General features: G+C 38.9%; 38 protein-coding genes, 1 pseudogene and 1 CRISPR repeat array (2 of these 40 cut by a window edge). Of the genes and pseudogenes, 22 read left to right on the top strand and 17 right to left on the bottom strand.

Annotated elements, in window-relative coordinates:
* Both H6G59_RS06205 and H6G59_RS06200 read right to left on the bottom strand, forming a co-directional pair.
* Positions 1-995: the 5' portion of a cytochrome P450 gene (locus H6G59_RS06205; RefSeq protein WP_190712494.1), read on the bottom strand. The gene continues 388 nt to the left of window position 1, outside the view; only the first 995 of its 1,383 coding nucleotides appear in the window; it begins with the start codon at positions 993-995; the stop codon falls past the left edge of the window.
* A gap of 300 nt (positions 996-1,295) precedes the next feature.
* Positions 1,296-2,087, bottom strand: a complete 792-nt coding sequence (locus tag H6G59_RS06200) for a TIGR01548 family HAD-type hydrolase (RefSeq protein ID WP_190712492.1) — start codon at positions 2,085-2,087, stop codon at positions 1,296-1,298.
* A 51-nt stretch (positions 2,088-2,138) separates the two neighbouring features.
* Positions 2,139-3,505: a CRISPR direct-repeat array (repeat unit 37 nt; unit sequence GTTTCAATCCCTAATAGGGAGTATGTGAAATTGCAAT).
* Between the two features lie 392 nt (positions 3,506-3,897).
* On the opposite strand from H6G59_RS06200, the gene H6G59_RS06195 reads away from it, so the two are divergent.
* Positions 3,898-4,197 (top strand): 30S ribosomal protein PSRP-3, encoded by a 300-nt coding sequence (locus tag H6G59_RS06195; RefSeq protein ID WP_013190996.1) that lies wholly within the window; start codon positions 3,898-3,900, stop codon positions 4,195-4,197.
* A 237-nt stretch (positions 4,198-4,434) separates the two neighbouring features.
* Here the strand turns inward: H6G59_RS06195 and H6G59_RS06190 are convergent, their stop codons facing one another.
* On the bottom strand, positions 4,435-4,716 hold the full coding sequence (locus H6G59_RS06190; RefSeq protein ID WP_127052119.1) for a DUF2795 domain-containing protein: 282 nt from the start codon (positions 4,714-4,716) through the stop codon (positions 4,435-4,437).
* Between the two features lie 265 nt (positions 4,717-4,981).
* Positions 4,982-5,620: a GIY-YIG nuclease family protein gene (locus H6G59_RS06185; RefSeq protein WP_190712489.1), complete on the bottom strand. Its 639-nt coding sequence runs from the start codon at positions 5,618-5,620 to the stop codon at positions 4,982-4,984.
* 39 nt (positions 5,621-5,659) lie between these two features.
* Between H6G59_RS06185 and H6G59_RS06180 the strand changes: the two genes are divergently transcribed.
* From H6G59_RS06180 to H6G59_RS06170, 3 genes are read left to right on the top strand one after another with little or no spacing between them, the layout of a single operon-like run.
* Entirely contained in the window at positions 5,660-6,589 is a 930-nt protein-coding gene (locus H6G59_RS06180; RefSeq protein WP_190712487.1) for a carbohydrate ABC transporter permease, read from the top strand.
* Positions 6,590-6,609: 20 nt separating this feature from the next.
* Positions 6,610-8,112, top strand: coding sequence for a cryptochrome/photolyase family protein (locus tag H6G59_RS06175; protein ID WP_190712485.1), 1,503 nt, complete (start codon positions 6,610-6,612; stop codon positions 8,110-8,112).
* 43 nt (positions 8,113-8,155) lie between these two features.
* Positions 8,156-8,545, top strand: coding sequence for a COG3650 family protein (locus tag H6G59_RS06170; RefSeq protein WP_190712483.1), 390 nt, complete (start codon positions 8,156-8,158; stop codon positions 8,543-8,545).
* A 211-nt stretch (positions 8,546-8,756) separates the two neighbouring features.
* On the opposite strand, the gene H6G59_RS06165 is transcribed toward H6G59_RS06170, so the two are convergent.
* Entirely contained in the window at positions 8,757-14,207 is a 5,451-nt protein-coding gene (locus tag H6G59_RS06165) for a translocation/assembly module TamB domain-containing protein (RefSeq protein WP_190712481.1), read from the bottom strand.
* A 191-nt stretch (positions 14,208-14,398) separates the two neighbouring features.
* Between H6G59_RS06165 and H6G59_RS06160 the strand changes: the two genes are divergently transcribed.
* From H6G59_RS06160 to H6G59_RS06130, 7 genes are all read left to right on the top strand, one after another.
* A complete protein-coding gene (locus H6G59_RS06160; protein ID WP_422601994.1) occupies positions 14,399-14,827 on the top strand; it encodes a DUF3110 domain-containing protein in 429 nt (142 codons plus the stop codon).
* Between the two features lie 63 nt (positions 14,828-14,890).
* Positions 14,891-15,820 (top strand): N-acetylmuramic acid 6-phosphate etherase, encoded by a 930-nt coding sequence (murQ, locus tag H6G59_RS06155; protein ID WP_190712477.1) that lies wholly within the window; start codon positions 14,891-14,893, stop codon positions 15,818-15,820.
* An 835-nt stretch (positions 15,821-16,655) separates the two neighbouring features.
* Complete coding sequence (locus tag H6G59_RS06150) at positions 16,656-17,855, top strand: response regulator (protein ID WP_190712475.1); 1,200 nt, start codon at positions 16,656-16,658, stop codon at positions 17,853-17,855.
* 503 nt (positions 17,856-18,358) lie between these two features.
* Entirely contained in the window at positions 18,359-18,724 is a 366-nt protein-coding gene (locus H6G59_RS06145) for a response regulator transcription factor (RefSeq protein WP_190712474.1), read from the top strand.
* A 103-nt stretch (positions 18,725-18,827) separates the two neighbouring features.
* Positions 18,828-19,301, top strand: a complete 474-nt coding sequence (locus H6G59_RS06140; protein WP_190712472.1) for a chemotaxis protein CheW — start codon at positions 18,828-18,830, stop codon at positions 19,299-19,301.
* A 107-nt stretch (positions 19,302-19,408) separates the two neighbouring features.
* Positions 19,409-23,821 carry a GAF domain-containing protein gene (locus H6G59_RS06135; protein WP_190712469.1) on the top strand — a complete coding sequence of 1,471 codons (4,413 nt, stop codon included), beginning with the start codon at positions 19,409-19,411 and terminating at the stop codon, positions 23,819-23,821.
* A 179-nt stretch (positions 23,822-24,000) separates the two neighbouring features.
* Entirely contained in the window at positions 24,001-27,696 is a 3,696-nt protein-coding gene (locus H6G59_RS06130; protein WP_190712467.1) for a hybrid sensor histidine kinase/response regulator, read from the top strand.
* A 212-nt stretch (positions 27,697-27,908) separates the two neighbouring features.
* On the opposite strand, the pseudogene H6G59_RS06125 reads toward H6G59_RS06130, so the two are convergent.
* From H6G59_RS06125 to H6G59_RS06115, 3 genes and pseudogenes are all read right to left on the bottom strand, one after another.
* Positions 27,909-28,854, bottom strand: a pseudogene (locus H6G59_RS06125) (ABC transporter permease).
* Between the two features lie 56 nt (positions 28,855-28,910).
* Positions 28,911-29,993 carry a polyamine ABC transporter substrate-binding protein gene (locus H6G59_RS06120; protein ID WP_190712465.1) on the bottom strand — a complete coding sequence of 361 codons (1,083 nt, stop codon included), beginning with the start codon at positions 29,991-29,993 and terminating at the stop codon, positions 28,911-28,913.
* An 11-nt stretch (positions 29,994-30,004) separates the two neighbouring features.
* Positions 30,005-31,153 (bottom strand): ABC transporter ATP-binding protein, encoded by a 1,149-nt coding sequence (locus tag H6G59_RS06115; RefSeq protein WP_190712463.1) that lies wholly within the window; start codon positions 31,151-31,153, stop codon positions 30,005-30,007.
* Positions 31,154-31,852: 699 nt separating this feature from the next.
* Between H6G59_RS06115 and mrdA the strand changes: the two genes are divergently transcribed.
* A complete protein-coding gene (gene mrdA / locus H6G59_RS06110; protein ID WP_190712460.1) occupies positions 31,853-33,670 on the top strand; it encodes a penicillin-binding protein 2 in 1,818 nt (605 codons plus the stop codon).
* 375 nt (positions 33,671-34,045) lie between these two features.
* Here the strand turns inward: mrdA and ligA are convergent, their stop codons facing one another.
* Together ligA and H6G59_RS06100 are read right to left on the bottom strand one after the other, a co-directional pair.
* Positions 34,046-36,094 (bottom strand): NAD-dependent DNA ligase LigA, encoded by a 2,049-nt coding sequence (gene ligA, locus H6G59_RS06105; protein WP_190712458.1) that lies wholly within the window; start codon positions 36,092-36,094, stop codon positions 34,046-34,048.
* A 280-nt stretch (positions 36,095-36,374) separates the two neighbouring features.
* Complete coding sequence (locus H6G59_RS06100) at positions 36,375-37,448, bottom strand: vWA domain-containing protein (protein WP_190712456.1); 1,074 nt, start codon at positions 37,446-37,448, stop codon at positions 36,375-36,377.
* A 155-nt stretch (positions 37,449-37,603) separates the two neighbouring features.
* Between H6G59_RS06100 and H6G59_RS06095 the strand changes: the two genes are divergently transcribed.
* Positions 37,604-38,587: a glycerophosphodiester phosphodiesterase gene (locus H6G59_RS06095; RefSeq protein WP_190712454.1), complete on the top strand. Its 984-nt coding sequence runs from the start codon at positions 37,604-37,606 to the stop codon at positions 38,585-38,587.
* Positions 38,588-38,727: 140 nt separating this feature from the next.
* Here H6G59_RS06095 and H6G59_RS06090 read toward each other — a convergent pair whose 3' ends face one another.
* Entirely contained in the window at positions 38,728-38,928 is a 201-nt protein-coding gene (locus H6G59_RS06090; RefSeq protein ID WP_190712452.1) for an RRXRR domain-containing protein, read from the bottom strand.
* A gap of 603 nt (positions 38,929-39,531) precedes the next feature.
* Between H6G59_RS06090 and chrA the strand changes: the two genes are divergently transcribed.
* A complete protein-coding gene (gene chrA / locus H6G59_RS06085) occupies positions 39,532-40,725 on the top strand; it encodes a chromate efflux transporter (RefSeq protein ID WP_190712450.1) in 1,194 nt (397 codons plus the stop codon).
* A gap of 51 nt (positions 40,726-40,776) precedes the next feature.
* Here chrA and H6G59_RS06080 read toward each other — a convergent pair whose 3' ends face one another.
* Positions 40,777-41,073 (bottom strand): hypothetical protein, encoded by a 297-nt coding sequence (locus H6G59_RS06080; RefSeq protein WP_190712448.1) that lies wholly within the window; start codon positions 41,071-41,073, stop codon positions 40,777-40,779.
* 418 nt (positions 41,074-41,491) lie between these two features.
* Here H6G59_RS06080 and H6G59_RS06075 point away from each other — a divergent pair, with 418 nt between their 5' ends.
* Positions 41,492-41,944, top strand: coding sequence for a HipA family kinase (locus H6G59_RS06075; RefSeq protein ID WP_190712446.1), 453 nt, complete (start codon positions 41,492-41,494; stop codon positions 41,942-41,944).
* Positions 41,945-41,969: 25 nt separating this feature from the next.
* Positions 41,970-42,821: a DUF3037 domain-containing protein gene (locus H6G59_RS27250; protein ID WP_190712444.1), complete on the top strand. Its 852-nt coding sequence runs from the start codon at positions 41,970-41,972 to the stop codon at positions 42,819-42,821.
* A 59-nt stretch (positions 42,822-42,880) separates the two neighbouring features.
* Here the strand turns inward: H6G59_RS27250 and H6G59_RS06065 are convergent, their stop codons facing one another.
* Positions 42,881-44,332, bottom strand: coding sequence for an MFS transporter (locus H6G59_RS06065; RefSeq protein ID WP_190712442.1), 1,452 nt, complete (start codon positions 44,330-44,332; stop codon positions 42,881-42,883).
* Positions 44,333-44,406: 74 nt separating this feature from the next.
* On the opposite strand from H6G59_RS06065, the gene H6G59_RS06060 reads away from it, so the two are divergent.
* The gene (locus H6G59_RS06060) at positions 44,407-44,928 is read left to right on the top strand and encodes a phosphoribosyltransferase (protein ID WP_190712440.1); all 522 of its coding nucleotides are present in this window, start codon (positions 44,407-44,409) and stop codon (positions 44,926-44,928) included.
* Positions 44,929-45,010: 82 nt separating this feature from the next.
* Here the strand turns inward: H6G59_RS06060 and H6G59_RS06055 are convergent, their stop codons facing one another.
* Both H6G59_RS06055 and H6G59_RS06050 read right to left on the bottom strand, forming a co-directional pair.
* A complete protein-coding gene (locus tag H6G59_RS06055; RefSeq protein ID WP_190712438.1) occupies positions 45,011-45,454 on the bottom strand; it encodes a DUF29 domain-containing protein in 444 nt (147 codons plus the stop codon).
* 349 nt (positions 45,455-45,803) lie between these two features.
* A complete protein-coding gene (locus H6G59_RS06050; RefSeq protein WP_190712436.1) occupies positions 45,804-46,730 on the bottom strand; it encodes an AEC family transporter in 927 nt (308 codons plus the stop codon).
* Between the two features lie 185 nt (positions 46,731-46,915).
* Here H6G59_RS06050 and H6G59_RS06045 point away from each other — a divergent pair, with 185 nt between their 5' ends.
* From H6G59_RS06045 to truB, 4 genes are all read left to right on the top strand, one after another.
* Positions 46,916-47,716, top strand: coding sequence for a M15 family metallopeptidase (locus tag H6G59_RS06045; protein ID WP_190712434.1), 801 nt, complete (start codon positions 46,916-46,918; stop codon positions 47,714-47,716).
* Between the two features lie 49 nt (positions 47,717-47,765).
* A complete protein-coding gene (locus H6G59_RS06040) occupies positions 47,766-48,683 on the top strand; it encodes a DMT family transporter (protein WP_190712432.1) in 918 nt (305 codons plus the stop codon).
* Positions 48,684-49,200: 517 nt separating this feature from the next.
* Positions 49,201-50,970, top strand: coding sequence for an alpha/beta hydrolase (locus H6G59_RS06035; protein ID WP_190712429.1), 1,770 nt, complete (start codon positions 49,201-49,203; stop codon positions 50,968-50,970).
* Positions 50,971-51,063: 93 nt separating this feature from the next.
* On the top strand, positions 51,064-51,942 hold the full coding sequence (truB, locus tag H6G59_RS06030; RefSeq protein WP_190712427.1) for a tRNA pseudouridine(55) synthase TruB: 879 nt from the start codon (positions 51,064-51,066) through the stop codon (positions 51,940-51,942).
* Between the two features lie 986 nt (positions 51,943-52,928).
* On the opposite strand, the gene H6G59_RS06025 is transcribed toward truB, so the two are convergent.
* On the bottom strand, positions 52,929-53,225 hold the full coding sequence (locus H6G59_RS06025; protein ID WP_190712425.1) for a hypothetical protein: 297 nt from the start codon (positions 53,223-53,225) through the stop codon (positions 52,929-52,931).
* Positions 53,226-53,355: 130 nt separating this feature from the next.
* Entirely contained in the window at positions 53,356-54,714 is a 1,359-nt protein-coding gene (trxB, locus tag H6G59_RS06020; RefSeq protein WP_190712423.1) for a thioredoxin-disulfide reductase, read from the bottom strand.
* Between the two features lie 331 nt (positions 54,715-55,045).
* Here trxB and H6G59_RS06015 point away from each other — a divergent pair, with 331 nt between their 5' ends.
* Positions 55,046-57,671, top strand: the 5' portion of a protein-coding gene (locus tag H6G59_RS06015) for a phycobilisome rod-core linker polypeptide (protein ID WP_190712421.1). Its footprint extends 770 nt past the window's final position; the window shows 2,626 of its 3,396 coding nt (coding positions 1-2,626); the start codon lies at positions 55,046-55,048; its stop codon lies off the right edge, out of view.

Below are 57,671 nucleotides of genomic sequence, written 5' to 3'. Positions count from 1 at the left end.
AGAAATCTATTTAAAACCAACATTACCACTGGGTACAAACGCAATGTTTCCGAACAAACAGCATTTAAATAGGGTAATTTGAAAATCTCATTAGCATCTGGCTGTTCACCCAAATTATCCAATTCTTGCAATAATTTTTCTCGCACCTGTGGCGTATGATGAATCCAGTAAAACGCCCATGTTAAAGAATTTGCGGTAGTTTCATGACCAGCTACTAACAAAGTAATCAACTCATCCCGTAACTCAACATCACTCATAGGTTGACCTTGTTCATCCCTGGTAGCCATCATTAAAGATAAAATATCAGTGCGAGATGGATCTGGTTTCTCTTGACGTTCCTTTATTTCCGCATAAATGAGTTCGTCAACTTGCTCTTTTAAGCGTAAGAATTTACTCCAAGGACTCCACGCGCCTAAATCTCTTTGCAATAATGGGAATAATAAAATAATTCCTCTGATAAAAGGTTGCTCAGGATTGAGGATTTTTAACAGTAATTCCTTAAGTTGGTCATAACGTGAGCCTTCCTGTAAACCAAATACAGCTTTTAAAATCACCTCAAAAGATATTGCTTGCATAGAAGACAAGACTGAAAATGTTTGTCCAACCTGCCATTGAGCAGTAACTTTATCAGTGATTTCCCGGATTAAATGCCCGTAAGCCAGTATTTTTTCCCCATGTAAAGGGGGAGTCAATAACTTGCGTTGGCGTTGGTGTGGCTTGCCTTCTAGTCCCAGTAGGGATTGTTTTCCTACCAATGCAATACCTATTGGCGCACCAGAGCCTAAATGTTTTGGGTCAGTGGTAAAAATTTGTTGAATTGCTTGAGGATTGCTAATGAATACTTGCGGCTTAAAAACTGGGCCAATTCTTAAAGTGAAAATATCACCATAACTCTTAGCACATTCTTCCATATATCCCAAAGGGTTTTTCAACCATTGGAAAGTCTGTATCCAAGGGTGAGTTTCAGGGCCTTGAGGCAATTTAAATGCAGACATTTTATTTTTCTTCCAATAATTCGGAGCAAATGATTTACAGCAGGTTGCAAGAAGTAGACAATTTAAACCAAAAAATCAGATATTAAGGGGGTTTTACTCCTGACTCCGCTTTGGTGCTAAGTGGTGTAAAGCCCTACGTCTATGGCTGTGATTAGAGCGGTAGCAAGGCTTTTAACCCGTGGTGAGTTTTCTCTCTTTCCCCGCGTCTCAGTGTCTCTGTGTCCTCTCTTTCTCCTAACTCCTGAATTCTACTGTATGCACCTGTTACCTGATTAATCTTAGAAATTAATCTTAAAGCATTTATTCTCTTTGCAAATCTCGAATTTGTTCGGGTGTTAATTCCTGCACATTACTCAATACTATATTTGCCCCGGCTTTAATTAATGCATCCGTATAAGCATCACGGCGCGTTGCTGTTTCTTGTACATGGGGTGGTAACACTCCCACAGCAATCCAATTGTGAGAATTATCCACAACTCTGGCTTTTTCGACAGTGTACATATCCGCTACCGTATCACCCACATAAATGACAGTTTGTTTTTCATCCTGTCCATTTGCTAATAGACGAATGGTTGCAAAAAGTCCTGTAGGATCAGGTTTTCCAGGTGCGTCTTCCATTGCTATCAAGACGGGAGACTGTAAACCCAAGCGTTTTTCTAAGACATAGGTAGCAGAACCGCGAGTAGCACCACTGAAAAATCCCCAACAAATACCACATTGGGTTAGTTCTTGAAAATAACCAGGCTGTGCTAATAAAGGTTCGTTACAAATATATCCATTCCAATTTTCTGAATCTGTACCCCGGTAACGAGTTTGAAAATAGCTAACTATACTTTCATAATCTAATTGCAGTTGTGCGCGGGTTGTTCCTTGACTGACAAAATGGCGGTAAATGAATTCTTGGGAAGCTTCCCAATCGTTGTTCCAAATCCCTTCTGATTTCAGATTGTCGATGTCTACAGGTGTGGGACGATAAGCCTGGTGGGTAAAATGCTCTACTGTATCTGCTAAAGCGCGGCGATATGAGCCACCAACATCACGGATTACTCCATCTATATCAAAAACGACTATTGCATTTGTTTGTTTGGTCATGGAAGCAAATGATAACTGTAATCCTCATCATATTCCAGAATTTGGACTGGTGTTTCAATCCCTAATAGGGAGTATGTGAAATTGCAATAAATAGTTTGAGTAAGGTTCAGAAAGTTATTCAGAGTTTCAATCCCTAATAGGGAGTATGTGAAATTGCAATATAATTTTATGTCCATTCTAGAAATTCAATTTTTGTTTCAATCCCTAATAGGGAGTATGTGAAATTGCAATCAATCTAATTATTTTGCTATCTGGAATCCCGAAAAGTTTCAATCCCTAATAGGGAGTATGTGAAATTGCAATTATCCCAGATGGCAACTGGAATTAATGGTGCAATTCGTACTATGGTTTCAATCCCTAATAGGGAGTATGTGAAATTGCAATTTACCCAAGCATTCCAGCCGAGGGGACGACCTCGATAATCTTCTCGTTTCAATCCCTAATAGGGAGTATGTGAAATTGCAATGTATCTAACGATCTTGGAAATGAGGTAGCAAAAGGTTTCAATCCCTAATAGGGAGTATGTGAAATTGCAATCTACACGGTAGAAGCCAAGCAAACCATTGTGGAGAACCCGTTTCAATCCCTAATAGGGAGTATGTGAAATTGCAATTTGGCGGCTCATCAGAAAACGCTAGTTATTCGGCGTTTCAATCCCTAATAGGGAGTATGTGAAATTGCAATTTGCCCAACACTAAACCCAAAACGTGGCAGGAATGACTGAGTTTCAATCCCTAATAGGGAGTATGTGAAATTGCAATTTGCGAAAATGTAGATTTTAAATCCGAGTCTGATGGTTTCAATCCCTAATAGGGAGTATGTGAAATTGCAATGCAATACCGTGACCCAAGTTATGAATATTATTCCCGTTTCAATCCCTAATAGGGAGTATGTGAAATTGCAATTAATGCCACCTGAGTACCGTGTACCAGGTTTGAAAAAATGGTTTCAATCCCTAATAGGGAGTATGTGAAATTGCAATTGGCAAAACTTTAACTGCGAATCTGACAATTCATTGTTTCAATCCCTAATAGGGAGTATGTGAAATTGCAATTTGGCAAATAATCCACCAATTATTTTAAAAGAATGTTTCAATCCCTAATAGGGAGTATGTGAAATTGCAATCTAATTTAGCTCAGACTGGTATGTCGCCCAAAAGTTTCAATCCCTAATAGGGAGTATGTGAAATTGCAATCGGAACCGTAGCTGGAGAAAGTAAAACTTCACCTTTTAGCGTTTCAATCCCTAATAGGGAGTATGTGAAATTGCAATAACCGAGCGCTGAAATTTAGTGATGACTTAATTGGTAGTTTCAATCCCTAATAGGGAGTATGTGAAATTGCAATAAAAGGTTTAAATATTGGTGAAATGATAATTAAAAGTTTCAATCCCTAATAGGGAGTATGTGAAATTGCAATAGCAGGAGCCGGAAAGGCTGACTGTATTTGGTTTTCAAGGTTCGATTGCGCGAGTGGTCTAATCATAGTCGATTTCCAGGATCGTGTCAAGATTGAAAATGGCTGAAACCCAGTCTGGATAAGGTGCGCGGGCTATTCAAACTCAAAAAAGCTTGAAAGTCTTGCTACAAAATGATTTCAGGCTTTTTTGGAGTCACAGGTTTTTTAACACCCACCCCCTCGCGCAATGCGGGAAAAAAATTATAGGCAGAAAACACCCATAAACCATCATCCATCACCAACTATCATTGGTCAATTGGTCAGAGTTTGCGTTAAAATAAGCGTCGGCGTAGCCCGCCGCAAGCATCGCTAACTTTAGTAATGTCATAGCCGGATTTTTCCGGGAGGTGTAATTGACCAAGTTCATTTTAAAAATTCTCTGGTTAGATGAGAACGTCGCTCTAGCAGTCGATCAAGTTGTTGGCAAAGGAACCAGTCCTTTGACCAAGTACTTTTTCTGGCCCAGAAATGATGCCTGGGAAGAGCTAAAAAAAGAGTTAGAATCCAAACACTGGATTACAGATGTTGATCGCGTTGAGTTGCTCAACAAAGCAACAGAAGTGATTAACTACTGGCAAGAAGAAGGCAGAAACCGCCCAATGGCCGAAGCGCAGTTGAAATTTCCAGAAGTTGCCTTCACTGGTAGCGCCTGATTATTTTAGGTTGGTAATGGGTAATTGGTGATTGGGAATGGGTAATTTAAGTAAAATTATCACCAATCACCAATCCCCAGTTCCTGTAGTTAACTGTTGCGGCTCGCAAACATCAACGCTCCAGTACTTCTTCAACTTTTGTGGTAATTCTCCAGAATCGCACTCCTGCACTATCATTTGCGACTGAAGAGCATCTCTCTGTAAGATTCAAACCGCTATATTTGCGAACTCAAACACCTATGCAGGCTCTTGTTCTCTCGTAGCTTGACTGATGACTTCGACTAACTCCGGCATACTTTCAAACCGATCTTGACCTGTTTGATCAAGTAATGAGCTTAAATCTATGGTCTTGTCTTTTGTCCAGTGAATTTCTTCGTGACCTTTTGCTTGTTGGAGTATTTCTTCTCTAGTTGCAGGAAAGTCTATACCTGAAAGTGCTTGAGTGACTGCTGCTACTCCGTAAGCTTCACCTTTGTCTGGCCCGCGATGTTCATGTCCTGCTTCGGATTTAGTAGGCATAAAATTCTCCTTACATAATCGTAAGTACTTATATACTTTCTAAGCTAAAACTGTTATTTACTACAGCCTTCTATCTTGAGAATTACTTTTTATTTAAGTGGGAATATTTACTAGCTTTATTGGGCTACAGTCAGGATAGATGCAAGTGCAATTAGTTGTAAAATTCTGTCAATAAAAACTCTACAACCCTTACCAGAAATACACCTCGCCAGAATAAATCTAACTCCTCCCCGGCTAGGGAGGGAAATATTTGGCTATGAATTCCTCACAACTTAGTTTCCTTTGTCTGTGCATTAATAACTGCACTCCAATCATCATTCTGCACCGCAGTTTCTCCTATATCCACCCTTTCTGCTTCTTTCAAAAGGGTTGTATCTGCCATTGCTTTTCGCAACTTTAGCTTTTTCTCCTCATAAGCTTGACGTTCAGTGTCTGACATTACCGCTTTAGCAACTTCACCCACTGTACTCGCCCACATTCCCCCCTCACCCGCATTACCAGGTGGAATACTCCCCAATTCTGCTATCCAAGCGTCGCGTAAATTTTCCATTTCTTGACGCTTGGGAAAATTAAAGGGTTGCACACGCACAAAAGCACACTTCTGTTCACCGTTTTGGGTAACATGGCCATTCAGGGAAAGCAACACATTGCGAGAATAGCCAATGTACTGTGTGCTACGTTCAACGTCCAAAACCGCGTAAACTCCCGCTATCTTCCCATTAGTAGCAACTTCCCTCCAAGCCTCCAGAGGAATAATTTCCGTGCCATTATTGGCCATCTGTGGAGTTATACTCACCTCAGGGGCAATGTGTTCATCTTCCGAACTATACAAAAAGTTATGCAGTCCTTGATGAGCAACAGGTACATTTTGATGTTCAATTGACAGATTGTTTTCAGTTTCCATGACAGTTATTGTTTGAACTATTCATTGAGAATAATATATATGAATCAATTAACTCCCAAAAATTGGTTTTTTTTAAAACAACGATTAACGCCTTATTTATTTTTGCTACCCGCCTTAATTATCTTAGGTTTAACGGTCTTTTTGCCAGCAATGCAAGCATTTTACCTCAGTTTTACCACCTACCAAGATATTGGTGAAGCTCCTAAATGGATAGGTTTTGCTAATTTCTTGCGTTTATGGAAAGATGTTGTTTTTTGGAAAACCTTAGAAAACACTTTTCTTTATCTTGTGGGAGTTGTCCCAATTTTAGTAATAGCTCCTTTAATTTTAGCGATTTTGGTAAATCAAAAATTGCGGGGAATGAATTGGTTTAGAACTGCATATTACACTCCGGTTGTAATTTCTATGGTAGTTGCAGGGATAGCTTGGAAATGGTTATATGCAGAAAATGGTTTATTGAATCAATTTCTCAAAACTTTAGGGTTATTTACAGACGGAATTCCTTGGTTAACTAGCCCAGCCAAAATATTAGGAGTTGTACCAATTTCTCTAGCCAGTGTTATGGCTGTAACTATTTGGAAAGGTTTAGGCTATTACATGGTAATTTATTTAGCTGGACTGCAATCAATTCCTGCTGATGTTTACGAAGCTGCTGCAATAGATGGTTCGGATGGTATTCGTAAACATTGGGATATTACTATACCTTTAATGCAGCCTTATTTAGCTTTGGTTGCTGTAATTTCTGCTATTTCTGCCACTAAGGTTTTTGAAGAAGTTTATATTATGACAGGAGGTGGTCCACTCAATAGTTCTAAGACCATTGTTTACTATTTATATGAACAAGCATTTAGTAATTTAGAAATTAGCTATGCCTGTACAATTGGATTAGTATTATTTTTAATGATTTTGAGTTTATCTGTCTTACGATTAGTTATTAATCAGCAAGATGGTAATAATATAAGTATGTAATCTGAGGTCAGAAAATAAAAATGTCTATAGGAGTTTGGATATTAGGAGACCAACTTTGGGAACAACAAGCCGCATTACAAACTTGTTCAGCAACCCAAAAAATACCTGTAATTTTTATCGAGTCACTCAACCATATTCAAGATAGAGCATACCATAAACAAAAGCTAGTTTTAGTTTGGTCTGCTATGCGTCATTTCGCTGAACAATTGCAGCAAAAAGGATATTTAGTAACTTATCAAATTGCTGATGATTTTACCACATCATTACAAGCATGGGTGAGAGATCATCATATTACTGAACTGCGGGTAATGACACCCAATAATCACCCTTTCATGCAGATAATTGAAAATTTGCAACTTCCTTGTCAAATTAACCTCATTCCTAACAATCAATTTTTGTGGAGTCGAGAAGATTTTCATGGTTGGGCTAAAAATCGTAAACGCCTATTAATGGAAGATTTCTATCGACAAGGAAGGCGAAAATTTCAAATTTTAATGGATAAAAATCAACCAGTTGGAGGAAAGTGGAATTTAGATCAAGAAAACCGTCAACCACCAAAAGGAAAGTTAAATACACCACCTGCAAAATGGTTTCAACCTGATGAGATTACACTTGATGTAATTGCTAAAGTTAAATCTTTACCCTTTGCAACCTATGGAGAAGTAGAACCTTTTTTGTGGGGTGTTACTCGTCAACAAGCACTGGAGATATTAAACTGGTTTATTCAATATCGTTTACCTGATTTTGGTCCCTACCAAGATGCAATGGTAACAGGAGAAGAAACCATGTGGCACGCTTTACTTTCTCCTTATTTGAATTTGGGTTTATTACAACCTTTGGAAGTGATTACAGCAGCAGAACAAGCATATCAACAATATCAATTACCTTTAAATAGTGTAGAAGGTTTTATCCGTCAGGTGTTAGGTTGGCGAGAATATATGCATGGTATTTACCATTTTGTAGATACAGAATATACAGAAAAAAATTGGTTTAACCATACCCGATCTTTACCTGAATTTTTCTGGACTGGTAAAACGCAAATGAATTGTTTGCACCAAATTCTTACTCAAGTGCAACGTACTGGTTATGCTCATCATATCCAAAGATTAATGGTATTAAGTAATTTTGCCCTAATAGCAGGACTTTCGCCTCAAGAAGTAGAAAATTGGTTTCATGCAGCTTTTATTGATGCTTATGACTGGGTCATGCAAACAAATGTAATTGGTATGGGTTTATTTGCAGATGGAGGAATATTAGCTTCTAAACCCTATGCTGCATCTGCTAATTATATCAATAAGATGAGTGACTATTGCAAAACTTGTGTTTATAATCATAAAGAACGGATAGGAAAAAATGCTTGTCCTTTCAATTTGTTTTACTGGAATTTTCTGGATCAAAACCGCTCGAAGTTACAAACTCAAGGACGAATGAGTTTTATTTTAAAGAATTTAGATAAAATGTCATCAAATGAGTTACAGTCTATTCGTCAACAAGCCGAAGATTGGCATATAAATCAGGAATAATGTATAATTGAAAATGCCCAAATATCAATATTAACTGCTAACCATGAGAAACTTAATTTTCTTTTTATCTATCTTGGGAATTGCTTCTAACTTATTAGTATCTGATCAGAGTATAGCCCAATCATCTAAAACGGAAGAATTCATTGCTAGGGGTACGGAACCCTTTTGGAGTGTGACTGTTGGTAGACGAGGAATTGTTTACAGTTCACCAGAAATTAAACAGCAAACTTTCCCTTATGCAGCACCATTAACAGCCCAAGGAAGACCGATGGATTTAGTTAGAGTTTACCGATTTAGAGGTAGGGAAAACAATATGTTAATTCTGAAAAAAGTTAGCAATTGTGGTGATGGTATGTCAGATACAAAATACCCCTATTCGGCTATTTTGATGCTAGGGAATAGGGTTTTAGAAGGTTGCGCTGAGAAAAAATAATCCAGCCGCAATTGAGCGATTCCTACTCGGCTGAGGTACAAATTTATCTGCGTTTATCTGCGTCCATTCTCTTCTATCTGCGGTTAATTCTTTCTTCGGTGTACCTCACTTGGATGAGAATCGCTATGTATGCGTTCATCCTTCCTATTCTACTTCCTTCCGAATTACGAATTACGAATTACGAATTACGAATTACGAATTACGAATTATTTTAAAACCTCCTTTCAAACTCAATTACTGCGCGACTGTCATCAGTTAAATTTGTGGAACCACGCAACCGAATTTCATCATTTATTCTATAATTAACACCCCATTGAAAGGGATCACTAGCTGTCAAAATCTTAATGCTAGAGAAAGAAAATCTACTAGAGATATCTACTCCTGCTTCTAATGCTAATTCTAAACTAGAACTGCTTTTACCAGCTTCGGGTCGATCAGAAATAATAGTAGGAAATAAACGTAGTTCACTTAAACCAAAGGCATCACCAATCTGGTTAAATGTACCCTGAAAGTTATTGAAAACAGCAGAACCTGCTATATTAATTAGACCTAATGTGCTGTCACCACGTCCTTGGGTATCTACAAACCCACCCCCTAATAAAGTGACAATTTCTGTTTCTGAGCGTGTGGGACTGCTTTTCAGTTCCAAATTATCATTAAGCTGACTTGCAGGGCCTTTGACAGTTGCTTCGACACGAACTGTTTCTAATGCTGCTAATCCTGTAGAACTCTGTCTACTGATATCACTGTTCTGAATTACATCTAATATCTTAGCAAAGAGCTTAACATCTAAGTCAGGGTCACGGGGTTTAGAACTTGAACTTCTAAAAGTGGCTGTATGTTGATAGTTACGAGCCAAATTAAATTGGGTAGTAAACAAATTTACCCCGCCTTTAGTTAATTCAATAGTTCCTTCAGGTATAGGATCACTTAAGAAACCGTTTACAATTAGATCACCAGAGGCTAGGAAATTAAAAACAGGTGGACGAGCAATTTGAATATTCTTATCAAGCTTAATTGCTAAATCATTTAACTTGGTAATTCCACTGCCTACAGTTGTTATATTTTGTTGGTTAACTGTAGGATTTGATGAGTTAGAATTAGTGTTAGATGTATCAGAACTACTAGCTTCTGTTAATAATACTTGACCATTAGACAATCGTATGTTACCGCCTATTCCTGGTTGGAGGACGGAACCAGTAATTTGTAAATTACCACTCGCACCACCTTGATATAATCCTTTGAGATTCAAGGTTAATTGTTCAAGGTTAACGGTGAGGGGATTGTTTATTTGAATGTCTCGACTGTTAAAAATGGGGATTTCCCCTGCGGCTGCTACTTTACCACTGCTAAACTGACCTTGGAGATTTTCTACTAATACTTTGTCGAAATCAAATTCTGCCTTTCCAGAAACATTTGTTAGTTTTTCTGGTAATGCTTGAGCAGTAAAGGTAGCATTGTTAAGAGAGGCTATTCCTTTAACTAAGGGTTGTTGTATTGTTCCCCGAACAGCCAAGTCTATTTCCCCTTCACCATTTTCAAAGGCTATCTGGTTATTTAATAGATTTAACAGTGCCAAGCCTTCATTTTTCACTTTTACATCTAGACTGATTTGATTTCCGTCTGGTTCTACGGATGCAAAAGGTAATTTATAAGGAATATTGCCAGTAATATTTACAGGTTCGGGACTAGCTGCTAAGACTTTACTACCAAAGTTCAAGCGGCCATTAGCATAACTAAAACTGGCGGTTGCTGATTCGACTTTGTTCTGATTGAGTGTTCCCTCTGTGATTTCTAATTCTCCTCTGGCTTGAGGATTGGCTATACTTCCGGCTAAAGCAGCGGTACCGTTGAGATTACCTGTAATTCCTACTGGCAACTTCACAAAGTTATTTAATATCTGGATAGGAAAATTATTGACTCGCAATTGACCAGATTGTTCTTCACCACCGATATTACCAGTAAAGGCAATGAGTCTTTGTTCAGATTGAATGCGTAAAGGTTGTAAACGTAAAACTCCTTTTTCAAAACCGCCTTGAGCAATTACTCTTTCTGCACTATAGAAACGGCTGGGTTCTGTTTCTCTCCCCCAAATAAAGTTTTGTCCTTGTAAGTTAAACTCTACTGCCAGTCCATTAGCTGTGGCGGTATTGATAGCAATGTCGCCATTAAAAGTCCCCTTTAAATCTGTTAAATCTGGTATTAGTTTGGAATCTAGCCGCGTTTGTTCTTGTGCTGCTAGGAGGGCATCAACTTCAGATAAACGCTGGATTTGGTTGAATAAAGATTGATTGGATAAGCCTTGGGGATTTGTAGTTAAATCTGCCGATGTACCGTAGGTTGGTGTTGCTAAACCTCGTTGTAGGTCTTGGATTTCAAATATCTGTGCTACTGACAGTACATCTTGAATATTGCCTTGGTTGATGTTAATTTTAGCTTGCAGTTGGGGAACGTTGTTGGTTGGTTTGACGGACGCATCAAAGTTGTATCTGCTTTGAGCTTTGATAAATTCACTATTTATGAGACTGGCTGTACCTTGGTTGTAGCTAAACTGAGTCGTGAAGCGATCGCCTTTAATTCTACCAATTCGCGGTTGTGCGATCGCTATATTTCCCTTAGCCGCCAATGTTTTTTGATTAACCGCCAAATCCCCAGTTAACAAACCAGCTAATCTTGCATTACCTAAGGCAGTTGTCCCAGGTAAACGCACATTTAAGGCTCGTAAAGGAAAATTTCCGACTTTAATCGCCCAATTATCTCCTGTCGCTTGACCTGTGGCTAATGCTTCTCTCCATTTTATGGCGAAGTTATTAGGGCTATTATTGCTGTTAAGATTAAAAGCCAAGCGATCTCTGATTCCCGCTACATCCAAATTTAACCCACGCCCTTGGAATAAATTGACTTTACCAGATAACAGCGGCTCAAAGGCAAATTTCTGTACTGCAAAATTTCTTAAACCCAGCACACCAACAACATTAGGTGCAGTCAATTTCCCAGTCACCTGTCCCCTAAAATCTGCTTTCCCGGCAACATTTATAGAATTAGGCAACTTTAATGGTAGTTGTTGCAGATCAAAATTTTGCGCTTGGACGTTGAGATTTAATTGCGTAATTTCTGGTATGCCAGGTTTTTGAGCATTGGCTAAAATATAACCACTAGCATTCAAATTCGGAGTTCTAGCCTGGGGAATCGTGAGTTGCTGGCCATTCCAACCGATAGCTGCGTTGAGAGGTGAATTAATCCCACCAATACCTTGACTAAACTGTACCTGACCAGCAGCACGCACATCAGCTAATTTAGCAGATCCTAAAATACCAGCCAGTTGCAACTGACCGGCAAATTGACCTTGCAACTGTTTATTCAAGCGATTTAACTGCACACCCAAACCAGTAAGTACAGCTTGGTAACGATTATCCCCAACTTGGATATTAGATGCTGTAACTGTTCCCCCTGCCAGATTTAGCCTTGCTTGACCAGTCGCTTGGATAGTTTGCGGTTGAAAAGATTCAACGGAACCAGCAACATTAAACTGACCGCCTAATATACCTTGGAATTGAGGTGGAACGGCTGGTAATGACTGTAAAGGAACATTTTTAACTTCAAGTTGTGTCTGATAGCGACCATTGCTAATTTGAATATTTTTAGCTGTAATTGCCCCATTCCCCACAGCTAGACTACCTTCACCAACTGCACCCAAAGTCTTGAGGCTAAAATTTTCGGTATTACCTGCAATCGTGAACTTACCTGCTATGGGGTTATTTAAAATTGGCAGAGACTGTTTTAATATTTGCCCTAAACGTACACCTCGACTTGTTAATTCAGCTATAAAGTTTTGGTCTTGCAATTGCAAACGAGAAATAGCAATTCTGCCTCCAGCAATGTCAACACCTGCGCCCTCTGGGCGAATATTAGTAAGTTTAAATGGGGCTGAAGTTCCCGATAGTACTAAACGACCGTTAAATTCTGCCTGTTCCAAAGAGATATTTTGCTGTTGCTCTTCTTTGATAAATGGTGTTAATTTCACACCAGAAGCTTGAGTTAAAGCTTGCCAACCTTGAGAATCGTAATTACCATCACCCCGAACTACACCACCACCAACATTAACAGCTACATCACGGAAAGAAACAGTGCGGTCTGGATTGATAATAGTTTCACCCGTAGCGGCATATTTAGCTTGTGGTGCTTGCCATTTAACTAGAGTCTGGACATTATTAGTTGCACCAGTGAGTGCGGCTGTAGCTGAGACATTGCCGATGGGGAATCCTGAAGTGATATTGTAGAGTTTAGCGATCGCATCCCCTGGAACATTCTTGGCAGTAAAATTAACATTCAGTTGTGGCGCTTTACCAAGTTGGATAGTTCCCCCACCCGTCACCTCACCTCCCAATGTAGGTTGACCTTGAATATCCTTGAGAGTAATGAGAGAGTCAAAAGTAGAAAGCTCAAACTTACTACTAATTTTCCGAAAATCAACTTTGTCAATTTGGGCAGTTTTCAGATTAGAAACAGTACCTAAAAGAACCGGTTTGGATATATCTCCAACTATCTGCAAATCTGCTTTAACTACCCCACTCACAGGTAAAGGTGACTTAACCTTGAGAGTTTCTAGGGCTTTGGATACACTTACCGCATTCACACGCCCTTGTAACTGAAAGCCCTTTTCTCGGTCAATCACACCTGTAGCCATCAAGGGAATTTGTCCGTAGTTGCTAACTACATTATTATCTAGCTGTATTGCCAATCCTTTAAAGCTGATATTTCCTTGAGTATTTTTCAACAGTTGCGGTACTTTTGGTATTCGCAAGGTCACGTTTTGCAATGTCGCACTACCATCTAATAAAGTTGGCTTTTCTGGTATCAATTCGATCTGCAAATCACCATTAACCCGACCAGCTTGTAAAATCAGTGGTAACGGAATCAAACGAGTAATATCTGCGGCGAGTAATTCTTGCGTTTGTAGCTTTAACTTACCTTCTAAAGTTGCTTGCGCGCGGATATTTCCCTGAAGGAAAATGCTACCACCATTATCTGGTTTCCCCGCTAAGTCAAATTTAATCAGGCGGTTATTGTCCACAAGTTGGGAAGTTCCATTTAGTCCTGAAAATACTACAGGAGTTGAAGACTTGGCTCTTCTCCTCTTCTGTGCCAACAACACAATCCTGGCATTCCGAAAGCGAAGTTTATGCAAATCAGTTTTAATTATTCCACCTTTGCCAGCTGGGGCTATCTTAGTGGTAATCCAGCGACCTTGCTGATCTTGTTCAATATAAACATCTGGGTTGATTAATGTAACATCTAATTTGAGACTGCGGTTAACAATTAATTGCCAAGGGTCAAAACCCGCTTCGACTGCTTCTATAGTAGCCCGATCTAAATCCGTGGGTGTAGGGGGAATCTCTGAAGCGGCAAATTTTACCCCCATGAGAGAAAATTCTGTGAGTTGTCCAAGTTTAACTGGACGGTTGAGGGTAGAGGTAAGATTTTTCTCTGCCAATGGTGCTAACTCTTTTTGAACAAAATCCCGCAACCGCCAAAGACCGCCGATAATTCCCAGCAGCAACAATGCTCCTAAAGCAACGCCACCACGACTCAATATCATTAACCATATATGCTTACGCTTATGGATCGGGCTATGAGAATCTTGATTGGAAGAGTTAGACATAGGTTTTAAATCTTAAATTGCCGGATGTCGCTAACAACCGACTATTAATAACTACACTATATTGAACAACTATGCAACGTCCAAGATACAGATTTTCAGTTCTCTGTTGCTTGTTAAAGAAAGTTCCGCAGCTTTAGACCGGGGATTGTCAATGATTTAATGGAAATAATGTTGAGATCAAAGGCTGAATGATGCGTGTTTTTGTACTAATTTTCAATGCTGGGACGGATAATGAGGGGATTCACACGGTTTTGACTGGTGATCCGTCAGGGGCAAGACGCAATAAAATCTTGATGTTTGAGTCAGAAGATGACGCTACACGCTATGCTCTGATGTTGGAAGCGCAGGATTTCGCCTCACCAACAGTTGAGGTGATGAATGCCCAGGAGATTCAGGAATTTTGTGAAAGTGCTGGCTATGACTGGGAACTTATTCCCGAAAATAGTAATTTGGTAGTCACTCCTCCAGAAGTGAACGTGGAACAAACCGACTGGCAACCGGAAGCCGAAACCATAGATACTGATGAAGATTCCTTATACTTTAATCCATCTACCACACCTGCACAGGAACCTGATTCAGACTTAGACAGCATTCGTCGCCGGCTAGAAGGGTTATTGTAATTAGTCATTAGTCATTGGTAAATGACAACTGACCACTGACCACTGACACAGGAAAAGGAAAAAATGACAAACTTGCAGGAACGCGGGCATCTCCTGACGGAACAGGTAAATCCCAATAGTCTAAATTTAGACCAACTTAGCTCTCTGGAATTGGTGGAGTTATTTAATAACGAAGACCAAAAGGCAGTAGCCGCGATCGCAGCAGCTAAAATTCAATTAGCAGCAGCAATTGAACGCACGGCAGATCGGCTCTATGAAGGCGGACGTTTATTTTACATTGGTGCGGGAACAAGTGGAAGATTAGGGGTGTTAGATGCGGCTGAGTGTCCACCTACTTTCTGCACACCTCCAGAGTTGGTACAGGGTATTATCGCCGGTGGTGCTGGCGCACTGCTACGCAGTTCTGAGGATTTGGAAGATCGAGCAGAAGATGGAGAAAGTGCGATCGCCCAACGACAAATCACCCAATTGGATGTAATAGTCGGTATTACCGCTGGCGGCACAACTCCTTATGTTCACGGTGCATTAAACGCTGCCCGTCAACGGGGCGCTTTGACGATTTTTATTGCCTGTGTTCCTGCTGAACAAGTAGATTTTGATGCTGATATTGACATTCGTCTGTTAACAGGCCCAGAAATTATCGCTGGTTCTACCCGCCTCAAAGCTGGTACTGTCACCAAACTAGCTTTAAATATCCTTTCTACAGGGGTTATGGTCAAGCTAGGCAAAGTTTATGGTAATCGCATGGTAGATGTGGCCGTCACAAATCAAAAATTACGCGATCGCGCTTTACGAATTTTACAAGACCTCACTGGCTTAAGTCGAGAAGCCGCCGGTTTCCTACTCGAACGCAGTGGTAAATGGGTCAAGTTAGCACTGTTCATGCACTGGACTGATTTAGAAAAAGAAGCAGGTGAACAAATCCTAGCCGCACACCAGGGTAATCTTCGGGCTGCTGTTGATAGTTACAAAAAACACAAGCCAGGTACTTGAAGAAGAGACGTTGAGATCCGGGGAAAATCTGAAGGGAAGTACATCAAAGCCTCGGATTCCTTTGTTATAAGGTACATCATAGCCCCCTCATCGCTTGCTCTTAGGGGGTTGGGGGTGGGGTTCTTGTACCTCATGACACTGGGAAGTGCTGTAAAACCTAGACACCAAAAGACTTTTCAGACTGTCATCTGTCCCCTGCTATAACTTATTACAATTCATAGAAACAAAACTTGGAAATTCTAGACAAGTAAATCTTGATAAATCTTATAATTAAGCAAACATTCTCTCATCAATTTCACGCTAAATTAATTAACAAAATTGAGTTTTTCTCATGTAAAATAAATCTATGAGAGTACTTAAAGCTTAGATCAAGATTTAATGATTCTCTTTAAGGAAACTATGAAGGTAATGTAAAAATTGGTAAATTTTGTTAACGATTGCTCAACAATAAATCAATTCTTTTGGTCATTTTGATATGCATGGCGATTTACAGAAAATAAAAGCAGTATTAATACTGATATAAAATCACCAAATTAGGAAGTAAAATAGACTCTCAGTGGTAAAGGCTCATTCGTAGGTGAACATAAAAAATTTAACTAAGCGCAAAAATGTTGTCAGGATATGGAGTATTAGATGAAGCATCTGCTGATTTATATTTGCTAATACTCTCAATCGCAACTGACAAATACTACCTACCAAATATATAAAAAATCAATGGGTGTTATTCACATCAGTTTACAGATTTTACTATCACTAATCTAAGATTCTTGCTGAGTATATATATGGGTAGTATAGGCTTTCTAGAGACTGACTTATTGATTACAAGGAACTAAGTATGACCAACTCAGAACTCATAGAATCTCATAACTTACTAAATGAGTTTAAAAGCTGTACTCAACTGCAATACAACGGAAAATTAAGTATTAAGAGTTCCAAGGGAAAGCAATGGGCTTTCTATTATCGTCTTGGAAGGTTAGTGTGGGCTTCAGGGGGAACTCATCCCTTCAGACGTTGGCGCAGACAAATGGCTCAACACTGTCCCCATATTGACTTAGATAAAATCCGTTGTCGGCCTGAAGATATTGCCCTAGATTACTGGGACTACAACCTCTTGGATATCTTATACAAAAGACAAAAAATCCAACGGGAACAAATTCAAGCTATTGTCGAAAACACAATTGCAGAACTTTTTTTTGACTTAGCTCAGGAGGTAGATTTTGCATCTGTAACGTCTCATCTTAGCCAGGACGTTGTTTTAGATATGCCAATGAGCTTCACAAGTGCAGATATGTCAATCAAACAAATGCAAGATTCGTGGGCTATTTGGTCAAAGGTCGGTTTGGCTAATGTTTCCCCTAACTCGTCACCAGTTTTGCGGAGACCAGAACAACTTCAGGAGATGGTAAGTCCATCTGTATATAAAAACTTTGTCAGTTTAATTAATGGCAAATACACTCTGCGAGAGCTAGGCATAAAAATGAGACAGGATGTTATGCCCATTGCTCGTTCTTTACTTCCCTATATTCTCAAAGGAATTATTGAGTTAGTAGAAGTTCCAGATACGCCCTTACAAGTGAGTGAAGTTGAGAACTCCACACCCAGACAAACCAGAAATAAAATTCCTCCCTTAGTAGCTTGTGTAGACGATAGTCCTCTAGTCTGTAAAATGCTGGAAGACATTATCACATCTCATGGTCTGAGATTTATCAAAATTGAAGATGCTGTACAAGCTTTGCCTATTCTGATTCAGCATAAGCCAGACTTGATTTTTTTGGATTTAGTGATGCCCATAGCCAGTGGCTATGAAATCTGCACTCAATTACGACGCATTCCTACCTTTAGTAATACACCAGTAATTATCTTAACTGGCAATGATGGTCTTTTAGATAGAGTTCGCGCCAAGGTAGTGGGTTCTACGGATTTTATGTCTAAACCGATCATCGCAGAACGAGTCATGAGCGTAATCCGTAAATATGTGGCAATACCTACTAGCTCAACAGTTAAAAGCACAACTAATTTAGAAGTTGCCAGTTAAAATGATTTGATAGTTTTCGCTTCGCTTATACCAATTTAATATGAGGTTGCACAAAATCGTGAAATCTATCAACTCATCTGTATTTATCCACGTTTATTTGCGTGCATCTGCGTTATTCGTCTTTAAAAACTATTGAGTAAAGTCAAGCTATGTCCCTGCAAAAACTTCAGACAATTGGGTTTTTTAACTCAGGGTAAACTTATTTAATTAGTTATTAACAGCACCTAAATTCAGAAATTAGATATGTTAACTTATATTGAACACGTAGGTTTTATTAGGAAAATATATATACAATGAATCAAGTAAAATAAAATTAAGGCAAGGGTAATCAGAATTCAGTAGTAATACTTAAATAGTTAAAAGGGGAGGGAAAATATGTTATATAAACATTGTTGCCTTCCAGTTATTAATTCCAGTCTTTCTGCACTAGCATTGACGTGATAGGTTTGATTGCATATTTCAGTTTTTGTTTCTATACTAAGCATAATTTAATAGGTGTTACCATGAGTACTGTTTTAGTTGTTGAAGATGGCTTGACTGATATGGAAATTATCAGCCGGTACTTACAACAGGCAGGCTATTCTGTAGTTTGTGCCACAAGTAGTGAAGAGGCACAAGAAAAAATTGACATAAATAAGCCAGATGTCATATTACTTGATGTAATTTTACCGGGTAAAAGCGGGTATGAAATTTGTCGAGAACTACAAAATAACCCCATTACTAGCCAAATACCCATAGTTTTCTGCTCTACAAAAAATAGTGAAGTAGATAAGATTTGGGGGAATATGTTAGGGGCTAAAGCTTATCTATCAAAACCAGTAGATAGAGAAGAATTAGAAATTACTTTGAGAAAATTGATCAATAAGTAAAAAATATCTTATTGATGAGGGAAAAACTGTCACTATTTATAATTTGGTTTTAATCACTCAATAGTGGTTAAACCCAATCATTAAAGACAAAGGAAGATTAACTTTGGAGACAAAAGAGAAATTTTTAAGTTTTAATTTGGGAGTCAGAGATACAGCAGTAATTTCCCTACAGCACATCACAGAAGTATTACGAATATCAATGACCGAAATATGTGGAGTTCCACAAATGCCTAATTGTGTCTTAGGTATTTATAGTTGGCGTGGCGAAATGCTTTGGCTGGTTGATTTAGAAGAAATGTTAGGTTATCCACCCCTGTTACAAGGCTCAAATTTACTCTCAAAAATGATGGCAATTGTGTTAGAAAATGAGGGTAAATATTTGGGAATTTTGGTACGCCAATTGACAGATATTGAATGGTTGGATACTGAGCAAATGAAACCCCCATCTGCTGATCTATTTTATTCGGCAATGTCACCTTTCTTGCGGGGATATTTTACTAAGGGTTCAGAGGAGATGATTTTCAATTTGGATGCTTTAGCCATTATTCAATCTCCAATGTGGGGACACAATAGCTGAAAAATCGGTTTTGGAAAAGTATTAAACAGGGAATTATCATCTGTAAATTTAAGGTTTGCTGGCTCAAAAGTATCAAGTTATTACTAATAGTATTCAAGGAGATTCAAATGACAACTTTATATCAAAATAGTGAAGATAGAGGCAATATGTTTGCGGAAGTAGAAAACTCGGAAAAACAAAACGGTAACACCATAGTAAATGTTGGTAATAAGGATTTAACAGTATCCAATGCCATTACTCAGGAATTTAAAGTCTGGCGGCAACGATTTCAATACATAACGTCCCAAATGCGGCAAGTTCCAGATATGGAAACTTTACTGCAAGTAACATCTGCACAAATCAGAGATAAAATTGGTGGTGATCGCGCCTTGATTTATCAATTTACTAACTCTGATGCTGGAACTGTGTTAGCAGAATCAAGAACCACAGGTTGGACACCGTCTCTGGGCGAAAATTTACCAGCAATTCTGTTTGGCTTGTATACTAATCAAGATTATATTGAACCAATAGCCATTGATGACATTAATCAAATCCAAGCTACTCCCTATCAAAAGCAACTACTGGAGAAATTTCAAGTTAAAGCCAGTTTAAGTTTGCCAATTTTTATTGGTAGTAAAGTATGGGGGTTACTGGTAGTTCATAGTTGTGCTTCATCTCGTCAGTGGCAAGAGGCGGAAATCACCCTAATATCTCAAATCGCGACAGAAATTACCTACAGATTGCAGAGCTTTAAATTACAAAAAGAATTACAGCAGTCTACCTTAGCCAAGCAATCAGTAGCTAAAGTTATTAGTAAGATTTTGCAGCAGCCAGATGTTGATAAAATCTTTCAAACCACTACTCAAGAAGTCCGTCAATTACTGAAATGCGATCGCGTCGGTGTTTATCGCTTTAACCCAGATTGGAGTGGCCAATTTGTCTCAGAGGCAGTAGGTAATAATTGGACAAAAATTGTCACTGCTGATTATAAAATGGTTTGGGAAGATACCCACTTGCAAGAAACCAAAGGTGGTCGATATGCCAAAGGTGAAACCTTTGTTGTCAATGATATTTATAAAATAGGTCATGCTCAATGTCACATTGAGATTTTAGAGCAGTTTGACACCAAAGCTTATATCATTGCGCCCATTTTCTCTGGGGAAAAATTGTGGGGTTTATTGGCAGCTTATCAAAATACTGGGGCGCGGGAATGGCAAGACTGGGAAGTTAGCTTTTTAACTCAGATTGGCTTGCAATTTGGTGTGGCTATCTCCCAAGGAGAATATCTGGAACAAGTGCGAAAACAATCTGATCAACTAGCGCAGATTGCAAAACAGGAGAAAGCCTTAACTAAGATTGTGAACCGGATTCGGCAATCTTCAGATTTAGAAGAAATCTTCAAAACCACCACTCAAGAAGCCCGTCAAGCCCTAAAATGCGATCGCATCGCCATATATCAGTTCAACCCCGACTGGAGTGGCAATTTCGTCGCTGAATCAGTAGGATCTGGATGGGTAAAACTGGTAGGTTCTAGTATTAATACCCTGGTGGAAGATACCTTCTTACAAGAAACCAAAGGAGCGCGGTTTACTAAAGGTGAAAGCTTGTGGGTAAATGACATCTATCAAGAAAATATTGCCCCATGCTACTTGGAATTATTAGAACAATTTGAAACAAAAGCTTATATCAATGTCCCCATCTTTTTTGGAGATAAATTATGGGGATTGTTGGCAGCTTATCAAAATACAGGGGCGCGGGAGTGGCAAACCTCAGAAGTTAACTTTTTGACTCAAATTGCTTTGCAGTTTAACCTAGCAAAATCCCAGCTAGATTATCTAGAAACAGTACGTCTGAAAACTGAAGAACTAGCGCAGATTGCCGAACAAGAAAAAACTATTAACAAAATAGTCAGCCGTATCCGCCAATCTTTAGATGTCGAAGAAATCTTCAAAACTACCACTCAAGAAATCCGCCAAGCCCTAAAATGCGATCGCGTCGCCGTCTATAAATTTAACCCTGATTGGGGTGGTGAATTTGTATATGAATCAGTAGGTAGTGGTTGGACAAAAGTAGTAGGGCCAGATATCAAAACCGTTGTGGATGATACTTACTTACAAGACACAAAAGGCGGTAGATATGCTAAAGGCGAAACCTTTGTTGTCAACGACACCTATAAAATTGGTCTTGCACCTTGCCACATTGCCATCCTAGAACAGTTTGAAGCTAAATCTTATGTGATTGTGCCGATCTTCTTTGGTGAAATACTGTGGGGCTTATTGGCAGCTTACCAAAACACTGGCCCCCGTGAATGGAAAGAATCAGAAATCAGCTTTTTACAACAAATCGGACTGCAATTTAGCCTAGCCAAATCACAGTTAGATTATATAGAACAAGTACAATTACAATCTCAGGAAATCAGTCAACTGGCTGAACAAGAAAAAACAGTCAACAAAATAGTCAACCGCATCCGTCAATCTTTAGATTTAGAAGACATCTTCAAAACAGCTACTCAAGAAGTCCGTCAATCACTAAGATGCGATCGCGTTGCCATCTATCGCTTTAACCCAGATTGGGGCGGACAATTTGTCGCCGAGTCTGTGGCTAATGGATGGATGAGAGTTGCCACCTCAGACTTCAAAATGGTCTGGGAAGATAGCCACTTGCAAGAAACCCAAGGAGGTAGATATGCCAAAGGTGAAAGTTTTGTGGTTAATGATATCTATCAAGCCGGTCATGCTCAATGTCACCTGGAGATTTTAGAGCAGGTTGAAACCAAAGCTTATATCATAGTTCCTATCTTCTATGGAGAAAAACTATGGGGATTACTAGCTGCTTATCAAAATACTGGAACTCGTCAATGGCAACCCAGAGAAGTGAGCTTTTTAGAGCAGATTGGCTTACAAATTAGTCTAGCAAAATCCCAGATAGATTATCTAGAACAAGTACAGTCCAAATCTGAAAAACTAGCTCAGATTGCTGAACAAGAAAAAGCCTTCACCAAGATAGTCACCCGCATCCGTCAAGCTTCAGATATAGAGGAGACTTTCAAAAATACTACCCAAGATATTCGCCAACTACTAAAATGCGATCGCGCAGTCGTCTATCAATTCACATCTGATTGGGGTGGTGAATTTATAGCTGAATCAGTAGTTAGCGGTTGGGTGAAACTAGTCGGACCTGGTATGAAAACCGTATTAAATGACCCTTGCTTACAAAAAACCGAAGGCGGTCGATATACCAAAGGTACTACCTTAGTAGTGAATGACATTTATAAAGCCACCCTTGATGCTTGCTACATAGAGATACTTGAAAAATATGAAGCTAAAGCCTACGTTATTACTCCCATTTTATCTGGCGAAAAGCTCTGGGGCTTACTCGCAGCTTATCAAAACTCTGGAACCCGTGAATGGGAAGAATCAGAAGTTAACTTATTGGTGCGTATTGGCGACCAGTTAGGACTGGCTTTACAACAAACTGAATACTTACAACAATTACAAAATCAATCATCCAAACTATCAGAAGCAGCCCAGAGGGAAAAAGCCGCTAAAGAATTGCTACAACAACGTTCCATTCAACTGCTTAGAGCGATCGCACCTGCACTTAGTGGTGATTTAACAGTCCGCGCCCCAATTACAGAAGATGAATTAGGCACAATAGCTGACGCTTACAATGGGACTCTGCAAGCATTACAACAAATCGTTATTCAGGTACAAGCAGCTTCTCAACAAGTTGCCCAAACCTCTATCCATAGCAATTCTTCACTAGTCGGATTGACTGATTTAGCAAAAGAACAGTCTGACGAAATCACCCAAGCCTTAAGCGATATTCAACAAATGGTAGAATCTACCCAAGCAGTAGTAGCTAATGCCCAATTGGTGCAAGTAGCGGTACAACAAGCCAACAAAACTGTAGATTCTGGTGATACCGCCATGAACCAAACAGTCAACGCCATTCAAGCGATTCGTGAAACCGTCGCCCAAACCAGTAAAAAGATTAAACGCCTAAGTGAATCATCACAAAAAATCTCCAAAGTGGTGAACTTAATCAGCAACTTTGCTACACAGACAAACGTACTGGCTTTGAATGCTGCTATTGAAGCTACTCGCGCCGGTGAATATGGCAAAGGCTTTGCAGTGGTAGCAGATGAAGTGCGTTCTTTATCTCGTCAGTCAGCAGCAGCAACCATCGAAATTGAAAAATTAGTCCAAGAAATTCAAACTGAAACTGGGGAAGTAGCAGTGGCAATGGAAACAGGTATTCAGCAAGTAGTAGAAGGAACAAACCTGGTTAGTGCAACCCGCCAAAACTTAAACGCCATCGTTTCCGCAACTGCTGAAATTAGTCAACTCATTGAGCGTATTACTGAAGCAACCCAAAAACAAATGAGCCAATCTGTAACAGTAACGGCATCAATGAATGATGTCGCCTCAATTGCTAATAAGACCTTTGGTGAATCTCAAGAAATTGCTACTGTCTTCCAAAATTTATCAGGAATGGCACAAGATTTATTAACAACGGCTAGTAAGTTTAAAGTCAAATAATCCCGACTTTTCTAAGTGTGAGGTAGAACAGGCAATATTTACCTGTTATTGGCAGGCTGATCGCCTGCTCTACCCATTTTATCTATGGCTGGTAATTAAAAATTGAACATTGAAAATATACAATCCAACATTGGGATGAATTAACATCAACCAAAATCAAAAAAATAAACCAAAAGATTATGATTACAGACAATGAGATTCGGGAACAGGGCTATGCTTATTTTCTCGCTGAAACCCCAGAACTATTACAAGCAATTGAACAGGATTTATTTACTTTAGCCGAAAGTTATAGTATTGCTAAAGTTCATAATTTAATGCGAGCAACTCACACGATTAAGGGTGGAGCAGCTACTGTTGGGTTAGATACTATCAAAATGATAGCCCATTCGTTAGAAGATATATTTAAGGCTCTTTATAGTCCAGATGTAGTCATAAATAATGAATTACAAACACTTCTATTAGAAGCTTACGAATGTCTTCAGTTAGCTGTCACCGCCGAACTAACAGCAAGTAATATTAATAGCGAGGAACTTCTTCAGCGAGCAACTTCAGTATTTGCCCAATTACAAACAAAATTAGGTGATGCTTTTGGGTCTGAATCTCATATTCCAACTTCTGAAGAATTAGGATTTGATATTGTCCAGTCTATCTTTGAAGTAGGAGTAAAACAACGCTTAGAAACTATTTCTGAATCCCTGCTTAAGCCACTCAATAATGAAGAATTAATAGAGGTTTTACACTCCCAACTTGATGTATTTCTAGGTTTAGCAGAATCGTTAAATCTACCAGGTTTGAAAGAACTTGCTTGCACAATCATGTCCGCTTTGGAAGCCAATCCCCAAGAAGCGCGCCAAATTGCTGAAATCGCCTTAGCTGATTTACAAAAGTCACAGAAAGAAGTTTTAGCAGGCGATCGTATTTCTGGTGGTTCACCTTCTTTAGCTTTGCAAACACTGGCGAAAGTCACAAAACAGGAATCACCTATTACATCTCCTAATAGTTCATTAGTTAGAGTACCAAAAAACGAGTCATTCATTGTACCCACAACTAAATCTTTTGCTACCCAATTTTTCAGCCTGACAACCGAATTTTACCAATTTTTAATTACATCTGACGGCAAAAATAATGAGCATCTAAAACCAGCAAATGCCAAGTTTACTTTAAAAGTAATTCGCTACATTTTGGGCTGGTTTAATCACCAGCAAGACATACCAGAAACTGAACTGAGTTTAAATTTGCTGATTCCTAAAATCAGTCTCAATAATAATCCACTCAATTATATTAAAAGTTGGTTAGATCAATTTCTAGCTTTTGTCGAAGATGAAAAAGATAGCCATAACCTTTGTCTTTATCGCCGAGGTGTAGTTTTAATTATTCTCCTAGACTTAGCCAGATTTGAATATTTATCTGTAAAAAATGATGGTGTTATCTCTATCATCCAAAACCTAAAAAAGCAGATTCGTCAAGTAGGAAATGAATATAAAAATTATCCTCCAGTAACTGATCAAGAAAAAAAATGGCTTGATAAACCTAAGCTACAAGAATTGCTGGTTATCAAAGAAGTATTTCCTCCCATAGATCATCCCACTGATCATAGTTTACTCGAATCGATATGGGGAGGAGAAACTCTCTCAGACATGAGCAATGAATCTGTCATTACCCAGACAGTAGAAGATATTAAAAATGATCATTATTTAGAAAGTGTTACATCCTCAGTTGTCAGCGATCAGGTATTTACAAATATTCCTGAAGTAGGACTAGAAATTGTTGCTGATGATGCTAAAGAAGTTAATAGGCAAATAGAAGATAAATCCCTAAATTCTCCTAGTAAAAATTCTCGCCAACCTGCTTTTGTGCGAGTTGATGTAGATGGATTGCAACGTCTGAATTATTTAGCAGGAGAATTGCTAATTTACCAAAAACGTCGGACTTTATATGATGAACAAATTATAGACTTGATTGAACGATTAAGTCAGCAACTCAGCCAACATCAATCAGTTTTGAATCAATTGCGTGATTTGCCGTTACAGGGAAATAATTTTCCTACATACAACACACACAAAGTTTCTGCTGTGCAGTTTGATGCTCTAGAAATGGATGTATATACAGAATATCATCTGACATTACATGAAGCACTAGAAGAAACATTGCAACTACAAGAAACCGCTGAGTCGCTTGACTTACTCATGAGACAATCTACTCAAATTGGAGAGAAAAAACATAATTTAACTTTGAGCATCATAGATAATTTGGTAGATGCAAGGATGTTGCCTTTGGGAACTATCCTCAATCGCTTTCCGCAAATGGTGAATAAGCTAGGAAATGTTTATGCAAAATTCGTAGAATTAAAACTTACTGGTACACAAGTTCTTATAGATAAAGCCATTGCTGAAAAATTATATGATCCGTTATTACAACTAGTCCGTAATGCTTTTGATCATGGTATTGAAGCTCCACACATTCGCCGTGATCTTGGCAAAAATGAACAAGGTGTAATAGAAATTTGTGCCTACCATCAGGGAAGTCAAACTGTGATCGAAGTTCGGGATGATGGTCAAGGTTTGAACTTAGAAAGTATTCGTAAGAGAGCTATTGAACTTAATCTGATTCCAGGTGATGATGCTCAAGGATATTTGCATAATCCGACTGAATCTGAACTGATAGAAATGATGTTTTCACCAGGATTTTCTACTGCGGGTAGAGTAAATGAAATTTCTGGACGCGGTATGGGATTAGATATTGTCCGTACTCAGTTACACTCCCTCAATGGCTTGATTTCCGTTCAATCATCGCCTCATCAAGGAACAACATTCATACTTAAAATCCCTTTTTCTATGACCACAGATAAACTAATGTTAGTCCAGGCAGGGGGTGTTGTTTATGCCTTACTGCTAGATAGTATCGAAAAAATATTAATTCCCTCTGCACAGCAAATCAAAGAGTTTGAAGGCAAACAGATTTTGCATTGGCATTCAGGTGAGGACGAACAGATAGTCAGCCTTCTGAAACTGTCAAATTTGATGTATTACAATGGGTCACTAGTTGGCAGTTATTTAAACACTATACCCACCACTCCTGACACAGAAATAATGAAAAATCCTGTGCTTTTACTCCGGCGAAATCAGGGAGTTTTTGGTTTAGAGGTTGATCAAATTATTGGTGAACAAGAATTAGTAATCAGACCTTTAGGAAATGCCATTACTCCACCAAAATATATTTATGGTTGTAGTAGCCTCGCTAATGGCAACCTCATCTTAGTAATTGATGGGACTCTGCTTGTAGATTCTCAGCAGATGCAGGCTACACTTGATGTCAGGAGACTGCCAACAAGTCCTGTATCTAAAAAACAAGCCTTGCCTATGTCGGAGGATACTATTGAATCTACACCTCTACTAGCTGCATCTACTCCCAAAAATAGTAGAGAAACTCAACCAATTTCTCATGTAGGAATAACTAACAAATTACCAAAAGTAGTTTTGGTCATAGATGATGCCATTAGTGTCCGACAAACTATTTCTCTGACTTTACAAAAATGTGGTTATCAAGTAATACAATCACAAAATGGGGTAGAAGCGCTAGATCAGTTGCATTTACATCCAGAAATTGAAGTTATCATCTCTGATTTAGAGATGCCACGCATGAATGGATTTGAATTATTAAGTAATATTCGTCAAAACCCAGATTTAGCTAAAAAACCAGTAGTGATTCTCACTTCTCGCAGTTCAGAAAAACATCGTCAACTGGCTCAAGAATTGGGTGCAACTGCTTATTTAACTAAGCCTTATTTAGAGAATGAGTTTATCTCTACTGTTAATCATTTAGCGAACAGAGGTATGGAAGATTTAAATCAGGTAACAATGACAGTAGCTAGATAAATATCTGACAAATCACAAAAAGGTTGAATATAGCGTTTCCTAGTCTAATGAAGTACAAAATCATCTGCGTCTATCTGCGTCCATCTCCGTTTAATTGTTACTGCTTGTACCTCACTTAAATGGGAATTGCTATATTTCCTTGTGTGTCTACTTTTGACTCTTATCCCCATCTGCCTCCGGTAAAGAATTTCCAGATTTTCGATTTTTGCAGATCATTGTGATTGTTTGGGTTTGACTTCACCAAATTTAATCAAAAGTGCGATACCTTCGGTAAGCTACCGCTAACGCAATACTGACAACCATAATCAACGTCATACTCAAAGCTGAACCAAAACCCCAATTTTGAGTAGCTCCCAGAAACTGATTATAAACTAACCTTGCTGCTGTCATACTCGAAGCACCTCCCAACAATTCTGGATCAATAAAATCCCCTAGTGCTGTAATAAATACCAAAAGAGAACCAGCAGCGATACCGGGAAACACTTGAGGTACAGTTACTTGCCAAAAAGTTTGGATGGGATTTGCACCCAAATCAGCTGCTGCTTCTAACAATTGCTGGTCTAGTTTTTCCAAAGAAGCATACAACACTAAAACCATATAAGGTAATAAACTGTAACTCATGCCAATTAATACCGCTGGATTGCGGTTAAGCAATTCTAAAGCTGGTAAACCTACACTGGTGAGTAAACTGTTTAATAATCCCGTTGGACGCAAAATTGTAATCCAGGCATAAGAACGCAGTAGGGAAGAAGTCCATAAAGGCAAGACAAAACCTAATAGCAGCAAATTTCGCCAGCGCTTTGGAGCTATTTGAGCAATCCAATAAGCAACAGGAAACCCTAAAATTAAACAACTAATGGTAGTACTAATTGCCAAAAATAACGAATGAAATATGACTTTTAAATAAATTGGTTCAAGGATGCGAATGTAGTTATTCAATCCACTGGGATTTACCAAATCTCCTGGTCGAATATTTGGCACTAAACTCAACTGAAAAATTATTAATGTTGGCAACAACAACAATAATAATAACCAAATTCCAGATGGTGCAAGTAGCGCCAAAGGGGGAAGCAAATTAAAACGATGGCGTTCTAACTTCTGTGATTTAGCTATATTGATAGAAGAGTCTAGTTGGGAATTATTACTTTGAATAGGCACAGCCTGATACCAATTTTAGATTTAAGAGCGAGAATATAGATGTTTACTTCTTGACTTTAAGCTAGTAATTGAGTCCAGTAGCGGTCATAAACTTCTTCAAACTTACCGACAGGAGTCAATCTTTCACACTTTTCTAAAAGTGATGCTGGAGGAAATAAATTAGTATTATCTTGAAGCTGTTTTGGTAATTGCTCAAATCCCGCACGATTGGGAGTAGAAATATTTAGTCTTTCACTGATTTGAGCCGCAACTTCTGGTCGCAAAATCAAGTTAATCCAAGCATAAGCTCCAGCGACATTAGGAGATGTTTTAGGAATTACAATAGTGTCTGTCCATAAAGAGGAACCACTACGAGGAATTACAAATTTCAGCTTGGGGTTTTCTTTAGATATCTTCACTGCATCAGCAGAGTAACACATAGCTAATAATAAATCTCCTGCCAGAATTTGATTTTTCCAAGCATCAGTATCAAAAGCAGCAATTGCCGGTTTGAGTTCTTTCAATTTCTCATAAGCTTGTTTGATTTCTGTTTCATTTTCTGAATTATAGGAATAACCTAGCATCCGCAAGGTTGCACCGATTACCTCCCGCACATCATTAAGTAAAGTCATTTTCTTCTGAAGTTTATCTTTATTTTGCCAAAGATATTCCCAATCTTCTGGTGCAGTTGGAAGTTTTTCCGAGTTGTAAAGTAAACCCGTTGTTCCCCAATTGAAGGGAATACTATAACCGTTAGAAGGGTCATAACTAGGATTCTGAAATTGTGGGAATAAATTGCTTAACCCAATTAAGCGTTCATGATTGATGGGAGTGAGCAAATTTTTATCTACCATCTTCTGCACCATGTAATCAGATGGATAAATAATGCTGTAAGCGCTACCACCTCCAGCTTGTAACTTAGCCAGCATGACATCATTAGAATCATATACATCCGCCGCTACTTTCATGCCAGTTTGGGCAGTAAAAGTGGATAGTAATTCTTGATCAGTATACTGCGTCCATGTATATAAATGTAGTTCGTCGCTTTGACCTGAACCAGTGTAATTAGCGCCTACATTAGCTAATCTCCAGCCACAACCACTTAAAGAAAGGCTAGAAAGCACCGCCATTTTTTTCAGAAATTGCCTTCTGTTAGTCATTAGTTATCAAATTATGAAATGTTGGTTCTTGATTCTTGACTAATAGCAATACAGTCAGTTTCTGCCCACCAAATATAAATGGGTGTGTCACGGTCTGGTAAGCTACCAAAGGTATTGGGTTGTAAGACATTGATATTTATGCCGTTGACCAATTCCACAACATAATTAATATGAGTACCCAAATACATGACATTGACTAGCCTACCTTCAAAGCAGTTTGTGGGCAGATTCGGTTGATAAAGGGAAATCTGAATTTTTTCTGGGCGGACACTGATGACTACTGCTTGTAATAATTCAGTTGGTGTATCTTCTAAACGTGCGGTGACAATAGAGAGTCCGGTTTTTGTCAAAATTTTCACCCATTCTGGGTCTACCGTCGTGATTTCACCGCTGAATAGATTTGTATCGCCAATAAAATCGGCAACAAAGGGTGTGTGGGGATGTTCGTAAATTTCGCTGGGAGTCCCAATTTGCTCAATTTTGCCTTGATTCATAACGGCGATGCGATCAGATAAGCATAGTGCTTCTTCTTGATCATGTGTCACCATCACAAATGTTAATCCTAAATCTTTGTGTAAATTTGATAACTCAATCTGCATTTCTTTGCGGAGTTTGAGGTCTAATGCTCCCAATGGCTCATCTAGAAGTAAGACTGCGGGACGATTCACCAAAGCTCTAGCTAAGGCTACCCGTTGCTGTTGACCACCAGAAAGTTGAGAGGGTAAGCGCGATCGCAAACTTTCCATTTTTACGAGCTTTAAAGCTTCTATGACTCTGCTGTCAATTTCTGACTTGGTTAATTTTTGCAATCGCAGTCCAAACGCGATGTTATCCCACACATTGAGGTGGTTAAACAGCGCATAGCTTTGAAAGACAGTATTTACAGGTCTTCGGTAAGGAGGTACATTGCTCATCGACTGACCTCGAATTAACAACTTACCTGCATCAACTCTTTCAAATCCAGCAATTAAGCGGAGTGTGGTTGTTTTACCGCAACCAGAAGGGCCTAAAATACTGAAAAATTCTCCCTGTCTCACATCCAAGTCCACGCCATGTACAGCTGGTTCTTGGTTGAAAAATTTGAATACGTTACGCAGTTCAACATCAAGTGGTTGAAAAGACGTTACACTCCTCTGATTTTGCATCACAGTTTGAGCCATATTCTTCAGTAGAATGCCCTAATTGTAGAAAACTTAAGTTTTGCTATGTAGGGTGTTAAGCAGACTACAGTCCATACTTGGAATTGTATTCCGCAAAAACACTCTTATTAGAAATATACTTTCTATTGTTTCACCCTGGATGCTGAGTAGCATTTTCGGTTATAAATTCTGTCTGTTCAGGTTTCCGGGAGCGATCGCTAGGAGTAGTAGTAGTGAGTAGCCATCATCAACTGAAAACACAAGAACAAAGGATTGATGTAGATCCTAGTGCTAACATTATCAAATAAGCATTGCCAAATTTTGCAGCAGCATATTTCATAACCTTTACCTGGTAAAGGTTTTAGATTTTCAATTTCCAGTGTTTCTTTTATGTCAGATTTAAGTGCAGAATGCGCCCATGAGAGGCTCATACAGCAGATTTCAGGTTGCAGGAGGTACAAAATTTAAGAACAAAGTCATTTAACGAAGGCAAGAGGCAGAAGGCCGTTTTTGTAACGGGGATTTATACCTCACTCCAACAACTTTGGACGAAGTCCGGTTTGAGACCCGATTGTTTCGATAACAAAAGAGTTCCCTGCGGTATCTTGCACCTGAGCAAAACATTGACAGAAGTGATGGAGTATAGTATTGTCTCCAATCAGTTTGACATCTTAACAAAACACTTGCGTATATTAATAATTGTAAAATTCTCTTAAGCTTATGACCCTATTTCAACCACCTGTACTGGGCGGACAAAACAATACACGCACAGTCGGGCGTAATTCTCAATCAATATTTTTAATTATATTCACTTTATTGATGACATCTGGAATAGGCGCTCGTTTAGCTTATTTGCAAATTATTGACGGCTCAAAACTCCGACAACGTGCGGAGTCCAACCGGATTCGCATGATTTACAAACAACCAGAACGGGGCAATATTTTTGACCGCAATGGCAAACTGTTAGCTACTACTCGCTATCCTCGCTCAGTGTATTTGTGGCCTATGGCACATACTAAACCCTCTTGGTCTGTGGTGGGACCTCGTTTGAGTCAACTGCTCGATATCCCCCAAAAGGAGATGGAAACTCAACTAGAACAAGCAGGAGCTAACTCATCTACCCTGATTCGGATTGCTCGTGACTTAAATGAAGCACAAGTCACAGCTTTAAAGGAATACGAAAACGAATTGACAGATGTAGAAATAAATACAGAAGCGGTACGTTATTATCCCCAAGGTAGAGAATTGGCTCATGTCATCGGCTACACCCGTGAACTGACAGCAGAACAGCTAAAAAAACGAAAGTCTGAAGGCTACCGTTTAGGAGATGTAATTGGTCAGATGGGTGTAGAAAAAGCTTATGAGAAAACTCTCCGAGGTGAATGGGGTGGTCAACAAGTAGAAGTAGATGGTGCAGGTAGACCGCTGCGGGTATTGGGAGAAAAACAGGCAAAACCTGGTAATGATTTACACTTGACTATAGATGTAGAACTGCAAAAAACTGCCGAAAAAGCTTTAGGTAAACGCAATGGGGCAATAGTGGCACTTAACCCCAATAACGGTGAGGTATTAGGCTTGGTATCCCATCCTACGTTTGACCCCAATATTTTTTCTAAACAAACACTCTCTCAAAAAGACTGGAAAACCGTCCAAGGAGAGGATCATCCTTTGGTAAATCGGGCTTTGAGTGTCTTTCCTCCTGCTAGTACTTTTAAAATTGTTACCACAACTGCGGGACTAGAATCGGGTAAATTTTCTCCCAACACAGTGCTACAAACCTATGGTTCTTTGACCATTGGTGGGACAAGGTTTGGTGAGTGGAACCACGCCGGATTTGGTCCATTGGGTTTTGTGGGAGCAATGCAATGGAGTAGTGATACATTCTTTTATCAAATTGGTAAAGGAGTAGGTGGTCCCAAATTGATTGAATGGACTCGCAAATATGGATTTGGTGAAAAAACGGGCTTTGAGTTCTCCACAGAAGAAGCAAAAGGTTTAGTTCCTGATGAAACCTGGAAACAGAAAGTTTGGAAAATGCCTTGGACTGTAGGCGATTCTATTAATATGTCAATTGGTCAAGGTGCTTTACAAACGACTCCTCTACAAGTGGCTGTGATGTTCGCTGTACCTGCTAATGGTGGTTATCGGGTGCAGCCTCATTTACTCAAAGACAATGGCGACGCGAAAAAATGGCGCAAATCTTTAAATATGAAACCGACAACCATCAAAATACTCCGTGATGGACTACGGAAAGTAGTATCTGAAGGTACAGGAAAGGCTTTGAATAAACCCACGATTCCCCCAGTAGCTGGTAAGAGTGGTACAGCTGAAGCTTGGAACCGTGGAGTGAAAGAAAATCATGCTTGGTTCGGTGCTTATGCACCAGCAGATAAGCCGGAAATCCTCATTGTTGCTTTTGCTGAACATTCTGGTGGTGGTGGTGGTAGTGTTGCTGCACCCATGATTTTAGAAGTTATGGAAGAATATTTTGCCCGTAAGCATTCAGGTAAGTATCAAAAACCAGAGACTAAGCATTAGGTAGATGGGGATGGGGTGACGCGGGGACACGGAGATAGGGGGACGCGGAGATCTCACAAGGGTAGGTATTTTACATTGTCGTGAGGGCAAGGCTTGGGGGACAAGGAAGGACAGTGGACAAGGGAGGAAAACCGTACAAAATCATATTCTTTTAGTAGCAAAAAGACCATTGTGCGGAGAAAATCTTCCTTGTCTACTTTCCCTCCTTGCCTTCCTAGTCCTGCCTTAACAGATAATATTAAAAACCTACCCTTGTCAGGACGCGGAGATGGGGTGACGCGGGGACGCGGAGACGCGAGGAAAATTAAGAATTCCCTGTTCCCTGTTCCCTGTTCCCTGTTCCCTGTTCTCTGTTTACGAATTACGAATTACGAATTACGAATTACGAATTATTTCCAGCAATTGTGCTTCACTTAATTGAGTAATTCCTAATATTTGCGCTTTTTCTAACTTGGAACCAGCATCTTCACCCACAACCAAAAAGTCTGTTTTTTTGCTCACTGAGTCAGTTACTTTACCACCAGCTTTTTGAATCAATGCTTTGGCTTCATCACGCTTTAAGGTTGGTAATGTACCTGTAACCACAAAAGTCTTACCCGCCAACTTGGGATTACCTTCTCCAGGTGCTTTGGGCTGCTCAGTGGTAGCTAATTGTAACTCTAATGCTTGAAGACGAGAAATTAAAGTTTGATTTGCAGGGGTGCGGAACCATTGATAAACTGATTGGGCAATTTCTGCACCGATACCATAAACACCTTCAATATCTGATTGTCTCGCTGCTGCTAATTCTTCTACGGTGGTGAATTTCTCTGTTAATAATTGGGCGTTAACGCTACCAACGTGACGGATGCCTAAACCATATAATACTCGTGACCAAGGTTTATTTTTTGATTGTGCGATCGCACTCACCAATTTTTCCGCTGACTTTTGACCCATTCTTTCTAATCCACATAATTGTTCTGCTGTCAAGTTATATAAATCGCCAACAGAAGACACCAACTTTTTATCCACTAGTTGATGTACCAACTTTTCACCTACACCTTTAATATCCAAAGCGTCACGACTCACCCAATGTTCAATCTCACCTTTGAGAATTGCTGCACAGGAAGCATTTACACATCTTGTCACCGCTTCCCCCGATTCTCGCACCACCGGTTGACCACAGACGGGACAATGGGTAGGCATCATAAAAGGTTGAGTATCAGCGGGACGCAGTTCTTTAATTACCCGCACCACTTCCGGGATAATTTCCCCAGCTTTGCGAACAATGACAGTATCACCGATGCGGATATCTAATTGGGTAATGCGATCGCTATTATGTAAAGTAGCTCTAGAAACAGTAGTCCCTGCTAATTGTACAGGCAACATTTCCGCCAAAGGAGTTAATGCTCCCGTTCTTCCCACGTTCACCATAATATTTTCCACACGGGTTGGAGCTTCTTCTGCTGCATACTTGAGTGCGATCGCCCAGCGGGGACATTTCTGCGTAAAACCCAACTGTTCTTGCAACCTAAACGAATTCAGCTTTACCACCACCCCATCAGTCATATAAGCTGAATTCAGCCGTTCCGTATCCCAGTACTGATAATAATCAGCCACTTCCTCTAATTTATTGCACAGCTTATGATTGGCATCAACCCGAAAACCCATTTTTTGCAACAACTCTAAAGCTTCCCACTGCGTATTAGCAATACTAGAATCATCCAGCCCCGTAATGTGTAGTGTATAAGCAAAAAAATCTAACTGTCGCTGTGCTACAATCCGGGGATCTAATTGCCTAAGTGTACCAGCCGCCGCATTACGGGGATTAGCAAATACTTGTTCACCTGCTTTTTGTCTTTTCTCATTAATTTGTTTAAATACATCTAAAGGTAAAAATACCTCACCACGCACTTCCACCTTTTCAATATTTTCCAAACCATCGAAATTCAAACGTAGGGGAATTGAGCGAATCGTCCGCACATTTTGGGTAATATCTTCACCCATCACCCCATCACCCCTACTCACACCCCTGACGAGAACCCCATTTTCGTAAGTTAACGCCAAAGCAGCACCATCAATTTTCAATTCTGCCACATATTCCACCGCATCCACAGAATGCTGGGGAGGTAAATGTCGTCGCCAACGTTGCTCCCAAGTCTGCAACTCCTCAACATTAAAAGCATTTTCCAAACTATATAGAGGAATGTTATGCCGGACTGAGGTAAAGTGAGTTGCAGGACGCTCACCCACGCGCTGAGTGGGACTATCAGGAGTAATTAATTCTGGATACTGAGTTTCTAATTCTTGCAGTTCTCGATAAAACCGATCATAGACCGTATCCTCCATAATTGGTGCATCTAGAACATAGTAAGCATAACTGGCTTGTTGTAATAACCTTCGTATCTCTTCTATACGCTTTATTTCAACTTGAGTTGGTATCATAAAATTTACGAGATAATACTTGGAAAATAGAATTTAAACACTAGAAAACCTGCTAGAAGCAGGCTAAAAATCCACGAAAGATTTTAGCAAAATTATAGATTAATCGTAAGGATACAGAATAGCCTGCGGCACGGCTACGCCTACAGAATCATAAGGCTTTTCGAGTCAAGTTTGATGATTTTGCTCGAATCTCTCTTCTCTTTATTTCTGATGTCACAAGCATTTTGACTCCTGACTCCTGAACCGAAGGTCTGCGAAGCGTCTCCTGACTCCTGAATTCTTACGATGAATGATCCCAGTCTTCAACTTCATATAAAAACCTAGTTTTACCAATTAACTTACGATTAGCAGACGTACTTTGAACAAACACCACATACTTCTCTAGATTACTCGGTTTAATCCTAATTGTCGCATCCATCGGTAGACCTAACATTTCTCGTGCAGCACTACCTTGAAATAAATCACCTGTTGTCCTATCCATCAAGATAATTTCTTTAGTCGCTTGGATAGTTTCTGTTTTCGTGAATTCATAGAAACCACGCCCTACTTTAAATGTTAACCCATTTTCCAACACAAACGCTTTAATAGAAATATCTTGGTCAACCTCTAAAACTTGGAACCTTCCAGGAACAACCGCCCTTAAATCAGTTGATTCATAATAAGACGTTCCCTCTCGCTGCATCATGGTATCAAATATTTTATTTAACCCACGACTCATCCTTCCTTGGTTAATTACTTCTTGCTCATAAGCTTGTAACTGTTCATCAGATGACTGCTGGTAGCAAACTGCTAAAAACAAATCAGTAATGTAAGAAAATTGGTCTAAATTAATATGAAAACCACCAGATTTTTCAGCTAACTCTTGATAGAAAGGTGTCGCATGAGGGCGATTAAGAGCTTGTACTCCATAAACTGAAATTCCCAATTCGGCTAACTTATCTACCTCTTTACGCCAATTTAGCTTTTGAGGATTGTGTGCTGGTGCATGGGGAATATCATCACCAATCAAAACTAGTGATTTAGATGCTGATTTTGACCAAGATAGCGATTGGGATTCATGTAATACTAACTCATAACATTCCGGTGCATCTCCCCCACCAGTAGGTTCTACATTTTGGACAAAATCACAAATTTTATCCACATCACCAGACAGGTTAAAGGTTTTAGTCACATAGGTTGAGCCTGCATCGCAATAATCCCCATGAGCGATAATTCCAATCTTAATTAGAGGTAATTCATCCATCAGTCTGGTAACGGTATTTTTAATTTTTCGCCGTACCTGAGTTAGACAAGGATACATACTACCCGTTGTATCAAAGCTAAAGACAACTTCTATATTATTGTTGTTTGTCATAGCTGTAACCCCAATTTCACTTATGTATAGTGTATCTTTATTTTAAAGAGTTATTTCCTAGGAAAAATATTACTTTAAAATATTGTAATATTTTGGGTTTCTGAAAGTGGATAAGTATGTAAAAATACAGATATAATAAACCAATTATTCAGGCTATGGCTAAAAAATCCACAAACCAACGTCCTATTATTATTGCTCATCGGGGTGCAAGTGGCTATCGTCCTGAACATACTTTAGCTGCTTATGAATTAGCAATTAATTTAGGTGCTGATTATATTGAACCAGATTTAGTTATTACCAAAGATGGTATTTTAATTGCTCGTCATGAAAATGAAATTTCAGAAACTACCGATATTGCTATTCATGCAGAATTTATTCACCTGAAAACCACGAAAATTATTGATGGTGAAATTAAAACAGGTTGGTTTACGGAAGATTTTACTTTAGCAGAATTAAAAACCTTGAAAGCTAAAGAGCGCATTCCCCAACTGCGTCCGCAAAATACAGTTTATGATGGAATATTTAGCATTCCCACACTACAAGACATCATTGATTTAGCCGAAGCTAAAAGTTTAGAACTTGGTCGAATTATTGGTATTTACCCAGAAACAAAACATCCAAGTTACTTTAAATCAATTGGTCTCCCATTAGAAGATAAGTTACTCACAACTTTACACAAAATTAATTTACCTATATTTATTCAATCATTTGAAGTTGGTAATTTGCAAGAATTATCTAAAAAAACAGATTTACCTCTAGTACAATTAATTAATGATTCTGGCAAACCTTATGATTTTGTAGTTAATGGTGATCATCGCACATATCAAGATTTAGTAAATCCAACAGAGTTAATAGAAATTGCTAAATATGCACAAGCGATAGGAGTAAATAAACATTTAGTAGTTCCCCAAGATAGCAATGGTAAATTACTATCTCCAACATCGTTAGTAAATGATGCTCATCAAACTAATTTGAAAGTTCATGCTTGGACATTCCGCAATGAGGATTTCTTCTTACCTTTCGACTTTAAACAAAATCCTCAAGGAGAATATGAAATGTTTTTTAGCTTAGGTATAGATGGCGTATTTAGTGATTACCCAGATACGGCTAAATCCCAACTTACAAAAATGGAAATATAAAAAAATAGGCAATTATTTAAGCAGAATAGTTGAAAATTTTTTGGGTGCTATCTTATAAGTAGAACAACTAAAAAACGTAATATGTACACGAATTACGTTGGCGTAGCCTACCGTAAGCATTACGAATTACGAATTACGAATTACTTAGTTTTACCACCAGGGTGAATCCTGAAACTTAATTGTTCCAACTTGATTTTGTTGAAGGATTCTTTGAGGATAATGGTAAATGGATATCGCTTAAAAACCGCAGCTTTACCCTGTGACAACAGTATCCTAGCATGACTAATACGTACTGGAGATAATGGTTGTTGATTGGCATCCAGAAGAAATACTTTAGTCATTTGTTACTTCCCAAAATTAGACATAGAAGAAGGAGAGTCTAGAGGAAAACTCTAGTACTCTCATGGTTACCGCCATTTTGCTGTGATATAATTTGCTATATTCTCCAGTAAGTCGCCCGGATTTACGGAGAATATAGCATAAGTAGAAAATATCACAGCCAAATTTAAAAAGCAAGTTGATTGGTTCCGAGAAATTTTTACTATGCAGATTGTAATTCTTAGAACTCTGGCTATAAATTACTGTAAAAGAATAGGCTTTTTAAAGAAGGGTAAATCAGCACAAGAGAATCATACTTTCTGTGTATATTTTGTACATTATATTACTATAAGTATTATCCGTATTTCAACAAAAGAATATACGGTAGCAATAAAAGCTCTAAATTTTTGTTGAGGGACAGTAGCTGTTCTCTATTAACGTTAACAGCCACTTTTGTAAAATTGGATCAAGGCTACTACTGAAAGAGTAACTCTTATACTACTATAAAACTATCAAATTAGTGTATTTTAGTGTTTATGCAATAAAATACCTAATTTTAACCTATCAACAGTAGCTTATAAATAGCGATTACATTCGTACAGTTAAACAATATTGCCTAGCCAATCATGAATAAATTGCCATTAAGTCGCTTGGGTGAAGTCGCTAAACTCTTTTTAAAATTAGGCATTATTGGCTTTGGGGGACCAGTTGCCCATATTGCCATGATAGAAGATGAGGTAGTCAAGCGTCGTCAATGGCTGACGCGAGAACATTTTCTGGATTTGCTTGGTGCAACTAACCTAATTCCCGGCCCCAATTCCACAGAAATGGCGATTCATATTGGATACATTTATGCAGGATGGTTGGGGCTGATTGTAGCGGGTGTTTGTTTTATTTTACCTGCGGTGGTAATTACAGGTATATTTGCCTGGATTTATGTCAGTTATGGTACTTTACCCCAAGTTGCACCTTTACTTTATGGGATTAAACCGGCTGTTTTAGCTATTATCCTGAATGCTATTTGGGGCTTGGCAAAAAAAGCCGTGAAAACACGCAAATTATTAGTAATTGCGGTAATTGTTGGGGCGGCGACATTTTTCTGGAAAGTCAATGAAATTATTGCTTTATTAATTGGCGGATTTTTAGGTATGCTTTGGCTGCATGGTGGTAACAAGAATAATAGTCCTGGAAATCAGACTAATTTATTAATTGCTGGTTTAACCATAGGTGCAACTTGGCAAGCGACATCAGTAAGTGCTGTATCTGTGCCTTTGTGGCAATTAGGTTGGTTTTTTCTGAAAGTTGGTAGTGTGTTGTTTGGTGGCGGCTATTTATTAGTAGCTTTTTTGCAAGGTGGATTAGTTGAAGAATATGGCTGGTTGACACAACAGCAGTTACTAGATGCGATCGCAATTGGTCAATTTACTCCTGGCCCTGTTCTTTCTACTGCTACCTTTATTGGTTATGTCATCGCTGGTATGCCTGGTGCAATCGTGGCTACCTTGGGAATTTTTCTACCTTCATTTTTGTTCGTTGCCGCTTTAAACCCCTTGATTCCCCGTTTACGTGCCTCTGCTTGGACAAGGGCTTTTTTAGATTCTGTCAATGTCAGTGCTGTGGCGCTCATGGTACTGACTACGCTGCAATTAGGCGTAGCGACGTTGACAATACAACAAGCGCCTTATGTGGATTTTATTGCTAGTGCGATCGCTCTCATCTCAGTAATTTTAGTACTGCGCTATCGCATTAATGCTGTATGGCTCGTATTAGGTGGTAGTTTAATTGGTTGGGGCGCTTATTTGTCTGGATACATTAAATAATTAATGTAAACGCCAGATCAAAAAACAAAGAATTTATCCCAACCGCTGACTTTAACCTGCCAACTTTGATAAATCTACTTGTTGAGTTTCAGCGAATTCAAAGGGATTCCACTTTGATACTGATATTGGATTTATATTTTGTTGGCTAATAATGAAGTCTATAAATTCCTTAGCTTCATCGATAGCAAAATCCTCATTGAACCAACAGCGCATAGATATTTTTGAATAATCTAGCTTGTTACCAGTTGGGCTGTAGCAGATGATTTCAAATCTTTTTTTGGCAAACCACTGATATAGTTCAATCTTCCATTCTTGATAGTCTATGGTTTTCATTAAATATTTATTCATCGATCTCTGTTCCCCTATTCAAAAAATTGATTTTTCAAGTCAAAATTAATCCCCAACAACAGCAAACTGCAATATTAACGTTTCTTATATGTATCATAATAAAATATTATTTAGTTTTGCATTAGGAATATTCATACTTCTTAATATAAACTTTATGTTTCGTTATAATAACCAGGATATTTAGAAAATACTGGCATTAAAAAAGGCGATAGAGAACGCCCTTATCTGCGTAGTTTTAGCCCTTCGATATCGCATCAACACCGCATGGTTATTTTCAGTAGTGGTTTAATTGCTGGAGTGCTTCAGTTTTAGGCTATGTTGCACTGAAATATTATTGATATTAGAAAATATAAAAGCAATATGACACTTGTTTAAGTAACGAAAATCAAGTATTGTCAATTCTTAACCAATAAAATTAGTGTCATTTTTTTTATTTTACAGCCATCATGTGAACAACGAAATAAATATAGAAAAGGATAGAGCAAGATGGAAACTTTCTTTAGAAGAATTACTCAAAAACCCAGAAGAACCAGTACTTATAACGACCTTGCTACGTGGATGGAATTCTGCGGCTCGTCCTGTTAGAGCCAAGGGAATTGACGACTGTAACTATGTTGTGAAGGGTCAGCAGGCTGGTCGGCAAATTATCAATGATCAAATTGTGGCACGATTAGGTTTAGCAATGGGTGCGCCTGTTGGTGAGCCACAAATAGTTGAAATTTCACCAGAATTACTGGAACTAGATCCAGAGGAAAAGATTATCCAAGCAGTGGCTAGACCTCCTGACGAGTGGAGGATTACAATGGATGAGAGAATAGCAATTTTAGAGTTCTTGATCAAACGTCAGCAAGAATTGCTGGAATCCCTTTAGCCAAATTTGAGGGAAGTTAAGCGATATGGCTAGTAGATACAGTGTAATTCAGTATGTTCCTGATCCGATCGCAGATGAGCGGATTAATATTGGCGTACTTGCTTTTGACAATAATGCCGTCAAAATACACTTTGTAAAGAACTGGGAACGAGTACGCCATTTTGGTATGGAAGAAATTGGTTTCCTGAAAGATTTTGCTCATCGTATGGAAAATGGAGCTAAAGAAGGACTTCTATTTCCAGGAGATAAGCTTAATGGAGTATCCAACCAAGAAAGACTCTTAAAAATAGCACAGGGCTGGATGAATAGTATTCAGTTCACAGAACCTCGCGGCTCACTAAATACTGTGGATAAATTGCTACAAGATATTGCTAATACTTATTTGCGTGAGCCACAACTAGAATCAAATCTTAAATTTAAGGCACGTGACCGTCAAGCATCTGCAAGACTTATCAAGTCTAAAACACGGGAAATACTGAAGCAAAAATTTGGAGATAAATCCAGAGACTTATTAAAACACCATGAAATTTGTGGTAAACACACAAATAATAAATTTGATGTCGTTGTTGCTAATGGTAAACCTTACTTCGCAGCACATGGGATCTCTTTTGAAGTTGATGTACCTGATAGCTTAAAAGGTGAAGTTTGTTGGCGGATTTCGGATGTAAAAAATAGCAAACCTAATTTTCCAATTGCAATTTTTGTACTGCCTCCAAAAGTAGAACAACATAACTATCAGCAGATTCAAAAAGCATATCAAAAAAATATCGCTACTTACCAGGAATTAGGAGCAGATATTCTTCAGGAAAATGATGTCAAACCTTGGGTTAATAAACAAATTGAAGGATTATCTTTAGACTTGGTGTTGGGACATTAAAATCTAGATGTTATGGGGTGAAGCGGTATTATAAACTTCATCCTTTTTTATTAGTAAAATTACTTATCACCAATCTTCTCCCGTCGTTCTTGCAACTTCAACATTATTTCTGTGTGCATCTCGCGGGTAATAGGATAGAAAAACGTTAAAATCAAACCAATAATTAAACAAATTGTGGGTATTGGTCCCACAGCAATCCGAATAGCAAACAATGCTGAATCAGGTTGTATAGGAAGCGTACTTTGTCCAACTAAAGCTGCTTTAAAACCAGAAGCTTCTAAAGCATTACCGACTATAAATAGCCCAAAAGCTAAACCAAACTTTTGCAATAAAACCATAAACCCATAGAAAATTCCTTCCCGTCTTTGTCCGGTTTGCAATTCGTCTAACTCAATCACATCAGGAATCATTGACCAGGGAATTAGATAAGCTGTAGAAACACCAACACCTGCCATAATTGCCATGATATACATCAATCCAATTTGATTAGATTGTAAGAAAAATAGTCCAGCAGCGGCGATAATCCATATACTCATTCCCAGAAAATAAACAATTTTTTTACCAATTTTTTTACTTAAATTACTCCAAACGAATAGCATTAATAACGCAGTTGCTTGTACAGCAATCATAACTGTGGGAACATCTGAATTTTTCAGTCCCATACAGTAAATGACAAAATAGGGAATTATACTCGCTGTGATTTGTACCCCTAACCAAGAAAAAAGATAGATAGCGATCACAAATAAAAACGGTTTATTAGTAAAGACTATTTTTAACTGTTCAATGAAAGGAATTTCTGGTGGTTCCTCAAGTTGGATACGTTTAGCCTCAAAAGCCATAATGCGATCGCGTGTTCCGTAAACGCACCAATATAAGGATAAAACCGAAATAACAGTACAAATAGCTGCTAAAACTAGATATTGTTGTTGGGGATTGACAATGACAGAAAAAACAATTTGCGCTAAAATCAGCGATACAATACTGCCACTAATAGAAAAAGTAAAGCGAAAGCTATTCAGGCTAGTACGTTCATCGTAATCTTGAGATAGTTCAGGTGTCATTGCCGTATAAGGCAAATTAACAACAGTGAAAAACGCCTGAGATAGAACTCCAATTGCTACGTAATACCAGAACAATGGCCAAATATTACTACTTTGATCAGCACTAAACTGCGGTACAATCCACTGTAAGAAAAAGAAAACCCCAAACGGAACTGCACCATATAAAATCCAAGGTAAGCGACGACCCCAGCGACGAGATTTAGTTTTGTCAGTCAACCATCCCACAATTGGATCATTGACAGCATCCCAAATTTTGCCAATCATCAAAATACTGCCAGCTAAACCTGCGGGAATACCAGCGACATTAGTAAAAAACACCAACAGAAAAAAGATCGCAATATTGGAAGTAATTGCTGGCCCTAAATCACCAGCACCATAAGCCAGTTTAGTTTTCAAATCTAATTTTTGAGTTGTTAGAGATTTTTGCAAATCACCATCAGCATCTTTCATAATAAATCCCGCTTATTTTAAAATAAATAACTTGGCTTACTTGAAGTATTAGTTAACACAATTTCCAGAGTCTTATGTCAGACCTTTACGTTTCTTGGTCAGATTATCACCATAAAATTGAACAATTAGCTGTCAAGATTTATCAATCAGGTTGGCAATTTAACCAAATTGTCTGTCTTGCTAGAGGTGGACTGCGAGTGGGTGATATTTTATCACGGATATACAATCAACCTTTAGCAATTTTAGCGACATCATCTTACAGCGGTGCTGGTAAGCAAGAAAGGGGGGGTTTAATAGTTTCCCCTCACTTAACGATGACTACCGACACATTAGGTTCCCGGATTCTGCTAGTAGATGATTTAGTAGACTCTGGGATTACTCTCCAACAAACTATTCCTTGGCTACAACAATACAGTCAGTACCCAATTGCAGAAATTCGCACCGCCGTTATTTGGTATAAAGCCTGTTCAGTTATTACTCCCTATTACTATGTTGATTATCTACCCGATAACCCCTGGATTCATCAACCCTTTGAAATGTATGAACATACAACCCCTAAAGAATTGGCAGAAAAGCAAAATTTAGCAGTTACATAATCAATAAGACCTGATTTTAAGTGCTATCAAGAAATCTTGTAGAGATGTTATAGGAAATGTCTCTACATTCATTCTCCTATATTTACAAATAATTTTCATCTAAAAGTTGTTCTAAAGTATAAGGAGAATATTCAGGAAAATCAATTTTAAATCTAGTTTTTTGCTTAACATATTTTAAAGCACTTCTATAAATTTTTTCTAATTCACTGTGGAGATAATTTTGTAAATTATTGGTTAATAATCTTTCAAGTTGGTTGCGAAAACCAATAATCTCTGTTTGCCAATGATTCCCATTCATTTCATATTCTTCTGTCCAATAGTGTAATAATAAAAGATGTCTAATTATTTGTTCTAATAAACTAGCAACAGCATTTTTATCTCTTTTTCCCAAAGACTCTAACTCCTCTATTAGATTATTTAAATCTAAATCTTGAAACCGCTTTTCTTTGAGTAAAATAATGGTTTCTTCTAACCATAAATTTTCATCTATTTCATATAAAGACTGTAAATCTGTATTGATGGTCATAATTTACTTCTCCCTAGATGAATTAGTAACTGCCATTCCTTGATACTTGTTTTCATACTTGTTTTTATTTTACCAATATTAATGAATTGTTTATATTAATTTGACAGCACTTATAGTGGTTCTCGGTTGAGTGAGATATCAAGAACTCCACCCCCAACACCTTCTTCCTTCGGATGAATGCCTCCGGCACCTACGCGTTAGCAAAACTCCACAAAGTGGCACACCAGTCGCCTACGGTGGGAAATCCGGGCTACAGGGCTGGTTCACCGCAAGGAAGGGGCTATGATGTACTTCATTCAAGTGCCTATCGCTATATCTACTTCTGCAATGTCAATTGGGGTATTTCCAATTAAAACAACCACAACCAAACGGGTAGAGTAACTAACAATACCATAGCGCCCATAGCTAAAGCAGTCACTGCCAAGTCACGATCTAGATCAAAGGTTTCAGCTAATACCAATGTGGCAAAAGCTGGAGGCATAGCCATTTGTAATACAATTACCTGTGCTGCACCACCAGTAATACCAAAAAATGGTAAAGTGCTACCCAAAAACAGGGGAACTAAAAGCATTTTGATGAATAAACTGCTCCCAGCTTGAGGTAGTTTGTACCAAGAATTCAGCCGTGAGAGTCGCATCCCAATTAAAATCAAGGATAAAGCAACAGCACTCCAAGCTAATTTATCTAAGCCAAATTCCATCACTGTAGGAATTGACACTTGGCGAAATAGCAACCCCAATCCAAAACTCCAGAGGGCAGGATTGATTAAGATTACTTTAGCCATCTGTCCATAATTTCCATAATTTTGGATTGTGTTCCCAAAACGGACTGCTAGTAATACACCCAAACCATAAGCTCCGAAGAGTGACCCCAATAAATCGTAGAATAATGCCCAGGCGAAGTATTCCTTGCCTACCATTGCTAAGGTGATGGGAAAGCCCAGATAACCAGTGTTACCTACCATAGCCGCTAGAATCAAACTACCTTGGGTTGATGGCTGGGGGAGAGATTTTGTCAAATAGGCTTGACCTTTAATCCCTAACCAAGCTAAAAATGCCCCTAGTAAGATAGCTACGTGAGCTATAACTGGTGCAATCCAAATCTGTCCCGATAAATCTGTTTGGCGTAAAAAAGCAATAATGCTGATCGGTACTCCTATCCAAAACAGAAACTGACCTAAACGAGTAGGAAATGTATCAGGTAATTTGCGTCCTAGGATGACTCCTACTAGGACTAATCCCACTAACTTAACGTATAGTTCTAAGAGATTTATCAAGATTTTATCTAAAAAATAGGAATATAAAATGATACCTATAACTGTTATTTTTTGCCAGTCTACTATTTTGAATAGTACTAACTTGAAAAATCATAGGACAGATGGACAGCCGAAAAGCTAATTTAGTCAGTTTTTCAAAATCCAAAATCCAAAATCCAAAATTGAACATAAACAGGAGTTGACACTTGAAAAAGGCTGGGTTTTCAGAAAAACCGCAAAACTCATCGTCTGGTGCTGGAGATGATATTCCAGTGGCTTTACGCGATACTCCTGATACCGGGTCTAAGCTACGCGTACAACCACTAGTTTTAGTAATTGGGGGATTAACAGGATTTGTGCTGCTATCTGTAATTAGCGGTTTTTTATTTTTTGTTACAGCACCTAAAAAAACCACTGATTCTCTACCATCAACGGGTTCTGTGCCTGCACCAACTAATTCCCCAAGTATTGACAGCAATACTATTTTGGGGCATTTAGCATATGGAGAAGCACCAGAATCAGAACTAGTACCGATTACGGCAGATGGACGGATTAAAATGCGACAAGCGGCTGCTCAAAAATTTCAGGCTATGGTACAAGCTGCAAGAAGTGCAGGTGTAATTTTAGCGCCAATTTCTGGCTTTCGTTCAGTTAAAGACCAAGAGCAGTTGTTTTTTGGTGTTGGCGCTCAAAGGAACCAAACCCCCGCCCAAAGAGCCGCCCTCAGCGCTCCTCCGGGTCATAGTGAACATCACACAGGTTACGCTGTGGATATAGGAGATGGAACTGTACCAGCAACTAATCTGCAAGCCAATTTTGAAAATACCAAGGCATATCAGTGGCTACAAGCCAATGCTGCCCGTTTTAGCTTTGAGATGTCTTTTCCCAAGGGTAATACTCAAGGTGTAAGTTATGAACCTTGGCATTGGCGTTTTGTGGGCGATAGTAATAGCTTAGAAACATTCTATAAAGCCAGAAATTTAAAACCCACTAACACAACTAATTGACATTGAGGAATTGGTCAAACATGATTAAATCATCTAATTATTATTAATCATGCATCAAAGTTCCGGTCGCTGGCGTTTAGGGCTAGGTTTATCGCTGCTGACAGTTTTTTTATGGGGAATTCTACCGATTGCGCTGAAGGTAACACTGCAAGTTTTAGATGTCTACACCGTTATTTGGTTTCGGTTTTTGATGTCGTTTATCTTACTGTTAATTTATTTATCTGTGCGGCGCAAATTACCCAGTTTAGAACAATTACGTAGTACTTCGGGAAAATTATTAGCAATAGCCACAATATTTTTAGCCAGTAATTACTTTCTGTTTATGCAAGGTTTAGCATTAACAGCCGCCGCTAATGCACAAGTAATAATTCAGTTAGCTACTGTTTTGTTGGGTTTTGGTGGTTTAGTTATTTTTAAAGAGCATTATACACTGCGTCAATGGCTGGGTGTAAGTGTGCTAACTTTAGGTTTTGCGCTGTTTTTTAATGCCCAATTCACGAATTTAATCACAGCACCTAGTCAATATCTTCTTGGCAGTGGGTTAATTGTCTTAGGAGCAGTAGCATGGGCTATTTATGCTTTAGCACAAAAGCAGTTATTAAAATCTTTAACATCTTCTCATGTTATGCTGATAATTTATGGGGGATGTGCTTTATTATTTACTCCTTTTGCAAAAATAAATACAGTTTTTTATCTCGATCATCTTCATTTAGGAATGCTGCTATTTGGTGGATTGAATACTTTGATTGCTTATGGCGCTTTTGCTGAATCATTAGCACATTGGGAAGCATCAAGAGTCAGCGCAGTATTAGCATTAACTCCTATCGTGACTTTAATATCCGTTTGGATTACTTCAAAAATTGCATCCAATCTAATTCCACTAGAACAGATCACAATTGTGGGAATTATGGGGGCTTTGTTAGTTGTGGCTGGATCAATATCTATAGCTTTAGGCAAATCTGAATAAGTAGGTATACTAGAAACGGTTGGAAACTTTACTTTTACACGCAGCGAAAAGTTCCTCGTAGCCGGGAAACCCTGCGTAGGAAACTTTTCAAGACAAAGTGACGCAGAGTTTTTATTGAAGTTTTCACTTTGAATTTTATATTTAAAGCCACATCGTAAATACTGAGGTAGAGTCGTTTTTTAGTTGTTAGGATTATGAGTGATATCAAGTCTAGCTAATTGCTTATAATTGCTGATCAGAAAGTTCGACCCGTCTTTGCTCGGTTCCCTAATCATAAGTATACAGCCGGACAAGATATGAGTGCAATTAAGTAAAGTCAATCTCTTATCAAGCGGATATTTTTCCTATCCATTGGCTTTATTTACCTAAAATTTTCACTCTTTGTATTCAAGATCATAAAATCTCAAAAATATCCAGAAGACTACTGCAAACAGTAGTATATATAAATCCATCAGGGTGTGTGAAAAACTACCAAATATAACGCTTCGCTAAACAACATCACCGAAAAAATTGAGCGATGAAAAGTTGGTTTGGTAATTGGACCCGCAGCGTGAAAAGGAATTCACTATTGCTGGTGCTTTCAATATTGCTGCCAACATTTGGAATTAGTCACTCTGTTATGGCAGCAGAGAAAATATATGCTTCTTATTCATTACTAGAAGTTTCCTTTCCCGTGATTAGTTTAGAAGTCTATGCCAAAACGGGATTAATTGATAATGAATTAGCTGTTTATCAGCGATATATTTCACTACAACAACTACAAGAACTAAGACCTATTTTACTCGGTTCTTTAAAAATTAGTCCCGCTGTTGCTTCACAATTTCTCTACACACAGCCAGGAGAATTTTTGGTACGACGGTTAGCAGAGTTGATTAAAACTAAATCTAGTCAATCTGAGTCAGGATTGCAGGATTTACGATTGGCAATAATTTTAGCATCTGGGGAACCAGAAGGTTTAACGTTATTAAATTTGTTACGTAAGTATCCCAGCAGTAATATTCATATTAATTTAGCTGATACTTTAGAAATATTTGGAGAATTGGAGAAACTGATTAGTCAAACCAATCGTGCGATCGCTTTAGTCCAGCAAAAATCTCATCTAGAAGTTGCTACCATCGAAAAGGAGAATCTATCTCAATTGCCAAATTTACCAACTACAGGCAAGTTTCAAGCTAAAAAGTATACAATAAAATTTTTCGACTTCAACCGTAATCGGCTTTTGCTTACAGATGTTTATCTTCCTAATGTTCAACATTCGGCATCAGTTATTGTCATTTCTCACGGCTTAGGTTTAGACAGCAGTAATTTTCGTTATTTAGCTAATCACTTGGCTTCCCAAGGATTTGCGGTTGTGGTTCCTAATCATCCTAACCCTAGACAATCTTTGATCAAGAGTAAAACTAGTGAATTAGTAGAACCAGGAGAATTTACAGATAGACCATTAGATATCAAATACATATTAGATCAATTAGAAACAGCTAACCAGTTTGATGCCAACTTTAAAGGTCGGTTAAATCTGCAACAAGTTGGTGTATTTGGTCAATCTTTTGGCGGTTATACGGCTTTAGCTTTAGCAGGTGCGAGGATTAACTTTGAGCAGTTAAAAAAAGATTGTACACCAGCGGGGCTGAGAAATACTTGGAATATGTCTTTAATGCTGCAATGTCAAGCTTTAGAATTGCCAACTAAGTCTGAAAAAGAATATAATTTGCGGGATGAGAGAGTTAAAGCGGCGATCGCAGTTAATCCTATCACTAGCTCGATTTTTGGACAAGCTGGTTTAAACCAAATTCAAACTCCTGTGATGCTTGTAGGTAGCAGTGAAGATACTGTAGCACCGACTTTAGCTGAACAAATTTTACCCTTTTCTTGGTTAACCAATCCCCAAAAATATCTGGTTCTGCTTCTGGGTGGAACTCATTTTTCTACAATCGGTAATGGTAATTCCGGGAGTCAACAAGTAGCATTACCTGCGGAGATGGTTGGAGATGCTTTCCAAGCACGTGCTTATATCAAAGCTTTGAGTTTACCTTTCTTCCAAGCTTATGTGGCAAAAAGACCTCAATATCTTCCCTATCTTAACGCTGACTACGCTAAAACCCTTTCTACTCAATCTTTGGGTTTGAGTCTCGTTCAGTCTTTGAGTAGCCAAGAATTAAGTCCCGTACTAGATAATAATTTCTACGGAGTTATCCCTGAAAAAAAACTTCCTTCTACCATCATCAAGTTGGGATTTTGGATATTAGATATTGGTGTTTCCTTGCTTCATGTTATGATTTTTCTGTGATGTTTTTTACATCTTGTCTTTATTAATAAAATTCTTATTTTTCTGCGTAAGTCTTATATAATTACTTACGAATTACGAATTAGAAATTATTCCGTGCAAGGCTTTCTTAACCTCAACAAACAACTTGACTGGACTTCCCACGACTGCGTCGCGCGGGTGAGAAGACTCCTGCGTCTTAAACGGGTAGGACACGCAGGAACTTTAGATCCTAAAGCTACAGGTGTGTTACCCATCGCTTTGGGTAAAGCCACGAGATTATTACAATATCTACCCGGTGAAAAAGCTTACAAAGCTACTATCCGCCTTGGTATATGTACTACTACCGATGATTTAGAAGGGGAAGTGATCACTTCTCAACCTTGTCCTGGGTTAAATTTAGCAGAAATCAAAACAGCACTTGGCGAATTTATCGGCAAAATTGAGCAAATTCCTCCTAGTTACAGTGCTATTCAGGTAGAAGGAAAAAGATTGTATGATTTAGCACGAAAAGGGCAAATTGTACAAGCACCGACGCGAACAGTTGAAGTTTTGCAGATAGAAGTTTTAGACTGGCGTGATGGGGATTTTCCTGAACTAGATATAGCGATCGCTTGTGGTGCAGGAACATATATTCGTGCGATCGCTCGTGATTTAGGTATGGTATTAAATACAGGTGGTACTCTTGCGGCTTTAATACGTACAGTTAGCAGCGGTTTCAACTTACAAGATAGTCTCACTCTCACCGAGTTAGAAACTCAATTGTCAGCCCAGACATTTCAACCGATGGCTCCAGATGCACCTTTGCTACATTTACCATCTGTAACTTTACCAGCAACAGAAGCTAAAAAATGGTGTCAAGGTCAACAAATTTCTATCAATCTTGATATTTTGGGATTAGTACGAGTTTATGAAGAAGAAACCCGTTTTTTAGGAATTGGACAATTACAAGAAAACATCATAATTCCGCAAATGGTTTTTGAACCAATTTCTTAACCGGGGTTCAATTTATAGCGGTATTGTGACTTGAATGATACAGTGGCCTTTTTATCCACTTTATGCTTCATAAAGTAGATGTCCATTTTATACTTCAGTTTTAATATATGGGTATTTTTTGGGTAATGATTATCATATATAGAAGAGAAGTTGGTATTTGCCAGACTTGCAACTACACCCTTCTTAATGATTATCATTTTATTTGCTAAAAGCCTTGGCATACAGTAGAAGCAAACATAGCTATCACTATTGACTTCCAAACAATTAGTCGATGATTTTCTGGTTATTTTGTTGGTGGCTTGTACAACCAAACTATTGACGTTGTAACTACTGCTGCTGAAAGGATTAAAAAAGAAATCATTACTGCGTCGCTTGCTCTATCAAAATTCATTCTAAATAAACCAAATGTCAATATAATAGTGACCCCGAACCAAATGCTTATTGTTATTAAAGTTCGCGCTGTCAGTTCATTCATTTTTCTTATCACTAAATAAATTATTCCATAACTTGGGTGCAAAGTTGATGATATTGCTGTTTGATTTGGGCAATTTTGACTGTTTGGGGTTTAGAAAACTCTTGGCTCTATTATGATTCACTTTTTTCACACGCGGCCATGTATTGATACAAAATTTTATCTAACTTTTTGCTGCAAGGTCTGAAGTTACGTTAATTTTTGGTCAGCTTATGGTTCAAAGTCTGGCCGTTTTTGCGGTAAAAGCACAGCTAAGGCGTAGCGTGCCGGAGGCATCACCCGAAGGGAGAGGGGTTCAAGTATCTCACTCAACCGAGAACCGCTATACCAAATCCAATCTAACTAACCATTTTCCTAAAAAAATTATACTAAAAACGGTTGAAAACTTTACTTTTAAACGCAGAGGTTCGCTGAGGTAAACGCAAAGTGACGCAGAGTTTTTATTAAAGTTTTCGCTTTGAATTTTGTTATTTTAATAAATTCGAGATATTAACCGTTTTTAGTATACCTGAATTTATTCCCAAGTTGATACATCCCGCAATAAATCAGGAATTTTTCCTTGCGATAAAGGAAACTCTAAGAACGTTTCTCTATATCCCAAATATCCCGATTCAGTAAACGACATCAACATCCGTGCTAGTGCTAACCAAACATCTGATTCATATTCCCAATCATGATCACGTCTAGCACGTCCAGCAATAGAACGTAGCGCCCAAAAATAAGAATTCCTGACTACAGAACCGCCCTTTTTAAACTCTGGGACATCCTCTTTGTGGATAAATAACACATTATTTTCAATTTTGGCTCTCATTTTATCCAATTTAGGATTTTAGATTTTGCAGGTATGAAAGATTGTAGAGACGATAATTTCTAATCAGGTCACGTCTCTACAATGGTTTCAGATAATGCATCTTTAAACAAAGATCGATGTTGAATGAGGTCTACAAATTACTTTCAATTAACAGTCGATATTCGCTTTTTTGCTTCACTCCTTTAACTTCCTTCACCAATTCCTGATTTTTGAACAATTGCACTGTCGGTGTTCCGGTAACTCCAGCATTTTCAGCAATATCTCTATCTTTGTCAATGTCGATTTCGACAAAATGAATTTTCCCGTCAAATTCATCGACTACTTTATTCAAAATAGGTTTGAGAGTATGGCAAGGACCACAACCAGGAGAGACATATTTCACTAACATCAAGCGATCGCTTTCATGGAATAATTTCCTTAAAGCATAACCACCTTCATGGCGTGTCGCTTGCAAATTAAACTCCACTACTGTTACTGTGTTCGTCTCTTCTGCTGGTGCTTCTAACTCCTGACTCTGGATTTGATGAAACTCTTGAATTAAACCTTTTGCAGATAACCACCGTTCCGCTAACATGGCCGCCATACAACCAGTACCCGCTGCCGTAATAGCTTGGCGAAATTCATGATCCTGCACATCACCGGCTGCAAATACACCATCTATACTGGTTTCTACGCCACCATGTTTAGTGGTAATGTATCCCACCTCATCCAGTTCTAATTGTCCTTGAAATAAGCTAGTATTGGGCTGATGGCCAATGGCATAAAATAAACCTTTCGCAGTTAATTCGCTCACTTCGCCAGTTTGGTTATTGCGAACTTTCACCCCAGCCATCTGACCATTCCCGAATACATCCACAGCCTCTGTGTGCCAGTGTACTTTAATTTTCGGATTACTCAAAACCCGGTCTTGCATTGCTTTAGAAGCCCGCATTTTTTCCGAACGCACCAGCAAATTCACCTGAGAACCATATTTAGTTAAATAAATTGCCTCTTCCGCTGCTGAGTCACCTGCACCAATTACCGCTAACTCTGCACCGCGAAAAATTGGAGTTGCACCATCACAAATTGCACAAGCTGAAATTCCCCGACTCCAAAATTCATGTTCGCTGGGTAAACCTAACCGCTTGGCTGTTGCACCAGTAGCAATTACCAAACTATGCGCCTTTACTTCCCTTTCTTGGGAACGGATAATAAAAGGGCGCTGACTCAAATCAACTGAGATCACATCTTCCGTGTACAATTGCGCTCCCCAGCGTTCCGCCTGGGCTTTCATATTATCCATCAGTTCCGGCCCGGTAATACCTTGGGGAAAGCCGGGAAAGTTCTCAACTTCTGTTGTTGTCATCAGTTGTCCACCTGGTAAACCCCCCGCTTGGAACCCTTCAAAAACAACGGGTTTTAAATTAGCACGTCCCGCATATATAGCCGCTGTATATCCTGCTGGACCAGAACCGATAATTACCAAGTTTTCTACTAGAGAATTAGCCATAACTATTATATGAACTCATAACGACTACGCTTAATTTATCATAACATAACAGAGCTTTCAATTTACTTAAATTAAAGCTACAAATGAATCCCCGCATCTCTCCGTTTGTTCACTACTTGTTCCATATCACTGATTTAGATTACAGATTCGACATACTTCTTAATAAACTAGCAGCATAAACGCAAAACGTTCTAATCTAAAAACTGACTGGGTTAATTTACTGGCAGTTTTGCAGGCAGTACTCTTAACGCATAAATACGCAAAAGTGTCAAGCCTCAAAACAACCCAGACTTAACACATAGACTTATTTATTAGGAGTTTTAGAAATCCAATGAGTGTTAAGGCAAGTGGTGGAAGCTCCGTTGCGCGTCCGCAACTATATCAAACCTTACCAGTAGCAACCATTTCCCAAGCGGAACAACAAGACCGCTTTTTGGGAACCGGTGAACTGAGTGAATTAGGAAGTTATTTTGCATCTGGTGCAAAGCGTTTAGAAATTGCTCAGATTCTCACAGAAAATTCCGAGATTATCGTCTCCCGTGCCGCTAACCGGATTTTCGTCGGTGGTTCGCCAATGTCTTTTTTAGAAAAGCCCAGAGAGCGAGAACTGGCCGCAGTTGGGGCTGGTGGTGTTAGTGTTCAAGAAGGCATGGCACTAGGAACCGTCACCTACGTTGAAAGTCGTGGTGGTTTCTTTGAAAACCTGCGTTCTATTTTCAATACTTCCTCAGGTGGACCAACACCTCCAGGCTTTAGACCAATTAACGTTGCTCGTTACGGGCCTAGCAACATGGCCAAGAGCTTACGGGACTTGTCCTGGTTCTTGCGCTATGCTACCTATGCGATTGTGGCTGGCGACCCCAACATCATCTCTGTAAATACCAGAGGTTTGCGGGAAATTATTGAAAATGCCTGTTCTGGAGAAGCAACCATAGTAGCTTTACAGGAAATTAAATCAGGTTCTCTGTCTTATTTCCGTAAAGACCCTGTAGCTACAGAAATTGTGACTCAGTACATGGATGTGTTGCTGACAGAATTTCAAGCACCCACACCTTCAACCAAAGTCCGCCAACGTCCTTCAGTTGACCAACAAGGGTTACAACTGCCGCAAATTTATTTTAATGCCGCAGAACGTCGTCCTAAGTACGCCATGAAGCCCGGATTGTCTTCTAGCGAAAAGGTAGAAGTCATCAAAGCAGCATATCGTCAAATTTTTGAGCGCGACATTACCCGTGCTTATAGTTTGTCAATCTCTGACTTGGAATCCAAAGTCAAAAATGGCGATATCTCCATGAAGGAGTTTATTCGTCGTCTTGCTAAATCTCCCCTTTACCAAAAACAGTTTTACCAGCCTTTTATTAACAGTCGGGTCATTGAATTAGCTTTCCGTCACATTTTGGGACGGGGACCAAGCAGCCGTGAAGAAGTCCAAAAATACTTTGGCATTATTTCTAAGGGCGGTCTACCAGCTTTAGTTAATGCTTTAGTAGATTCTGATGAATACAGCGATTACTTTGGTGAAGAGACAGTACCCTACATCCGGGGTCTGGGTCAAGAAGCCCAAGAATGTCGCAACTGGGGACCACAGCAAGACCTGTTTAACTACAGCGCGCCTTTCCGTAAAGTACCTCAGTTCATTACTACCTTTGCTGCTTACGAACAGCCATTACCTGACCAACATCCCTACGGTTCTGGTAATGACCCCTTAGAAATTCAGTTTGGCGCGATTTTCCCGAAAGAAACTCGCAACCCCAGCACCAGTCCTGCTCCTTTTGGTAAGGATACAAGACGGATTTTGATTCACCAAGGGCCTGGTATTAATAACCAACTCAGCAATCCTAATGCACGGGGTGTAGCTCCTGGTACTTTGGGCGCTAAGGTGTTCAAGTTAGACCAACTTCCTGGAACTATTGGCAGAAAAGCCGCTAAGGGCGCAAGTGTCAAGTTCTCGGAAAGTTCTACTCAAGCGGTAATTAAGGCTATTTATCTGCAAGTTTTCGGTCGTGATGTTTACGAAGGTCAACGCCTGAAGGTTGCAGAAATCAAGCTGGAAAACGGCGATATCACCGTTCGCGAGTTTGTGCGGATTTTGGCGAAGTCGGATTTATTCCGCAAGATGTACTGGACTTCTCTGTATGTCTGTAAAGCCATTGAGTATATTCACCGTCGCTTGTTAGGTCGTCCTACTTACGGTCGTCAAGAGAACAACAAGTATTTTGATATTGCTTCTAAGAAAGGCTTCTATGCAGTTGTTGATGCCATCATTGACAGTGTTGAGTACAGTGAAGCTTTTGGTGAAGATACAGTTCCTTACGAACGCTATCTAACTCCTGCGGGTGTGTCTTTGCGTCAATTGCGCGTTGGTAGCATTCGTGAAGATGTGGCGAATGTTGAGAAACAGGAAACGCCTCGCTTTGTGGAATTGGGTGCAGTTACAGAAATGCGGACCCAACCAGATATTGAATTCCGCATAAACCAAGGTGTTAGCAAGCAACGTGAGCAAACCAAGGTCTTCAAGCTGACAGCAGTTAGCAATGATAAGGTTGCTGCTGAAACCTTGATTAGCGGCGCTTATCGTCAGATTTTCGAGCGCGATATTGCTCCTTACATCTCTAAGAACGAATTCACGGTTCTAGAAAGTAAGTTGGTAAACGGTGAAATTACCGTTAAGGAATTTATTCAAGGTTTGGGTTACTCTAACCTGTATCTGAAAGAATTCTATACACCTTACCCGAACACGAAAGTCATTGAGTTGGGTACTAAGCATTTCTTGGGTCGCGCACCTATCGACCAAGCGGAAATTCGCAAATACAACCAGATTTTAGCTACTCAAGGTATTCGTGCCTTTATTAGCTCTATGGTTGATAGTGCAGAATATCGTCAGGTGTTTGGTGAGGATACTGTTCCTTACCGTCGTTTCCCCACTTTACCTGCGGCTAACTTCCCCAATACTGAAA

Origin of the sequence: Anabaena lutea FACHB-196, from assembly GCF_014698305.1 — a bacterium.
Taxonomy (GTDB): Bacteria; Cyanobacteriota; Cyanobacteriia; order Cyanobacteriales; family Nostocaceae; genus Anabaena; species Anabaena lutea.
This window is presented reverse-complemented; position numbering and strand designations above follow the sequence as displayed.

Excerpts from the sequence above, each read along its gene's own strand:
- H6G59_RS06065 (WP_190712442.1), bottom strand. The coding sequence starts at position 44,332 with ATGAAAGATGCTGATGGTGATTTGCAAAAATCTCTAACAACTCAAAAA.
- H6G59_RS06180 (WP_190712487.1), top strand. The coding sequence starts at position 5,660 with ATGAATCAATTAACTCCCAAAAATTGGTTTTTTTTAAAACAACGATTA.
- H6G59_RS06170 (WP_190712483.1), top strand. The coding sequence starts at position 8,156 with ATGAGAAACTTAATTTTCTTTTTATCTATCTTGGGAATTGCTTCTAAC.
- H6G59_RS27250 (WP_190712444.1), top strand. The coding sequence starts at position 41,970 with ATGGCTAGTAGATACAGTGTAATTCAGTATGTTCCTGATCCGATCGCA.
- H6G59_RS06150 (WP_190712475.1), top strand. The coding sequence starts at position 16,656 with ATGACCAACTCAGAACTCATAGAATCTCATAACTTACTAAATGAGTTT.
- H6G59_RS06130 (WP_190712467.1), top strand. The coding sequence starts at position 24,001 with ATGATTACAGACAATGAGATTCGGGAACAGGGCTATGCTTATTTTCTC.
- H6G59_RS06145 (WP_190712474.1), top strand. The coding sequence starts at position 18,359 with ATGAGTACTGTTTTAGTTGTTGAAGATGGCTTGACTGATATGGAAATT.
- H6G59_RS06060 (WP_190712440.1), top strand. The coding sequence starts at position 44,407 with ATGTCAGACCTTTACGTTTCTTGGTCAGATTATCACCATAAAATTGAA.
- H6G59_RS06025 (WP_190712425.1), bottom strand. The coding sequence starts at position 53,225 with ATGAGAGCCAAAATTGAAAATAATGTGTTATTTATCCACAAAGAGGAT.
- chrA (WP_190712450.1), top strand. The coding sequence starts at position 39,532 with ATGAATAAATTGCCATTAAGTCGCTTGGGTGAAGTCGCTAAACTCTTT.
- H6G59_RS06160 (WP_422601994.1), top strand. The coding sequence starts at position 14,399 with ATGCGTGTTTTTGTACTAATTTTCAATGCTGGGACGGATAATGAGGGG.
- H6G59_RS06135 (WP_190712469.1), top strand. The coding sequence starts at position 19,409 with ATGACAACTTTATATCAAAATAGTGAAGATAGAGGCAATATGTTTGCG.
- H6G59_RS06115 (WP_190712463.1), bottom strand. The coding sequence starts at position 31,153 with ATGGCTCAAACTGTGATGCAAAATCAGAGGAGTGTAACGTCTTTTCAA.
- ligA (WP_190712458.1), bottom strand. The coding sequence starts at position 36,094 with ATGATACCAACTCAAGTTGAAATAAAGCGTATAGAAGAGATACGAAGG.
- murQ (WP_190712477.1), top strand. The coding sequence starts at position 14,891 with ATGACAAACTTGCAGGAACGCGGGCATCTCCTGACGGAACAGGTAAAT.
- H6G59_RS06185 (WP_190712489.1), bottom strand. The coding sequence starts at position 5,620 with ATGGAAACTGAAAACAATCTGTCAATTGAACATCAAAATGTACCTGTT.
- H6G59_RS06165 (WP_190712481.1), bottom strand. The coding sequence starts at position 14,207 with ATGTCTAACTCTTCCAATCAAGATTCTCATAGCCCGATCCATAAGCGT.
- H6G59_RS06175 (WP_190712485.1), top strand. The coding sequence starts at position 6,610 with ATGTCTATAGGAGTTTGGATATTAGGAGACCAACTTTGGGAACAACAA.
- H6G59_RS06090 (WP_190712452.1), bottom strand. The coding sequence starts at position 38,928 with ATGACTAAAGTATTTCTTCTGGATGCCAATCAACAACCATTATCTCCA.
- mrdA (WP_190712460.1), top strand. The coding sequence starts at position 31,853 with ATGACCCTATTTCAACCACCTGTACTGGGCGGACAAAACAATACACGC.
- trxB (WP_190712423.1), bottom strand. The coding sequence starts at position 54,714 with ATGGCTAATTCTCTAGTAGAAAACTTGGTAATTATCGGTTCTGGTCCA.
- H6G59_RS06190 (WP_127052119.1), bottom strand. The coding sequence starts at position 4,716 with ATGCCTACTAAATCCGAAGCAGGACATGAACATCGCGGGCCAGACAAA.
- H6G59_RS06035 (WP_190712429.1), top strand. The coding sequence starts at position 49,201 with ATGAAAAGTTGGTTTGGTAATTGGACCCGCAGCGTGAAAAGGAATTCA.
- H6G59_RS06200 (WP_190712492.1), bottom strand. The coding sequence starts at position 2,087 with ATGACCAAACAAACAAATGCAATAGTCGTTTTTGATATAGATGGAGTA.
- H6G59_RS06095 (WP_190712454.1), top strand. The coding sequence starts at position 37,604 with ATGGCTAAAAAATCCACAAACCAACGTCCTATTATTATTGCTCATCGG.
- H6G59_RS06120 (WP_190712465.1), bottom strand. The coding sequence starts at position 29,993 with ATGACTAACAGAAGGCAATTTCTGAAAAAAATGGCGGTGCTTTCTAGC.
- H6G59_RS06080 (WP_190712448.1), bottom strand. The coding sequence starts at position 41,073 with ATGAATAAATATTTAATGAAAACCATAGACTATCAAGAATGGAAGATT.
- H6G59_RS06100 (WP_190712456.1), bottom strand. The coding sequence starts at position 37,448 with ATGACAAACAACAATAATATAGAAGTTGTCTTTAGCTTTGATACAACG.
- H6G59_RS06055 (WP_190712438.1), bottom strand. The coding sequence starts at position 45,454 with ATGACCATCAATACAGATTTACAGTCTTTATATGAAATAGATGAAAAT.
- H6G59_RS06040 (WP_190712432.1), top strand. The coding sequence starts at position 47,766 with ATGCATCAAAGTTCCGGTCGCTGGCGTTTAGGGCTAGGTTTATCGCTG.